The sequence below is a fragment of the Candidatus Woesearchaeota archaeon genome, assembly GCA_027858315.1.
Lineage (GTDB): Archaea > Nanobdellota > Nanobdellia > Woesearchaeales > UBA583 > UBA583.
Genome location: JAQICV010000103.1, coordinates 1 through 51,184 on the forward strand (window position 1 = coordinate 1; position 51,184 = coordinate 51,184).

The 51,184-nt window shown below is 27.3% G+C and carries 59 protein-coding genes and 1 tRNA gene; 41 read left to right on the top strand and 19 right to left on the bottom strand.

Annotated features, from left to right (window positions below):
* Positions 1-126: 126 nt before the first annotated feature.
* On the top strand, positions 127-1,281 hold the full coding sequence (gene trpS / locus PF569_09965) for a tryptophan--tRNA ligase (protein MDA3856558.1): 1,155 nt from the start codon (positions 127-129) through the stop codon (positions 1,279-1,281).
* A 109-nt stretch (positions 1,282-1,390) separates the two neighbouring features.
* On the opposite strand, the gene PF569_09970 is transcribed toward trpS, so the two are convergent.
* Positions 1,391-1,906 carry a class IV adenylate cyclase gene (locus tag PF569_09970; GenBank protein ID MDA3856559.1) on the bottom strand — a complete coding sequence of 172 codons (516 nt, stop codon included), beginning with the start codon at positions 1,904-1,906 and terminating at the stop codon, positions 1,391-1,393.
* A gap of 260 nt (positions 1,907-2,166) precedes the next feature.
* Between PF569_09970 and PF569_09975 the strand changes: the two genes are divergently transcribed.
* Positions 2,167-2,412 (top strand): hypothetical protein, encoded by a 246-nt coding sequence (locus PF569_09975; protein ID MDA3856560.1) that lies wholly within the window; start codon positions 2,167-2,169, stop codon positions 2,410-2,412.
* Here PF569_09975 and PF569_09980 read toward each other — a convergent pair.
* Positions 2,409-3,800: an A24 family peptidase gene (locus PF569_09980; protein MDA3856561.1), complete on the bottom strand. Its 1,392-nt coding sequence runs from the start codon at positions 3,798-3,800 to the stop codon at positions 2,409-2,411. The genes PF569_09975 and PF569_09980 overlap by 4 nt on opposite strands.
* A 59-nt stretch (positions 3,801-3,859) precedes the next feature.
* Positions 3,860-4,099 (bottom strand): hypothetical protein, encoded by a 240-nt coding sequence (locus tag PF569_09985; protein ID MDA3856562.1) that lies wholly within the window; start codon positions 4,097-4,099, stop codon positions 3,860-3,862.
* A 128-nt stretch (positions 4,100-4,227) separates the two neighbouring features.
* Between PF569_09985 and PF569_09990 the strand changes: the two genes are divergently transcribed.
* The 13 genes from PF569_09990 (at position 4,228) to PF569_10050 (ending at position 15,723) form a co-directional block, all read left to right on the top strand.
* On the top strand, positions 4,228-4,929 hold the full coding sequence (locus tag PF569_09990) for a ribosome assembly factor SBDS (protein MDA3856563.1): 702 nt from the start codon (positions 4,228-4,230) through the stop codon (positions 4,927-4,929).
* A 66-nt stretch (positions 4,930-4,995) separates the two neighbouring features.
* Positions 4,996-7,119 (top strand): ATP-binding protein, encoded by a 2,124-nt coding sequence (locus tag PF569_09995; protein MDA3856564.1) that lies wholly within the window; start codon positions 4,996-4,998, stop codon positions 7,117-7,119.
* 84 nt (positions 7,120-7,203) lie between these two features.
* Positions 7,204-7,797, top strand: coding sequence for a hypothetical protein (locus PF569_10000; protein MDA3856565.1), 594 nt, complete (start codon positions 7,204-7,206; stop codon positions 7,795-7,797).
* A 303-nt stretch (positions 7,798-8,100) separates the two neighbouring features.
* Positions 8,101-9,111 (top strand): ATP-binding cassette domain-containing protein, encoded by a 1,011-nt coding sequence (locus PF569_10005; protein ID MDA3856566.1) that lies wholly within the window; start codon positions 8,101-8,103, stop codon positions 9,109-9,111.
* Between the two features lie 2 nt (positions 9,112-9,113).
* Positions 9,114-9,773: an isochorismatase family protein gene (locus tag PF569_10010; protein MDA3856567.1), complete on the top strand. Its 660-nt coding sequence runs from the start codon at positions 9,114-9,116 to the stop codon at positions 9,771-9,773.
* A gap of 2 nt (positions 9,774-9,775) precedes the next feature.
* Positions 9,776-10,351, top strand: a complete 576-nt coding sequence (locus PF569_10015; protein MDA3856568.1) for an ABC-2 family transporter protein — start codon at positions 9,776-9,778, stop codon at positions 10,349-10,351.
* Between the two features lie 25 nt (positions 10,352-10,376).
* Positions 10,377-10,616: an ABC-2 family transporter protein gene (locus PF569_10020; protein MDA3856569.1), complete on the top strand. Its 240-nt coding sequence runs from the start codon at positions 10,377-10,379 to the stop codon at positions 10,614-10,616.
* Between the two features lie 12 nt (positions 10,617-10,628).
* Positions 10,629-11,315: an ABC-2 family transporter protein gene (locus PF569_10025; GenBank protein ID MDA3856570.1), complete on the top strand. Its 687-nt coding sequence runs from the start codon at positions 10,629-10,631 to the stop codon at positions 11,313-11,315.
* Positions 11,316-11,317: 2 nt separating this feature from the next.
* Complete coding sequence (locus PF569_10030) at positions 11,318-12,115, top strand: hypothetical protein (GenBank protein ID MDA3856571.1); 798 nt, start codon at positions 11,318-11,320, stop codon at positions 12,113-12,115.
* 42 nt (positions 12,116-12,157) lie between these two features.
* Positions 12,158-13,948 (top strand): ATPase, T2SS/T4P/T4SS family, encoded by a 1,791-nt coding sequence (locus tag PF569_10035; GenBank protein ID MDA3856572.1) that lies wholly within the window; start codon positions 12,158-12,160, stop codon positions 13,946-13,948.
* Between the two features lie 58 nt (positions 13,949-14,006).
* Positions 14,007-14,246, top strand: a complete 240-nt coding sequence (locus tag PF569_10040) for a hypothetical protein (protein MDA3856573.1) — start codon at positions 14,007-14,009, stop codon at positions 14,244-14,246.
* Positions 14,236-14,589 carry a type II toxin-antitoxin system PemK/MazF family toxin gene (locus PF569_10045; protein ID MDA3856574.1) on the top strand — a complete coding sequence of 118 codons (354 nt, stop codon included), beginning with the start codon at positions 14,236-14,238 and terminating at the stop codon, positions 14,587-14,589. The genes PF569_10040 and PF569_10045 overlap by 11 nt, the downstream gene beginning before the upstream one ends.
* Before the next feature lie 42 nt (positions 14,590-14,631).
* On the top strand, positions 14,632-15,723 hold the full coding sequence (locus PF569_10050) for a hypothetical protein (protein MDA3856575.1): 1,092 nt from the start codon (positions 14,632-14,634) through the stop codon (positions 15,721-15,723).
* On the opposite strand, the gene prf1 is transcribed toward PF569_10050, so the two are convergent.
* Entirely contained in the window at positions 15,724-16,827 is a 1,104-nt protein-coding gene (gene prf1, locus PF569_10055; protein MDA3856576.1) for a peptide chain release factor aRF-1, read from the bottom strand. It lies immediately after the preceding gene.
* A 110-nt stretch (positions 16,828-16,937) separates the two neighbouring features.
* Here prf1 and PF569_10060 point away from each other — a divergent pair, with 110 nt between their 5' ends.
* The 8 genes from PF569_10060 to PF569_10095 all read left to right on the top strand — a co-directional run bounded on the left by PF569_10060 (position 16,938) and on the right by PF569_10095 (position 24,991).
* Positions 16,938-18,797, top strand: coding sequence for a right-handed parallel beta-helix repeat-containing protein (locus PF569_10060; GenBank protein MDA3856577.1), 1,860 nt, complete (start codon positions 16,938-16,940; stop codon positions 18,795-18,797).
* Positions 18,798-18,891: 94 nt separating this feature from the next.
* Positions 18,892-19,287, top strand: a complete 396-nt coding sequence (locus PF569_10065) for a hypothetical protein (protein ID MDA3856578.1) — start codon at positions 18,892-18,894, stop codon at positions 19,285-19,287.
* Positions 19,288-19,289: 2 nt separating this feature from the next.
* Positions 19,290-19,808, top strand: coding sequence for a hypothetical protein (locus PF569_10070; GenBank protein ID MDA3856579.1), 519 nt, complete (start codon positions 19,290-19,292; stop codon positions 19,806-19,808).
* A gap of 4 nt (positions 19,809-19,812) precedes the next feature.
* A complete protein-coding gene (locus PF569_10075; protein MDA3856580.1) occupies positions 19,813-20,406 on the top strand; it encodes a BspA family leucine-rich repeat surface protein in 594 nt (197 codons plus the stop codon).
* Between the two features lie 268 nt (positions 20,407-20,674).
* Positions 20,675-21,175: a transcriptional regulator NrdR gene (gene nrdR / locus PF569_10080; GenBank protein ID MDA3856581.1), complete on the top strand. Its 501-nt coding sequence runs from the start codon at positions 20,675-20,677 to the stop codon at positions 21,173-21,175.
* Position 21,176: 1 nt separating this feature from the next.
* Entirely contained in the window at positions 21,177-23,729 is a 2,553-nt protein-coding gene (locus tag PF569_10085; protein MDA3856582.1) for an adenosylcobalamin-dependent ribonucleoside-diphosphate reductase, read from the top strand.
* Between the two features lie 116 nt (positions 23,730-23,845).
* Entirely contained in the window at positions 23,846-24,517 is a 672-nt protein-coding gene (locus PF569_10090; GenBank protein ID MDA3856583.1) for a hypothetical protein, read from the top strand.
* A gap of 183 nt (positions 24,518-24,700) precedes the next feature.
* A complete protein-coding gene (locus PF569_10095) occupies positions 24,701-24,991 on the top strand; it encodes a phage holin family protein (GenBank protein ID MDA3856584.1) in 291 nt (96 codons plus the stop codon).
* Between the two features lie 166 nt (positions 24,992-25,157).
* On the opposite strand, the gene PF569_10100 is transcribed toward PF569_10095, so the two are convergent.
* From PF569_10100 to PF569_10110, 3 genes are all read right to left on the bottom strand, one after another.
* Positions 25,158-25,520 (bottom strand): hypothetical protein, encoded by a 363-nt coding sequence (locus tag PF569_10100; GenBank protein ID MDA3856585.1) that lies wholly within the window; start codon positions 25,518-25,520, stop codon positions 25,158-25,160.
* A 66-nt stretch (positions 25,521-25,586) separates the two neighbouring features.
* Positions 25,587-26,441 carry a cation diffusion facilitator family transporter gene (locus tag PF569_10105; GenBank protein ID MDA3856586.1) on the bottom strand — a complete coding sequence of 285 codons (855 nt, stop codon included), beginning with the start codon at positions 26,439-26,441 and terminating at the stop codon, positions 25,587-25,589.
* 62 nt (positions 26,442-26,503) lie between these two features.
* The gene (locus PF569_10110) at positions 26,504-27,004 is read right to left on the bottom strand and encodes a hypothetical protein (protein MDA3856587.1); all 501 of its coding nucleotides are present in this window, start codon (positions 27,002-27,004) and stop codon (positions 26,504-26,506) included.
* 82 nt (positions 27,005-27,086) lie between these two features.
* Here PF569_10110 and PF569_10115 point away from each other — a divergent pair, with 82 nt between their 5' ends.
* Positions 27,087-27,896, top strand: a complete 810-nt coding sequence (locus tag PF569_10115; GenBank protein MDA3856588.1) for a hypothetical protein — start codon at positions 27,087-27,089, stop codon at positions 27,894-27,896.
* A gap of 12 nt (positions 27,897-27,908) precedes the next feature.
* Here the strand turns inward: PF569_10115 and PF569_10120 are convergent, their stop codons facing one another.
* A complete protein-coding gene (locus tag PF569_10120; protein ID MDA3856589.1) occupies positions 27,909-29,063 on the bottom strand; it encodes an NADP-dependent malic enzyme in 1,155 nt (384 codons plus the stop codon).
* A gap of 45 nt (positions 29,064-29,108) precedes the next feature.
* Complete coding sequence (locus PF569_10125; GenBank protein MDA3856590.1) at positions 29,109-30,074, bottom strand: calcium/sodium antiporter; 966 nt, start codon at positions 30,072-30,074, stop codon at positions 29,109-29,111.
* Between the two features lie 295 nt (positions 30,075-30,369).
* On the opposite strand from PF569_10125, the gene PF569_10130 reads away from it, so the two are divergent.
* Positions 30,370-30,444: transfer RNA gene (locus PF569_10130), tRNA-Lys, on the top strand.
* Between the two features lie 122 nt (positions 30,445-30,566).
* Positions 30,567-31,208 carry a hypothetical protein gene (locus PF569_10135; GenBank protein ID MDA3856591.1) on the top strand — a complete coding sequence of 214 codons (642 nt, stop codon included), beginning with the start codon at positions 30,567-30,569 and terminating at the stop codon, positions 31,206-31,208.
* A gap of 10 nt (positions 31,209-31,218) precedes the next feature.
* On the opposite strand, the gene PF569_10140 is transcribed toward PF569_10135, so the two are convergent.
* Entirely contained in the window at positions 31,219-32,046 is an 828-nt protein-coding gene (locus tag PF569_10140) for a hypothetical protein (GenBank protein ID MDA3856592.1), read from the bottom strand.
* Positions 32,043-33,098: a hypothetical protein gene (locus PF569_10145; protein ID MDA3856593.1), complete on the bottom strand. Its 1,056-nt coding sequence runs from the start codon at positions 33,096-33,098 to the stop codon at positions 32,043-32,045. Before PF569_10145 ends, PF569_10140 begins: the two co-directional genes overlap by 4 nt.
* Before the next feature lie 112 nt (positions 33,099-33,210).
* Between PF569_10145 and PF569_10150 the strand changes: the two genes are divergently transcribed.
* The 6 genes from PF569_10150 to PF569_10175 all read left to right on the top strand — a co-directional run bounded on the left by PF569_10150 (position 33,211) and on the right by PF569_10175 (position 38,387).
* Complete coding sequence (locus tag PF569_10150) at positions 33,211-33,948, top strand: hypothetical protein (protein MDA3856594.1); 738 nt, start codon at positions 33,211-33,213, stop codon at positions 33,946-33,948.
* Positions 33,945-35,060, top strand: a complete 1,116-nt coding sequence (locus PF569_10155) for a hypothetical protein (protein ID MDA3856595.1) — start codon at positions 33,945-33,947, stop codon at positions 35,058-35,060. Before PF569_10150 ends, PF569_10155 begins: the two co-directional genes overlap by 4 nt.
* A gap of 68 nt (positions 35,061-35,128) precedes the next feature.
* Positions 35,129-35,806 (top strand): hypothetical protein, encoded by a 678-nt coding sequence (locus PF569_10160; protein ID MDA3856596.1) that lies wholly within the window; start codon positions 35,129-35,131, stop codon positions 35,804-35,806.
* Positions 35,807-35,808: 2 nt separating this feature from the next.
* Positions 35,809-37,266: a hypothetical protein gene (locus PF569_10165; GenBank protein ID MDA3856597.1), complete on the top strand. Its 1,458-nt coding sequence runs from the start codon at positions 35,809-35,811 to the stop codon at positions 37,264-37,266.
* On the top strand, positions 37,263-37,772 hold the full coding sequence (locus PF569_10170; protein MDA3856598.1) for a hypothetical protein: 510 nt from the start codon (positions 37,263-37,265) through the stop codon (positions 37,770-37,772). The genes PF569_10165 and PF569_10170 overlap by 4 nt, the downstream gene beginning before the upstream one ends.
* Before the next feature lie 87 nt (positions 37,773-37,859).
* Entirely contained in the window at positions 37,860-38,387 is a 528-nt protein-coding gene (locus PF569_10175; protein ID MDA3856599.1) for a DJ-1/PfpI family protein, read from the top strand.
* Between the two features lie 135 nt (positions 38,388-38,522).
* On the opposite strand, the gene PF569_10180 is transcribed toward PF569_10175, so the two are convergent.
* The gene (locus PF569_10180; protein ID MDA3856600.1) at positions 38,523-39,356 is read right to left on the bottom strand and encodes a DNA integrity scanning protein DisA nucleotide-binding domain protein; all 834 of its coding nucleotides are present in this window, start codon (positions 39,354-39,356) and stop codon (positions 38,523-38,525) included.
* 105 nt (positions 39,357-39,461) lie between these two features.
* Between PF569_10180 and PF569_10185 the strand changes: the two genes are divergently transcribed.
* Positions 39,462-40,043, top strand: a complete 582-nt coding sequence (locus PF569_10185) for a DUF4234 domain-containing protein (protein ID MDA3856601.1) — start codon at positions 39,462-39,464, stop codon at positions 40,041-40,043.
* Positions 40,044-40,048: 5 nt separating this feature from the next.
* Here the strand turns inward: PF569_10185 and PF569_10190 are convergent, their stop codons facing one another.
* Positions 40,049-41,200, bottom strand: a complete 1,152-nt coding sequence (locus PF569_10190) for an RtcB family protein (GenBank protein MDA3856602.1) — start codon at positions 41,198-41,200, stop codon at positions 40,049-40,051.
* 151 nt (positions 41,201-41,351) lie between these two features.
* Between PF569_10190 and PF569_10195 the strand changes: the two genes are divergently transcribed.
* On the top strand, positions 41,352-42,539 hold the full coding sequence (locus tag PF569_10195) for a hypothetical protein (GenBank protein ID MDA3856603.1): 1,188 nt from the start codon (positions 41,352-41,354) through the stop codon (positions 42,537-42,539).
* Between the two features lie 3 nt (positions 42,540-42,542).
* Here PF569_10195 and PF569_10200 read toward each other — a convergent pair whose 3' ends face one another.
* The 4 genes from PF569_10200 to PF569_10215 all read right to left on the bottom strand — a co-directional run bounded on the left by PF569_10200 (position 42,543) and on the right by PF569_10215 (position 44,143).
* Positions 42,543-42,977, bottom strand: coding sequence for a YbhB/YbcL family Raf kinase inhibitor-like protein (locus PF569_10200; protein ID MDA3856604.1), 435 nt, complete (start codon positions 42,975-42,977; stop codon positions 42,543-42,545).
* A gap of 78 nt (positions 42,978-43,055) precedes the next feature.
* Positions 43,056-43,388 (bottom strand): hypothetical protein, encoded by a 333-nt coding sequence (locus tag PF569_10205; protein MDA3856605.1) that lies wholly within the window; start codon positions 43,386-43,388, stop codon positions 43,056-43,058.
* A gap of 73 nt (positions 43,389-43,461) precedes the next feature.
* Positions 43,462-43,845 carry a hypothetical protein gene (locus PF569_10210; GenBank protein MDA3856606.1) on the bottom strand — a complete coding sequence of 128 codons (384 nt, stop codon included), beginning with the start codon at positions 43,843-43,845 and terminating at the stop codon, positions 43,462-43,464.
* Between the two features lie 100 nt (positions 43,846-43,945).
* On the bottom strand, positions 43,946-44,143 hold the full coding sequence (locus PF569_10215) for a PspC domain-containing protein (GenBank protein MDA3856607.1): 198 nt from the start codon (positions 44,141-44,143) through the stop codon (positions 43,946-43,948).
* A 156-nt stretch (positions 44,144-44,299) separates the two neighbouring features.
* Here PF569_10215 and PF569_10220 point away from each other — a divergent pair, with 156 nt between their 5' ends.
* Positions 44,300-46,282: an alpha amylase C-terminal domain-containing protein gene (locus PF569_10220; protein ID MDA3856608.1), complete on the top strand. Its 1,983-nt coding sequence runs from the start codon at positions 44,300-44,302 to the stop codon at positions 46,280-46,282.
* Complete coding sequence (locus PF569_10225) at positions 46,282-47,181, top strand: hypothetical protein (protein ID MDA3856609.1); 900 nt, start codon at positions 46,282-46,284, stop codon at positions 47,179-47,181. Before PF569_10220 ends, PF569_10225 begins: the two co-directional genes overlap by 1 nt.
* On the opposite strand, the gene PF569_10230 is transcribed toward PF569_10225, so the two are convergent.
* Positions 47,160-47,492, bottom strand: a complete 333-nt coding sequence (locus tag PF569_10230) for a hypothetical protein (protein MDA3856610.1) — start codon at positions 47,490-47,492, stop codon at positions 47,160-47,162. The genes PF569_10225 and PF569_10230 overlap by 22 nt on opposite strands.
* Before the next feature lie 122 nt (positions 47,493-47,614).
* Here PF569_10230 and PF569_10235 point away from each other — a divergent pair, with 122 nt between their 5' ends.
* From PF569_10235 to PF569_10255, 5 genes are all read left to right on the top strand, one after another.
* Positions 47,615-48,247 (top strand): VTT domain-containing protein, encoded by a 633-nt coding sequence (locus PF569_10235; GenBank protein ID MDA3856611.1) that lies wholly within the window; start codon positions 47,615-47,617, stop codon positions 48,245-48,247.
* A 26-nt stretch (positions 48,248-48,273) separates the two neighbouring features.
* A complete protein-coding gene (locus PF569_10240) occupies positions 48,274-48,726 on the top strand; it encodes a hypothetical protein (protein MDA3856612.1) in 453 nt (150 codons plus the stop codon).
* 1 nt (position 48,727) lies between these two features.
* Positions 48,728-49,159 carry a PRC-barrel domain-containing protein gene (locus PF569_10245; GenBank protein MDA3856613.1) on the top strand — a complete coding sequence of 144 codons (432 nt, stop codon included), beginning with the start codon at positions 48,728-48,730 and terminating at the stop codon, positions 49,157-49,159.
* Between the two features lie 102 nt (positions 49,160-49,261).
* Positions 49,262-49,738 (top strand): hypothetical protein, encoded by a 477-nt coding sequence (locus tag PF569_10250; GenBank protein ID MDA3856614.1) that lies wholly within the window; start codon positions 49,262-49,264, stop codon positions 49,736-49,738.
* Positions 49,739-49,744: 6 nt separating this feature from the next.
* The gene (locus PF569_10255) at positions 49,745-50,296 is read left to right on the top strand and encodes a hypothetical protein (protein ID MDA3856615.1); all 552 of its coding nucleotides are present in this window, start codon (positions 49,745-49,747) and stop codon (positions 50,294-50,296) included.
* Between the two features lie 25 nt (positions 50,297-50,321).
* Here the strand turns inward: PF569_10255 and PF569_10260 are convergent, their stop codons facing one another.
* The gene (locus PF569_10260; GenBank protein MDA3856616.1) at positions 50,322-50,942 is read right to left on the bottom strand and encodes a YIP1 family protein; all 621 of its coding nucleotides are present in this window, start codon (positions 50,940-50,942) and stop codon (positions 50,322-50,324) included.
* Between the last annotated feature and the right edge of the window lie 242 nt (positions 50,943-51,184).

The following is a 51,184-nucleotide window of genomic DNA, read 5'->3' on the forward strand; positions in this document are numbered from 1 at the left end:
ATTTATTACTTATTTGCTGAAGTAACTATTAAATATAAATAAATTAGAAATAATTATTTGGTGTTTTTTTAGGATTTAAATATTTGGAAGGATAAGATTTAAAAAGTAAAAAGAATCAAATATAGTATGAGTGAGCAAAAAGTTACACCTTGGGATGTTGATGGGAAGGTTGATTATGATAAATTGATTAAGGAATTTGGAGTAAAATGTTTATCTGATAAAATTAAAAATGAGATAAAGGAACTTTCAGAGAAAAAAGGAATTCCATATCATATTTATTTGAAGAGGGAGTTGTTTTTTTCACATAGGGAATTTGATAAGGCTCTTGAAGCGCATAAAGAAGGAAAACCTTTCTTTTTGTATACTGGCCGTTCTCCTGGAGGGAGTATGCATATTGCACATTTGATTCCTTTTATGTTTACTAAATATTTGCAAGATATTTTTGATTGTAATTTATACATTCAAATACCTGATGATGAGAAGTTTTTGTTTAAGAAAGATTTGACACTTGAGAAAGTTGAAGAGATGACAAAGTCTGATTTATTAGATATTAGTGCAATTGGTTTTAATCCTGATAAGACATTTATTTTTAGAAATACTGAGTATATGAGTAGAATGTATCCTCTTTATTTGAGAACTGCAAAGAAGATTACTTTTTCTCAAGCAAGAAATACTTTTGGTTTTCAGAATGATTCTAATATCGGTATGATTAATTATCCTGCACTTCAGATTGTTCCAACTTTTTTTGAGAAAGGAATTTGTGTTATTCCTATGGGTATTGATCAAGATCCATTTTTTAGATTACAACGAGATATTGCTAAAGGATTAGGTTATGAGAAAAATGTTAATATTCATTCAAAATTTTTATCTTCTTTGACAGGACCAGAAGGGAAAATGTCAGCATCTAATGCTGATAAAGCAATTTTACTTACAGATGTTCCTTTGGTTGTTAAAAAGAAAGTAAATAAGTATGCATTCTCTGGAGGAAGAGCAACTTTAGAGGAGCATAGGGAGAAAGGTGGGGATACTTTAGTTGATGTTTCTTATCAATGGTTGTATTATTTACTTGAGGAAGATGATTCTGAGATTGCAAGAATTAAGGAAGAATATGAATCAGGAAGAATGCTTTCAGGTGAAATTAAAAGTATTTTGATTGAAAAAATTAATTCTTACATTGAAGTTCATAATAAGAATAAAGAGAAAGCTTTGAAGAATAAGTTGCTTGATAAGTATATGTATACAGGGAAATTAGCTAAATCTATGTGGAATAAAAATTTCTAATTTGATAATATAATATCATACACTCTTTGAGAAAGTTATTTTGGTTTACAATTAAAGTTAGGGAGAACTTGTGAAATGGAGCGATAGTATAACGCAGAAACCAGCCTGTTTATTTTTCTAATAATAAATCACTATAAGAAACTGAAATTAAATCATCTTTTGAAATTTGAAATAAATCAAGATAAAACTGACATTGTTTTAGTAATTTATTTTTTCCAATAGTCTCATTTTTATCAATTGCTTCAATTTCAACAAAAGTTCCTAAATCTTCAACTGTATCAACATGGAATTTAACATTATCAATAAAATAGATTTCTCTTTGTTTATCAACAATCACTAAAATTCCAAGTGCTTTTGTGAGTAATTCTTTTAATGTTGAATCTGGTGCTGATTTGAAAAGAATTATTTTAGATTGTTTTGGTCCTTCTTTGTCTTCACGATTATAATGTATTAAATTATTTTCAATATTTCCTTCTCGTAATTTCAATCGACCAAAATTAACTTTAAAATATGTATCGATTTGATGGTCAGTACCTTTAAACTCAGCATTCTTTGATTTCAAAATTTCTCTAATTTTGTTTTGATTGTTAGATTTTGCTTTAATTTCAAAGTTTTGAATTATCATATATTGATTTGATTTTATTGATTTAAATAATTTTCTAATCTGCATTATACGTCCCGAAAGAAGTGTGAGCCTGCAAGGCAGGGTCGAGAGAATCGTTTTTCTTCTAAATGATAACTTTTATCACTACTATTACTTCTTTCTTCACAAATTTTTTGGAGTTTATACAATCTATCTTAATTTACTTGCAAATCGAACTTTTTTATATTTTTTATTACGAAACCTTTAAAAGTCTAGTAATTTATATTTATTTACATAGAAAAATGGTAAAGATAAAAAATTTGATTTTAATACTTGTGATTTTTGCCTTTATTTTTAGTGGTTGTGCTCCTAAAGTTGATACTGGTCAAGTTGATAAACTTGTTATTGAGAGTGATGAGTTAGATACTAATATGGGAGAAGATGATGTTTTAGATACTACTTTGGATAATCAAAGTGAGATTGAGACAGTTATTGGTGAAGATTTAGATATTGTTGAAGATGATATTGAATTAGGTAATTTAATTTAAATTAATATTGTTATAATAAATCCAATAAATAAAGGTGGTAAGAATGCAAGACCATCTTTTACATATATTTTTTTGAGTTCTTTGTGTTTTTTTGAGAGTGTTTTTAGATTTTCTAATTGTTTTTCATTGATTCCAAGTTTGAAGTCATTAATGGTGTATATTACTTTATTTTTGATTTTTATATCTTGAGCAATCCAATCTCCATATGTTACATTGTTTAAGTCTATTTGTTTTATGAACATGTGTCCTTCAATTTTTCTTAGAATTTTTACAAAGAAATAAACTGGTATTAATAATAGTAATATTAGTGTTGTAGTATTTTTTGTTATTGCAAATAGGATTGGTGGGATTAATAAGTTAATTGCAAAGTAGATGTATTCAGATTTTTTGAATGTAATCTTGATTTTTTTGAAGTTTTTTGTGTAATAGTATATTAACATTAAAATTCCAATTACTGCACCTACAAAGAATGATATCAATAAAAATTTAAATAGAAATCCAAGTATTTCTATATTTGTTTCATTTATTGAGATTATTTTTAAAATGTAGAGTAAATAGTTTAATATTACTAATATTGAGTATGGTAGTATCTTTCTTAGGTATATAGATTTATCATTTTCTTTTATTTGCTCATTTAGTATGTGGATGTGTTCTTTTGTTAGTCCATCTTTTGAGTCTTCATAATTTATTATTGTTTTATTGTTTTCAATAATTGAACTGTCAGGAATTTCATTTTCTTTTAGATTTTTTATTTTTTTAGTTATTTTAAAGTATATTGAATGAAAACAATCTTCATCTCCAAAGAATATCAGGAGAAATGATGCAAAACCAATTAATATTAATATGAAATTTGAATAGTGAAAATATAGTCCTATTAGTAATAAAAATATTATTGTAAATAATGTGAATCTTGATTTGAACATTTTAAAATTTTTAGACTTTATTATTTGAAGTATTATTAATAAGAGAAAAATTCCGTCAAGTATTAGTATGTAGTTTCTAAGTGATTCTAAAAATAATTTAAATATCGTTGCAGAAAATGTTGTTAGGTTTGTGAATATTAAGTAAAGGGTTTCTTCTTTGTTTATAAAATTTCTAAGGTAGTATATGCTTGCAGAGAATCCTATTAAAAATTTAGCGTCTCCTCCTCCCCAAATTCCTATGTAATAAAGAAGTGAGCCTAGAGCAAAACCTATTAAAATTCCAAATCCTGTATATTTTATTGGGTCAAGAGTTGAGTTTATCATACTATCAAATATTGCAATTATTATTATTAGAAATGCTAAAGAGTAGTTTATGTAATCATATACTTCTCTTTTTTTTATGTCTTCAATTGATGCTATTAGAAATGTTGCAATAACTATAGATAATACTATATATTCTATCATTTAATATTAATATTCATTAGAATTGTTTAAAAAGATTTGTTTTCTATTTAAGAAAGAATTTAATCTTCACTATATATATTGTATAGTGAGTATCCCATTAAAAAAAGGGAACTTAATGTTGAAGTATAATATCCTATCATTGGGATTGCAATTTCTTCTATTTGAATTAGGTTTAATATTGTTGTTGTGTTTAAAACAAACATTATAAATCCTACACCTAGAAAAAAGTGTCCTATTGTTTTTTTATTCCATGGGAATTCGTCATCTAATTTTTTAGTAATTGTTTTATGATGTTTCATTTTTTTCTTATTTTAAGTATTAATTATGTTATCTCTTTAAAAATGTTTTTATTAATGTTAAGGTGTATTTGTTTTCATTTACTTTTAGTATACTAAGTTTTATATATGTGTTCGATTTAGGTTACTATATGGTTAAGGTTGATGAAGCATTTGAAGTAAGATATAAGAAGGGAGGAAATCAATTTGAAGTTTTGGTTGACTTCGAGAAATTAAATGAGTACAAGAAAAAACATTATGCTATTAGTGTTTATGATGTTTTAGCAGATGTTAAAATATTTAAGGATCAGAAAAAAGGAGATGTTGCATCTGAGATTTTGTTGAAGGAGTCATTTAGAGGACTTTCTGAAGATGAGATTTTAGAAGAGATTTTACTTAGAGGAGAGTGTCAAATTCCTACTTCTTATACTAATAAACTTCGTGAAGAAAAGAAGATGCAAGTAGTAAATTATATTGTTGAGAATGCAGTTAATCCTGCTACAAAAGGAAAGTATACTGCTTCAATGATTGAGAGTGAGATTAATAAACTTAAATTTAATTTTGATCCATATATAATTTTTGAAAATCAATCCGAAGAAGTTTTGAAGGGTTTAAAAAAAGTTATTGCTATTTCTATTGATAAAATAGTGTTAGAGGTCGAAATTCCTCCAAAATATTTAGGTTCTTTTTATGGTCCTTTTAGAAAGTTCGGTAAAATTCTGAAAGAATATTATGATAGGAATGGAAATTTAAAAATTAAACTTGAAATTACTGAATCATTACAAGATAAAGTGATTGATTATATTAAACATCATACTAGTGGTGAAGGAAGTTACTTTATTTCTAAGGATTAATTTTTATATACTTTTTTTTTATACAAACAAAATTTATAAAGGGTCTAGCTTTAATTTTTATATAAAATGCTTGCAAGATTATTTGGTAAATCTAATACCTATAAATTTAGGATTGAAATTTTTGGTGATATTAAGACTTTTGATTTTTTAAAAGTTGAACATCATGATGATGAAGAAGTTTTAACTCAAGTTTATAATATTACAAGGGATGGAGAGAAACTGATAGGAGATTGTAAAATTATTGGTTATAGAGATTCTGGAGTTTTGAAAAATATTAGAACTCCTTTTACTAATGATGCAAAAATTGATTTGGCAGATGATGATTTTATTGAAGATACTGTTGGTTTAACTAGGGATAGTGATGCTTTTATTGGAGTTCTTGAACATCACCCTAATTTGAGAATTAATCTTGATTTGAAAAAAACAATTACAAAACATATTGCTATTCTTGCAAAGTCAGGAGCTGGTAAGTCATATACAGTAGGAGTTTTACTTGAAGAGGTTATTAAGAAGAATATTCCTATTGTAATTCTTGATCCTCATAATGAGTACGCAACTATTAAGTATCCTAATACTGATAAGAGAGATATGAAGAGAATGGATAAATTTGGTATTAAATCTCAAGGTTTTTTAAATCAAATTAAGGAGTATTCTCCTGATACTAATGTTAATCCTCAATGTGAGCCAATTACACTTGATTTGAACTCTCTAAAGCCTCAAGATTTGATTGAGTCACTTCCTCAAAAGTTATCTCCTGCTCAACAAGGTCTTATGTTTAATGTTTTAAGTTCTTTGAATAACAGAGTTAATTTTGATGAACTTATTTTCACAATTTCTAATGAAGAGTCAAATTCTAAATGGTCACTTATTACTCTTCTTGAAGAATTGAAGAAGTTGAGAGTTTATTCAACTAATCCTACTCCACTAAATGAGATTGTAAAACATAAAAGAGCATCAATTATTTCACTTAAGGGAGTTGAACCTTATGTTCAGGAGACTTTTGTATCTGGACTTATTAAATCTTTATTTGAAGCAAGAAAGAAGGAAGAAATACCTCCCTTTTTACTTGTTTTAGAGGAAGCTCATAATTTTTGTCCTGAGAGAAGTTTTGGAGAACTTAAGACTTCAAAGATTATTAGAACTATTGCTGGAGAAGGTCGTAAGTTTGGAGTTGGACTTTGTGTGATTTCACAAAGGCCTGCAAAAGTTGATAAAAATGTAGTTTCGCAGTGTTCTACGCAGATTATTTTAAAAATTACAAATCCAAATGATATTAAATCAGTTATTTCATCTTCAGAAGGAGTTGATTCAGATTCAGAAAATGAGATTCAGAAGTTAAATATTGGAACTTGTCTTTTAACTGGAGTTATTGATATTCCTTTGAAAGTTAATATTAGACCTAGAATTTCTAAACATGGTGGAGAAACAATAGATATTACTTTACCTTATGAAGTTGAGGATGCTGATAAAAGAAGAAGTGATGAGGATGTTGTAAATAATATTTCTTTTGGAGGAGATGTTGAAGAGACTCGTGAAGAAAGTAGACAAAGGGAAAGAGTTGTTAAAAAAGAAGCTATTGCTATGGCTGAGTCTAAAAAAGCTGAGAATAATGAGTTTTTACAATATGTTGCTCCTGAGGTTGAAATTGAGGATGCAAAGGTTTTGCTTGATTCAAATGATATTGAGACTCAACTTGTTTCAGGTGTGATGATTAAGATGAGGACTAATGATAATAAAGATGTTAGTATTTTGTTTGATAAGGTTAATAAAAAAGTTATTAAGAAAATTTTTCCTTTTGAGGGTTATGATGCAGATGAGAGTATTACACAAATGGCTGGGAGTGAGAAGAAGTTATTTAAGACTATTTTGACTCTTAGTGATAAGTTCAATCCTGCTGAGCTTTTGATTAAGACTGATATGATGTTTAATGAGATTTTAAGAGTTTGTGATTCTCTTGCAAATAAAGGTTTACTTAAGAAGAAGGATAGAGATTTCGAATTAGTTAATGTTGGTTTTGCTAAACATTTGGGTGATTGTAATTTTTATGGTAATCAAAAGTTTGAAGAAGTTTCTTATGATAAGATGTATGAAGAGAAGATTTCTAATTCAAAAGTTGAGGAGTTATTTTCGATGTTTGGAACTGTTGAGAATATGAAAGATATTTTTATTTTAAGATATGTAGGGAAATAAAATTAATTTTATTTTTTGAGTTGTTAACTTTATAGTGATTAATTTTAGAAACATTTATATATCTAAACTTATTTGATTTGGGTTATGAGTACAAAAGAGAAAAAGGTATTATATGCAATTTCCATGAGACATGATGATAGCAGGGTTCTAGGAGTCAGAGATAAAACTAATTATTTAAAAATGGTTTCAGGAGGAGATGGAAATATAGGATTAGATTGTCCAATTGAGTATGATGGAGTTTCTAGATGCGATATAGGAACAGCTAAAGAGATTCTACTAGATGTTGCTGAAAGAAATAAATCTATAATTGATAATTCAAATGGGTTAGCGAAAGTTGAGCCATTAATTATTAGAAGAAACTTAAGAATGCTTGAATTAGCGCTTAACAAAGGAGAACTATCTTTTGGTGTGAAATATGATCAATTATTAAATGAACAAACGTATGGTCTTTCTGAATTTTTTGTCTATCGTGTCGGTCGAGATCAGCTATGGGGTTTAAAAGTCAGCCCTGAACCTGTAAGTGCAAGTTTGGTTAGAAGAATGCTGAATGAGTATGATGTAAATACACACTCGTTAGTTAGGGTGCCAGAAGATTGTGATGAAGCAAGTAGATTAGTAAGACATAATGGTCCAGTTTTTTTAACTTATTCAAAATCTTTACATAAAATTCAAGATTGAATTATCTATTTCAATTCCTTTTCGGGAAACTGAATAAATTTGATTAATTCATCAAAGAATAATAAATCATATTCAATTATACTATCTTCTAGTATGTTTAGGATTTTCTGCATATTCTGACCTATTTCATTTGGATCTTTTCCTAGAAGGTATACTATTGCATTGTATTTTCCTTCTAGTTTTGCACTTTATATATGTGATAGTATAAGTAACAAACTCAAGGAATTTTCAATTCCTAAGCTTTAGTGAACTTAAAAGTTACAAAATTTTAAAAAAGAAATAAACATAATTTATATTAGATAAATGAACAAAAATATAATAGAAGTAAAGAATTTAAGAAAAGTATTCAAGGTTCCTAAAAAATCAAAAGATTTGTCTTGGATGAAGAAGAGACTTTCTTGGGTTTATAGAGAATGGGAAGAAAAAGTTGCTGTAGTTGATATTGATTTGGAGATTAAAGAAGGTGAGATTTTAGGTTATTTAGGACCTAATGGTGCTGGTAAGTCTACAACTATTAAAATGCTTACAGGAATTCTACATCCTACTCTAGGAGATATTAAAGTCTTTGGAAATTTAAATCCAGTAAAAGATAGGAATGAATATACTCAACAAATTGGTGTGGTATTTGGTCAGAGAAGTATTTTAGCTTATGATATTCCTGTTAAGGATTCTTTTAGATTATTCAAAGCTATTTATGGACTTAGTGAGGAGTTTTATCAAGAGAGGGTTGAATACTTGGTTAAGATGCTTGGAATTGAAGAGTTTTTCGAGAGACCTTATAGGATGCTTTCTTTAGGTGAGAAGATGAGATGTGAGCTTGCAGCTTCATTTTTGCATAAACCTAAGATTGTGTTTTTAGATGAGCCTACAATTGGTCTTGATGCTTCGGCTAAAATTGCGATTAGAAAGTTTTTGAGAAAGATTAATCGTGAAGAAGGTGTAACTATTATGATTACAACTCATGATATGGATGATATTGAAGAACTTTGTTCGAGAATTGTTTTAATTGATGAAGGAATAGTTGCTTATGAAGGCTCACTTAATAAGTTTAAGGAGAAATATTCGGATTGGAAGAGAGTTAGTTTTTATTATAAAAAAGTTCATGACAAGGCTAAGTTGGAAAGATTAAGAAAGAATTTAGATGTGATTGAGGAGATTGATTATAATATTACAATTAAAATTCCTGCAAATGATTCTTTAGGTAAATACTTGTCTCAAATTGTAGAGAGTGTTGAGATTATTGATTTGACTATTCAAGAGCCAAAATTAGAAAATATAGTAGCAAAAATTTATGAGACTAGAAAGGGTATGTAAAAATGTTATTTAATAAATCTAAATTGGAGTGGGTAGATTTGAGGGTTGAACAAGATTTTCAAAAATTGTTTAATCTGACAAATCAAGGCAAAAATTTTGCAGTTGTAAGTATAGATATGCAGAATAAATTTTTGAAATGGATTTATCCTAGTTATAAACAAAAAATTTTATTTAAATATCATTCTAAAATTAAATCTTTGTGTAGAGTTAATGAAATTGATTTTTTAGAAATAGAATATTTTGGAGCTTACAGAAATGTATTAAAAGATAAGGAAAGTTTGGTTTTTAATAAGACATCTGATTCAGTAGCATTTAACAGTGATTTTATGAATTATTTGACAATGAATAAAATTAGAGATTTATATGTTATAGGAATTAATAGAAATAATTGTGTTTTGACTTCGATTTGTCATTTAAAGGAAAGTGGATATAATATTTATACTTCTATTTTAGGAACAGGTTCAAATGTTGGGGATTATGATTCATATAAAAAAAAACAAGATACAAGAACTTTTATTAATGGTTATGCTGATTTTTATAGGGAGAATAATACAAGTAATTATACTCTTAGAAATAATTTAGATTTATTGCTTAAAAAAGGAGTTAAAATATTAGATTATAATGTAGATAAGTTTATTGGAGAAGATGAGGTAGCAGCATAAAAATGGTTAAAAGTAAAGGTGTACAAATTTATCCCTCATATCATAAGTATGTTGAATATTTTAAGATAGGATTTAAAAAATCTATTGAGTATAAATCGTATTTGATAGGAACGATTACTACACCATTTTTTATGGGAGTTTTTTTTTATTTTATTTGGCAGTATATTTTCGAGATTAAAGGAGGAGGAGACCCTAATTTTTTAATAGGAGGTTTTACTTTTGCAGAGATGATTGTGTATTTAGTTATTGGTCTTTTGATTAATACTGCAAGGGCTAGTGATATTTCAGATAGGATTTCACAGATGATTAAGTCAGGAGATATTGCAATTATGCTTTGTAGGCCAGTTAATTTTGTTAAGAGTTTGCTTGCAGATAGTTTTGGTTCAAGAATTATTAATATTGGAATGTTTTTTTTCTTACTTTTAGGAATTACTAAAATTGCTGGGATTCCATATCCTCCTGCAGGAATATTTACATTATTTATAGTTTATGGATTTTTGCTTATATTTTTTGATATTGTAATTAATGTTATGATTGGTGGACTTGCTTTCTGGCTAACAGAGATTTGGGGGGGTTAGGGCTTCAATTCAACAAATTTTATGGATTTTATCAGGTAGAGCTTTACCACTGAGTTTATTTCCTACATGGATGCTTGGATTTTTGAGATGGACTCCATTTTTTTATTTGGAATTTACATTTGCGAGTATTTATTTAGGAAAATTAGGATTTCAAGAAGCTCTTAGAGCAATGGGAATATTTGCAATATGGATTATAATTATGGTTGTTTTGATGAGAATGTTATACAGTAGAGGATTTAGCAAATTAACCTCATTTGGAGGATAGATAGGAGATATTATGGAATTTAAAGTTAAACCTTTTGGAATTGGTAGATATTGGGATTATTTGAAAGTAATTTTTTTTATTATGTATAAGAGACTTCTAGAGTATAAAGCAAACTTTTGGAGCTCTTGGCCACTTGAATTAATTTATTTTATTTCTATGATTTTTTTTTATAGAGTAATCTTTGATAATTTTGAGAGTGGTTTGTTTTGGACATTTGAAGATTTTATTTTACATATGATTCTTGCAGCTTTGCTTTTTGGAATTGGAGGTATATTTATGTGGAAGGAGCTACTTTTCGAATTTATTAAATCAGGTGAATTGAATCAGTTTTTAGTAAGACCTATGAATAGGATTTATCTGTTTTATACTTCGTCATTAGCTTCTCCAGCAGTTGTTTTTATACTTACTGATATTATTGCATTAATTTTCTTCTTTTTATATTTTGATATACATACGGAGAGAATTTTTTTTAGTTTTTTAGTAAGCATTCTTATTTTATTATTTTATTTAGTAATTTATTTTTTCATGTTATTTCCAATATTTTTTATTGGTACTTTACTTATTCCAATTTTAAGAGGATATGATGTTTGGAGAATAGAATTACAATTTAGTATTTTGATTGGTTTAATAATTTTATTTTTTAGTTTGACAAGAGTTATGTGGCATTATGGTCTAAAGAAATATGAGGTGTTTGGATGAGAATGGAAGTATTTCGAAAAAGATCAATATTAATGAAATATTTGGAGATATATCATATTAAAATTGTTCTTGCATTAAAAAGATCTAAGGAATATAAAATTAATTTTTGGATGATGACTTTTTTTGATTTAACTTTATTATTAACAACATTATTATTTTTTTATACTTTAAAAGGTTTTATTGGAGAAGTTATAAATTGGAATATGTTTGATTTTTTTGTATATTTTACTTTAGATCTTATCTCTTGGAAAGTTTTATGGCAACATAATTTGAGAGATTTTCCAAATAGATTATTGCAGGGAGAATTAAATGATACTCTCATGAGGCCAGTTAATATTTATTTTATGAGTTCAATAAAACTTGTTAGTGGAAATAATTTAGTTTCATCAATATTTATGATTTCTTATTTAATTCCTATTATGATTATGTTTTATACTAATTTCTATTTAGCATGGTTAGTGATTATATTTTCATGGTTTTATTTTATGGCATTTGCAAATTTTTTAGATTCATTTTCTTTCTTTTTCAAACGAGTTGAGATGTTAATTGATGTACCTTACAGATTAAATTCAGTTACAAAGAGATTTACGCCAAAACTTTTTGAAAATTTTTCATTGTTTGGAGTTATTTATTTGATGCCTGCTGCAGTTCATGCATTTTTTATAATTGAGATCATGAAGGGAAATTCGCAAATTTTTTTTGATTTTTTTAATCTTATATTTGGAAGTTTTATATTTTTTATATTTGGAACTTTTGTTTTATGGCATTATGGTTTAAAGAAATATGAGGCTTTAGGATAATTTAATGAGTACCTTTAAAAATTTATAATTCTTTATCTTTTCATGGTTAACAAATATGCTATAACTATTAATGCTTTTTTAGAAGGTATTTTAGTAAAATTAATTGAAGAAGATTTGAATATTGACGAATTGTATCTGCCAAGATTCTTTGTTTCTTATTTTGAAGAGTTAAAAAGAAATTCCGTTTTGAGAGGTAATATTGGGTTAAATGAGTTAAGTTTAATTAAAGAACTCTCAATAAAGAAGAAATTTAAGGTTGTATTTTTTGGTGAGAGTAGTGTTAGGTCTGAAAATATCGAAGTTAAGTGTAGGGAGGGTTATATGAGTTTAGAATCTGATCTTGTTGTTCTTGTTGCAAGTGATGAGGAAAAAAAGGTATATGATTTATTTGATATAAAAACTCAAGTTTTAAGTGTGAATACTAAAATGAAGAATCCTTTGAAAGTTTTTTTTGATAAAGAGACGATGTCAGTTCATATTAAAGAGAGAGATTTTGTTTATTTGAAGAAAGGATCACCTATGAAGATAGATTTCGTAAAATCAAAGACTAAACTAGATAATGCAAAAATTGTAAAATTAATTGATGAGGTTTTAGAGTTTGCGAGATTAAATGAGAGTTCTTATATTGAAAAAGATAGTGGTAATGTAGTCTTAGCTCAAATTGAAGATATAAGAGTAGTTATTGTACGCCCTCCTCTTTCTGAAGGTTATGAAATCACAGCAGTAAGACCTATTGAGAAATTAATCTTGGATGATTATAAACTTGATGAGAAGATAATCTCAAAACTAGATATAGCAGAAGGTGTTTTAATTTCCGGAAGTCCTGGTTCAGGAAAGTCAACATTTTGCCAAGCTCTAGCTGAACATCTAGCAGATTTAGAAAAGATTGTAAAAACTATTGAGTCTCCTAGAGATCTTCAATTGAGTGAGAGAATTACTCAGTTCTCATTATCGCATTCACAAAAAGGAGATTTGGCAAATATTTTACTTCTCTCAAGGCCAGATTATTCAATTTATGATGAGGTTAGGAATCCAGAGGATATTGAACTATATTCAGATTTAAGACTTGCAGGTGTTGGTATGGTAGGAGTAATTCATGCAACAAAGCCAATTGATAGTATACATAGATTAATAGGTAAAATTGAGATGGGAATGATTCCTCAAATTGTTGATACTGTGATTTTTATGAAGAAGGGTGCAATTGAAAAAATTCTAGTCTTGGAATCTACTGTTAAGGTGCCATCAGGAATGCAAGAGGCAGATCTTGCAAGGCCTGTAATTGAGATTAAAGATTATATGACAAATGTTTTAGAGTATGAGATTTACACTTATGGTGAACAAACAGTTGTATTTGAGCTTTCAAAGATTACAAAAAAGACAAAGGATAGTAGCGCTCAAAAGATTGCAAAGGAACATATAGAAAAAGAATTAAAAAAACTTGATCTACCTGAATTTGAATTTGAGTTCGAGAGTGATAATAGAATAAAACTTAAAATTCCTGAAAAGTTTGCCCCAGAAATAATAGGTAGAGAAGGGAAGAATATTGATGCGCTCGAGAAGAAGATAGGTATCAAGATTTCAATAGAAAAACTATCTATAGCGAAAAAAGAGCTTAAAGATGTAAATTTTTCTATTCAGCAGACAAAGACAAATATAGTATTTAATCTAAAGTCACAGATAAACTATTATGAAATGTTTCATGGAGGAGATGTAATTGCTTCAGGAAATGTTGGAAGACAGGGAGCTCTAAGAGTTAAGAGGAAGTCTTATAGCGGAAAGCTTTTAGAGAATCTTTTAGATAATGGAGAAATTATAACTATTAAGGGTATTTGAGTAATATATTGATTTAATCAATCGATAAATTTATAACTATAGTTTAACTATAGTTGATATGACTACGACTATTCAAATAAGTGAAGATTTAAGGAATCAACTTAAAAAATATAAGAAGTCTTCAAAAGAGACTTATGAGGATATTATAAAAGAATTAATTTCAGAAAAAGAGAATTCAAAAAAAAATGAAATTGAAATTTTAAGGGAAGGATATTGTGGGATGTATGGATTGTCTAACAAGATAAATGATGATTTTGAGAATTTAGATTTGAAAGGAATAGATAAGAATGAGTATTGAAATCAGAAGAGGAGAAATCGTTCTTGTAAATTTAGATCCTGTTATTGGAAGTGAACAAGGAAAAACTAGGCCAGTTTTAGTTATACAAAATGATGTAGGGAATGAATTTAGTCCAACAATAATTATTGCATCAATTACATCAAGAGTATTTGAAAAAGAATATTTAACAAATGTATTTCTAAGTTTAAAGATTTCAGAATTGGATAAAGATTCTACTGTGTTATTGAATCAGATTAGAACTATTGATAAAAAAAGAATAATTAAGAAATTGGGAAGTTTAAATGTTAATTATATGAAAAAAGTTGATAGAGCATTAATTAAGAGTTTAGCTATTGATGTTTAACTTTTTAATAAAGTTTATATATCATTTTATTTGAAACATTGTATGGATGAAAAAAAATCTTTAATTGGAAAACTAGTTTCAGTTTTAAATTTAAGAAAAGATGATTTAAGTGATAGTTATTCTAAAATTGTGGAGAGAGTTATAGTGAATTATGATATAGGAAATTTTAAGAAAATTATTAAAATCTTTAAAGATGATGAAAATTTAGTTATACGTTTTAAGACAAATAAAGGAGAGTATGTTTTTAAAGAATACTATAGGGAGCTTACTCCTATTGAAAAAACTAAAGAGAATTTGTTTTTATTGAAAAAATTTATAATCAATAATCCTGATATTCCAATCCCTTTATGTTTGACTAAGGATGGTTTTCCTTATTATGAGGAGAATAAAAGGTTTTTTACTTTAGATTATTACATTAGGGGAAATCATTTATATGATGATTATTCACTTGAAAGAGTTATAAATGCAGCAAAGATCTTAGCAGATTTACATAAAAGAACAAGAGTTAATCTAAATGAAAATGAAATTATTGAGAAGGTTAATTCTATGAAGATTATTTCTAGATTATTTGAGTCAAGTAATGCATGTAAGTGTGCTCAAGGATTTGTTGGATTTTTTAAAGAGAAAGTGGATAAAACAGAATTTGATACATTTTTGATAGAGAAATTATTTCCGTTAATTGAAGTTGAATATAGAAAATTAATTATTAGTCTTGATAAAATAGACTTAAAATCTCATAAATCCTATTTAGTTGGAGATATTAATCCAGGAAATATTATCTTTAATAAAGCAGAGATTGTTGCACTTATTGATTATGAAACAATTAATTTTGATTTTGCAGGATATGAAAAAGTTAAGGCAATGACTCATTTTATAAGATTTAAAAAGGGTAAAGGTTTTGATTTAGAACATGCAAGAGAATTTGTTAAAGCATATAATCAAGTTTTTGGTGAATTAGATATTTCAGGGATTGAAGCAGTTACAATTATGAGACATTGTATAATTGAATTATTAGCTCTTATTATTAGTGGAAGAATAAAATATGGAGGAAGTTTGGAGCCTATAGAATTGTATTATAATAAATTAAAGTGGTTGAGTGATAATGAGAATAAAATTAAAAATTTATTTGATTAATTAACCTTCAATTGGGAATCTTAAAATCCCACCTATTCCAGTTAATCCTTTTAATTGAACTCCTTCGGGAGTTTTGTCAGTAACAAGAATTAATTCGGTTCTTGAAGCTTCAGCTAGAGTTGTTAGTTCTTCTAGTTTTTCATCTGAGACCATTTCATCAATTATTATTAATTTTCCGACTGCGCTCATTTCAAGTGCTTCTTTTGTTTTTTGAAATCCATATACTATGAAATTTGATTTTTTAGCTAGTGTTTCAAGGAATTCTTGGATGTTTTTTCTTTCAGTCATTACTTCATCATCTGCTAATAAGTCTTCTGATTTGTCTAATAGTTCTTTTAGTCCATAAGCATTAGTATAGGTTATATCTTTGATTCCTATAACCTTTTGTTTAATTTGTTCATTCATGTAACTTCCAGTTGCAAAATTGTTTTTTGTTGTTCCTGGGCCACCAATAATTATACCCTTAAGGTGTTTCATGAATGTAAATTCTTGAATCATTACATCAGCTACTCTTTTGTAAAAATCAATTGCAGCACCTTCTCTGATACGCTCAAATCTTTGTGCTGATTGTCCTCCTGCTCTTGTTTTTCCAGGAACTGTAGAGTTCATAGTTCTGATTACTTTAATTGTTGAACCTACAAGAAGTCCAACTGTTGCTTCACCTTTATCAATTGCAACTAGACCGTAGGTTGTTTCATTTGCATCCATTTCTTCAAGTGGAGCTGTTAAAAATTTTTGTTCACATCTATAAAGTTTCAAGTTTAGGGGTTCAGGTGGAGTTATCATAAATACTTGGACATTATCTACATTGTCTTTTTCGGAGATATTTCCGCTAAAAATTGCAAGTCCATTTTCTGGAAGTTTGTCTATTGCTTTAAGTGCTCTAATTATTTTTTCAAGAGCATTATTTACTGCTTTACCTGTATTTTTATCTTTGATGTTTGAAGCTGTTCCTTGTTCATCTTGAAGAGTTTGAATTTGTTTTGCAATATCTGTTCCAGGTGAAAGATAGATTGTAATTAATTCTGTGTGTCTTCCTCTGTATCCTTTAAGTTGTTTAATTAGTTTTCTTAATTTAAGTCTTTCGTTTAAGCTCATAGCCATTATACATATAATTAATTTGTTTGAATTTATAAAGGTTAGGAGCTGTTAGAGTTTGTTTTTATTCCTTTAAGTAACAAAGATATATAAATCGATATTATTTGTATTGTTTAATGAAATTTTCACAGATTGTTTTTCTAGCTTTATTTTTCTTATTTTCTATATCTTTAGGTTTTTCTGCGACAGCTGTTAATTGTGGTGACACTTTAAGTGTTGCAGGTGATTATATAGTATCGAGTGATTTGAGTTGTTCTAGTGTTAATGGTGTAACAATTACTTCTGATAATGTTAGTTTGGATTGTCAAAGCTATACTATTAATAGTTTGACTTCTGGTACTAATTATGGTATTTCTGCAACTGCCAGTTCTGGTAATGAATATATTGGTCTTAATATTTCAAACTGTGCATTTTCAGGTTTTTATAGGGGCATTCGTTTTGATTATGTTGATAATAGTTCAATTATTAATGTTACTTCGAGTAATAATATTTTAGTTGGAATTGATTTAGATTGTTCTGATTATAATACTTTAGAGAATATTAGAGTTTTTAATAATTCTCAACATGGTATTAATTCTTATAATTCTTATTATAATATTTTCACTAATTTAAATTCTTCTAATAATTCTCAATATGGTATTTATAGTAGGGCTTCTAATTATAATATTTTTACTAATATTTTCACTAATGATAATTTATTATATGGTTTTTATAATTATGATTCTGGTTTTAATGAATTTAATGGTGGTAGTATTTTAGATTATATTTTTGATATTTATAATTATGGTACTATTTATTCAAATGTTCTTGACAATAATAATCTAAGTAATTTAAATCGTTCAGCTACTTTGATTAACCCTGTTTCTTATTTTATGGACACTGATAATTTTGTTTCAAATACTCATGGTTATGTTATTAAATCTGATAATGTTAGTTTGGATTGTCAAGGTTATGAAGTTCATAGTTTGACTTCCGGCACTAATTATGGTATTTCTGTAACTAGTAGTTCTGGCAATGAGTACGTTGATATTAATATTTCTAATTGTGTTATTTCAGGTTTTTTTAGGGGTATTCGTTTTGATTATGTTGATAATAGTTCAATTATTAATGTTAGTTTGAATAATAATAATTTGAATGGTCTTGATTTAGATAATTCTGATTATAATACTTTTGACAATTTAACTATTTATAATAATGGCGAATATGGTATTAATCTCTATGTTGGTTCGGACCATAATACTTTTACAAATTTGATAATTTTTAACAATTTAAAATATGGAATTAATTCTCAAAGTTCGTACTATAATATTATCAGTAATTCTTATTTTTTTAATAACACTTTAGAAGATATGCATTTTGTTAGTAGTGATTATAATATTTTCTTTTCTAATTTTTTTTCTAACTCTTCAAAATTTCCTTCTGCTTCTGTTAATAATTATTTTTATCAAAATGTTGGTTCTAATTATCTTGGAAATTGGTGGGATGATGATAATGCTTGTTCTGATCCTACAAATAATGTTTCTTTTCCATATGATGGTTATTTGTATACTGTTTGTAATTCTAGTGATTATTCTGTTGGTTCTAGTTATGATAAAGGAGTAATTCTTAGTATGTTTGATTTACCTGATCCTTTTTATGTATCTCCTACTCCAAAAAATGATGTTAAAATTTCAAATTCTAATATAACTATTAATGTTAGTTATGATGGTTTAAGTATTATTAATTGTATTTTGAATTTTCCGACAGGAAGTATTCTTATGATTGATGGCGGAAGTTATTGTTATGAGGTTTTGGATATTTCTTCAAGTGAAATTACTACCTATAGTTATAATGTTTCTTATTTGGATGGAGGAATTAAGTATTTAACTAATAGAAGTGTTATGTATTATCCAGGTAGAGATGGAAAATCTGAATTCCCTACTCTTGGTTTTGGAAGTTTAATCTCTTTAGTTTTTATTTTGTTTTTATTCATTTAGACAACAAAATCAAAAAATTATAAATTTTTAAGCTTTTTGTGAACTTTAAGAGTTCACAAAAATATATAAATGTATTATTTTGTTGTTTATTTAGATGTTAAATAATAAGAAGGCACTTGGAGTTGTTGTGGCAGTTAGTTTACTTATAGTAGTTAGTGTTACAGCTGTTATGAGTTTTAATAATTGGTATGGTTCTTATAGTTCTGATATGTTTGCTAAGGCTGAAGATAGTGCTAGTTCTAATGCAATTACTATTAAAAATGTTTTAGTTGAGTCTAATCAATTACAAATTTATGCTTATACTTCTTCAACTTATGATTTTATTGATAAGATTGATGTTAATGGTGCTTCATGTAATTTACTTGGAAGTGATGTTGTTGATGTTGATTTAACTCAAATTGATTTGGATTGTTCAGGGATTTCAGGTCAGAAGAATTCAATGACTCTTTATACTGTATCTAATATTTACAAGTATGAATTCTTTATCTAAGGATGGAGTTTGTTAAATCAATAGCTATTAGGTATATTCTAATTATTGTTTTTATTAATCTTTTTTTATTTGATTTTTTTTCAGATTTTTTAGGATTTATTTTTACTTATATTTCTTATTTTTTTTTGAATTTGTTTTTTGAGATTAGTTTAGTGTCAGGAAATATTTTATGGCAGAATCATTTGTTTTTGATTGTTGATGAGTGTATTGGTGTTAGTGCTTATATTTTGCTTACATTTTTGTTTTTTTCTATGCATATTAAAAAGGAAGTTTTACTTAAAGGTTGGGGATTTTCAATTTTGGCGTATAGTATTGCTAATTTGATTAGGATAGTATTTTTGATGGCTGCTTTTATTTTATTTGGAGAGAATTTCTTTGAGAGTATTCATTTAATATTTTATGAAGCTTTAACTGGAATTATTGTTGGATTGATTTTTGTTTATTTTTATAGGGAGTATAAAATTAAAGAGAAGCCTTTAGTATCTGATGTGAAAATGATTTTGAAGAAATATTTTTCGTGAAACGGTGTATTTAGATGATGCTAGTGTTGATAGTATTGGAAGTGGTAGCTCATTTAATAATCCATTAGCAGATTCAAATTGTTATGATTCGGGGAATATTGGAACTGTCGGAATTTGGGATGTTTGTAATGGAATGTTTATAGTTGATAGAACTATGCTTTTTTATGCAATAGATAATAATCTTATTAATTCTGGAGAAGATTTTTATTATGAATTTGCTGGTCAAAATTATACTTTAGGAGATTCTAGTTATAATGTATTTACTGGTCAGGTTACTGATAGGGGAGATTTATTAGAATGGGAAACTAATTTTAATTCAAATATAAATTATTGGGATGTTAGTAGTGTTACAAATATGATTCAAATGTTTTATGGAACTTTAATATTTAATCAAGATATAAGTTCTTGGAACGTGAGTAGTGTTACTATGATGGGTATGACTTTTATGGGCCAAAGAGGTATGTTTTCTAATGCAGATAGTTTTAATCAAGATTTGAGTGGTTGGGATGTTGTCCAAGTTAGTCAATGTCACGATTTCGCATATTCTGCAGATTCATATGCCTTACCTAAACCAAATTTTGTTTTATGTACACCTTAAGTGCCTTAAAATTAAATCCCTTTTTTCTTTTCTTTTTTTAAGCTTTAGATTTCCTTTGTTTTTATGAGGTGTGTTTTGTCACACCTACCATATATAGTAGCGTTTCTTTATATACTAGCACAAGATGTTGTGTTTTTCTTAAAAATTGTTGGCGCAAGTGTTGTCTCTGGAGGTAATACACAATTTATATATACTGATAACGGAAAAGTTTAGTATTAGCACAATATCTAGTTGTGTTTTTTGAAATTTAACCATATATGTTGTGAAAATGAACTGCCCATATTGTAATGATTCGGAAATTAAAGTAATTGACTCTAGAGAGAGTAAGGACGGCTCTTCCATTAAGAGAAGAAGAGAGTGCTTTGGTTGTTCTAAGAGATTTTCTACTATTGAGAAAATTCTAAAGCTTGACTTAGAAGTTAAGAAGTCAAATGGTGATATAGAAGTTTTTAATCTTCAGAAAATTAAAAGAAGTTTGCTTAAGGCTTGTGAAAAAAGACCTGTTACCCTAGAACAGATCGAAGAGTTAACTGAAAATATTTTAAAAGATTTAAAGAAAGTAGAAGAGTCTTCAATTCCTACATCAACAGTTGGGAGTATTGTTCTTCGAAACTTGAAAGATGTTGATGAAATTGCCTTTTTGAGATTTATTATTGTACATAATGATTATCAGAATTTATCAGAATTCATGGATGAAGTTGGAAAGTTGAAAAATTTTGATGGACTAACATATAAGAGAAGTAAAGAAAAAGTAATATTAAGTGAGTAAAATGGCAGATATGACAAAATTAGAGGCGAATACAAACATGGTCCAAACCAAATCAGAAGTTAAAAGAGATGAGTTTTTCAAGAAAATTGAAGGTATGTTTTCTCATAAGAGTAAACTTTCTAAAATTATTGATCCACAAGTGATTGTTAATTATAAGGAGACTTATTTTTATTTATTTGAAAAGATTCAAAGTGGAGAGCTTCCTTGTATGAAAGATTATTTTTCAGGGAATGTTTTAGCAAAGAATATTTATAAGAATAAATATTATTTGAAAGATTTATCCAATAAACATATTGAGGAGAGAGCAGAAGATGTTTTTTTAAGAATTGCATCTTATGTTGCTGCAGTTGAGGAGACTCAAGAACTTCGTGAGGAGTATGCTGAGAAATTTTATAGAGATTTATATGATGGTTATTATTTGCCTGGTGGAAGAGTTTTAGCAGGAGCTGGTGATTTATTTAGGATTAAAACTCTTGCAAATTGTTTTGTTTCTGTTATTGGTGAGGATAGTTTGGAAGGTATCTATAAAGCTGCTTATGAAGCTGCAAGGACTTATTCATATGGTGGAGGAATTGGTATAGATATTTCTCAACTTAGACCTAAGGATTCTAGAGTTCATAATGCTGCAGACCAGTCAACTGGAGCTGTTAGTTTTATGGAACTTTATTCTTTAACTACTGGACTTATTGGACAATCTGGTAGAAGAGGCGCTTTAATGCTTACTATTGATGTTAAACATCCTGATGTTTTGGATTTTGTTAATGTTAAAAAAGATCCATCTTGGACTACTAATCAAATTATGAGTAGAATTAAGTCTATTGAGACTCTTGGTATTGATGAATTAGAGAAAATTCAAGATGAGATTATTGAGAATGTTCAAATTAGATTCGCAAATATTTCTATTAAAACTTCTGATGAGTTTATGCATTCTGTTGAAGAGCAAAATTTGTATGGTAAAAATAAAATTTTAGTTTACAAGAAGAAACAAAAAGGAGGACCTATTGAAGGAAGGGCTGCTGATGATCATAATTATTCTTATGGTATTTCTGATAAAAAATTAGATGATTATGAGTTACTTGATAAGTTTAGTAATGTTGAAGAACTTAATGAGTATTTACTTGATAAAAATTTGTCTTTAATTAAAAAAGAGCAATTGGATGATGTTTCTAATAGGGATTTTTATGGTGATTTTGTTATGGAGTCTACAAGTTTAGATTATGATTTAGCTATTAAGTATTCGGGAGATTTCTTGACTTATTTCAAGTCTGGTTCTGTTGGTGAGATTAAAGAGTTACACAAAGCAAGAGATGTTTGGAATAAATTTGTTGAAGGAAATTATAAAACTGCTGAACCTGGATTAATTTTCTGGTCACAGATGAGTAAGTATTCTCCTTCTAATTATGTTGGAAGACCTATTGCTTGTACTAACCCTTGTGGTGAGGTTCCTTTAGAAGATGGTGGAGCTTGTAATCTTGGTTCTATTAATTTATCTAGGATGGTTAAGAATGGTTATACTAGTGAGGCAAGTGTTGATTGGGATTTGCTTGCGAGTAGTACTTCTAATGTTGTAAGATTTTTAGATAATGTTGTTTGGTGGAATGAGACACTTAATGCGCTAGATAAACAAAAAGCATCTGCTCACGATACTAGAAGAATTGGAGTTGGAGTTATGGGTATTGCTGATATGTTTTTTCAGTTAGGCATTGCATATGATAGTGAGCAAGGTTTAAATTTACTTGAGAAAGTTATGAATCATATGACTCAAAATGCATATAAGACTTCTGCGAATTTGGCTAAAGAGAAAGGGGCTGCTCCTTGTTATGATGCAGCAGGATATTTGAAGAATCCATTTTATATTGAAGTTTTAGATGAAGATGTTAAAGAATTAATTAAGGAACATGGAGTTAGAAATATTGCTATTATGTCTATTGCTCCAACTGGGACTATTTCTAATGCTGTTTGTGGTATGAGGTTTGGAGATAAAAATTATATTGGTATTAGTGGTGGTATTGAGCCAGTTTTTGCTCTTTATTATTCAAGAAGATCTGAGCAGATGAATCAAGGCGCAGTCTATAAGATTTTCCATAATACAGTTCAAGCATATATTGATATGAAAGGTTTGAATGAGCAAGTTCAAGGAATTGAAACAGAGGAAGGCTTGAAAAAGATTTTGCCTGCACACTTTTTCAGGACTGCGCATCAAGTATCTCCTGATATGAGAGTTAAGTTTCAAGGAAAAGCGCAAAGATTAATTGATCATAGTATTTCATCAACTGTTAATTTACCTGAAGATGTTGATCCAGAAGTTATTTCAGATATTTATTTGAAGTCATGGAAAGAAGGATTAAAGGGAATTACAATTTATAGGGATGGGAGTCGTTATCCAATTTTAAGTGTTGTTGGAGATGAGACTGATTTTCAAAGATTTAAGGATAAGAAGTTTAGAATTAAAGATGGAGAACAAATAAAAGAAGTTCATGGAAATGAGGTTTTAGTTATGCCCTCAGGAAAATTAAGTACAATTTATCATGTTCAAAAAGGAGGTACAAATTAAAATGTCACAAGAACTAAAATTAGGAATAAATGTACATACTAAGTATGCAAATTTAGGTACAATTGAATCTATGATTCAAGGTATCATTTTTAATTTTTACGGAGGTAAAATTTAAAATGGAAAGTATAAATACAACTGATTTCATCATTGAAGAAGTTAAAATTGAACCAATTGAAGAGGAAGCTAAAGTAGTTGTTTTAGAAGATGATAAGTCTAAATTAAAACCTGCAGTTATTAGCATAAGAGAAGATATTATGGATAGACCTGATATTGTTGAAGCTAAAGTTTACAAACTTAAGAGTAGATTTGTTAAAGAGAATATGTATATTACTATGAGTTATATTAAGGATGAAGAGACTGGGATTAATAGACCTATTGAGATTTTTATTAATTCTAAAGATTTATCTAAGCTTCCAGAGTATACTGTCTTAACTAGACTTATTTCAGCAATTTTTAGACATTTTAATAATCCTAAGTTTATTTTAGAAGAGCTTCAAAGTGTTTATGATCCTAATGGAGGATATTTTATGAAGGGTAAATATATTTATTCTTTCTATAGTGAGATTGCTCTTATTATTGAAAAATTCTTTATTGACATTGGATTTATGAAAGAAAAAGAGGATGGATTAGATAATTGGATTGATACTGCAAAGAAAGCAAATCCTGACAAAAAAATTGAAGTTAATAACTTTAAGATTTGTCCAAATTGTAATCAAAAATCTCTGCAAATTGATGGTGGTTGTTTGAATTGTATTAACCCAGAATGTGGATATAGTAAGTGTTCGTAAAGAATACTTTTTTAATATTAAAAACTTTATATTGTTTCGCTATTGCATTAGAAATTAAGGCGTTTAGTGCCCTGGATAAAACCAGAGCGAGACACAAAACTAAAAAGATTTGTTTTGCATACTTTTTATGCATTTCATTTCTTTAAAAACATTTGCCGTCGATGACGGAGTAACAAACTAAAAATGAATAAACATAAAAATTTTAAAAAAAAATCTAGTCTAAGTACTAGAAGAAAAGAAAAAGATACTGATTTAGGTGATTTTGCAAAAAAGATTATGCAAGGAATAGTTATGACTCATAAAGCAGGAGGAGGTGGCCTTGTTGTTATGGCAATAGGAAGTGTAGGTTTTTTGTTTTTATTCTTATTAGGTTCAAGTATGGAAAATAGAACATTTTATTCTTTATTATTTGTTTCTATAATACTTTTATTAATAGGTGTATATATTAAAATTAGTGAAAAAAATAATTCATAAGAATTATATCCTTTTTAGCCTCGTTTTTTAGGCGAGTTAGGTGTAGAGTTCTCAAATACAAATGGAACTCGAAACCATCAATTTTTATGAGCCGTTAAAAAAGGTGAGTTCGAATTGTATTAACCCTGAATGTGGTTACTCTAAGTGTAGTTAAAATAATACTTTTTTATTTAGAATATCCAAATAAAAATTTGTATTGATTTTTTTTAATATGTTTATTTGATTTAGATAGTGCAAAATGTGATTTTCTATGTGATTGAAGATAAAAGATAACTTCGAGTAAATCTTTTGATTTAATTGTTGTAAGTTCTTCATAAATTAGAGCTGTATTTGGTTTTATTTCATGCAGATGAGACTGTATAGTAACTATTTTTCCAATATTTTCTTTTTGTGTTATTGTTTCAAGTTCTGTTGTATATTTAGGTTTTATCATAGTATGTTTGTTAAATATTTGATTTAATTTAATTATTGATTCTAAATCTTTTTTGGTTAAATCTTCAAAAAAAATAAGGATGTGGCTTATAGTCATGTATTTTTATATTTTTTAGAATATATAAATTTTCACATTAAATTTCATATTTTTAATATTAATTTTTTATTTTTTAGGATCTACATGTACAAAGCAGTCATTTATGTTTTTGTGTTTTTCAATTTCTTTTCTAACTTCTAAACTTATTTTTTGTCCTTTTTCTATTGAGATTTTTGGATCTACATCTATATGTATTTCTACTTGGATTTTGTTTCCTAAAAATTGTGTTTTTAGAGTATTTATTCCTTCAACACCATTTATTAGGAGAGTTTCTTTACTTATTTTATCTATTGTTTGTTTGCATGCTGATTTTCCCATTAAAAAATTGACATTTTCTTTTATTATTTCAAATCCTGATTTGATAATTAGTGCTGCAATTAAGATACCTACAATTGGGTCAAGTAATGGATATCCAAATTTAAGACCAAGTATTGCAATAAATACTCCTATTATTACAAATATGTCGTTTAGATGGTCTTGAGCATTTGCTTTTAGTGCTGGCGAATCAGAGTGTTTTATTACTGATTTGATGTAAATATATAATCCTAGTTTTACTGTTAGTGTTACAATTACTGCAATTAACATTACACTTGAGTATTCAATTATTTCTTTGTAGATTATTTTATCTATTGAGAGTTTTATTAATGTGAAACTAAATATTATCATTAAAATTCCAATTGTATAACCTGCAATACTTTCTGCTCTTGTGTGTCCAAATTGATGTGATTCATCAGGTTTTTGATTTCCTATCTTGATTGTATAGTGAATTATTATTGCAGTTAGAACATCAAATACTGAATCTATTGCTTTTGCAAGAATACTTATTGATGCATAAATTAGTCCAATGTTTAGATTTACTATAAGGAGAATTATATTTGCAACTATATTTACTTTAGCTGCAGTTTGGATTCTTTTGTTCATTATAAATAATTTGCTGATTTTATTTAAAAAGTTTTGTTGTTTTTTGTTCGATTTAATTAGTTTTATTCAAAACTTTTTAGAGGCTTAGTTATTGAATCTACAATACCTTGATTGTCTGAATCATCTGTGTAATTTAGATTGTCTTTTGATTGATTTGTTTTGATTAGATATTTAGACCAGAATTTAGTTGAGTCTTGAAGTGATTCTATAAAATTATTTGATTGATTTACAAGAGAATTTAAGTAGTTTAAATATTGAGCTGATTCTTGGTTGGATCTTTGTTCATTCTCAATAGTTTCTAAATTTTGACTTATGTTTTCTATATTTTCATTTAAGTTGTCTAACTCTTTTTGAAGTTTCTTTAGATTATCAATTGTTATTAGTATAGATGATGCTATTGTTATATTTTGATTTTCTAACTCTGTTCCTTTTGTTATAAATTGTTCTACTTCAGATTGGTTCTTGTCTGAGAGTTCAGAAATATTTATACTTTTCATTCCTTGCATAGTTGTACATCCTGAGATAATAATACTTATTAAAATTAACATTAGTATTTTTTTCATATTATTTTAAAATATCTTAGATTTAAAAATACTTCTAATTTTTTTCAGATAACTTTATATCTTATTAATTTGATATATTTCTATGACCTCTCTTCTGGAGAATAAATTAGGCGATTTTTCTGTTGAATTTGTTGAGAGTTTAAATTATTCTAGTGTTTTTAATCGAGCTGTTGAATTTGTTTCTAATAATTATATTCATAAATTTCTTATTGATTCTTATGAGAGTAGTTCTACTGATTTTTTGTTTCGTTCATATTTGCAAAATAAAAGTATTAAAACTTTAAAACTTTGGCAAAAACAATCTTTAGTTTTGGCTTTTATGGGATTTGGAATTGAAGATGAAAATTCGCAAGGTGGATTTCTTAGTTTAGCAACAGATCCATTAGCTATTTTGGCAAGTAGTTTGAATTGTCCTTTATTATATCGAAAAGCAATATTTATTGAAGATGAAGCACTTTCTAAATATGATTGTGAGAACTGGGAAGGTATTGCAAATTCTCATTTTAATATTGCTCAAATTATTGAAGATTATTTAGATCTTGATAAGAAAAATCTTTCAGTTAGATCACAAAGAAGTTGGCTTAGAAGAAATACTTCGGAGTATTGTCAAGCTGGAGATATTTTTATGTTAGATCATGATGAATTTTCTAATGATGTTTCTATGGAAATGGCTTTTAAGTCTTATTTATATGGAACTATGAATTTTCTTAAAATGTATTATTTATATGATGATAGAGCTTTTTTCGAATTAGCAAAATATCCTAAAGGGAAACTTGATGAAATAATTGAGACTAATTATTTAATTGAAGATGAATTAGTTATGGATAATTATTTTAAATGTGAAGATTATTTTCAAAGAATTAGGAGGAAATTAGGTTTTTCTATTTCATGATAATTATATTATTTATTTCTTAACGCAGCTTTTAACTGCATCTGCAACAACTCTTGCAATTCCTTTATCAAATGGAGCTGGAATTATTTTATCTTCTGTTGGTTCTTTTACTATATTTGCTAGAGCGTTTGCTGCTGCAAGCTTCATTTCATCAGTAATATCTGTTGCTCCTGCTTCAAATACACCTTTGAATAATCCAGGGAAGACTAATACATTATTTATCTGATTTGGGAAGTCAGAACGACCTGTAGCAATTATTCTAGCTCCTGAGGCTTTGGCCTCATCAGGCATAATTTCAGGGATAGGATTTGCCATAGCAAAGATTATTGGATTATTTATCATATGGGCCATATCTTCTTTAGTTAATAGATTTCCTTTTGATACTCCAATGAATACATCTGATCCTTTTATCGCGCTATGTACATCTCCACATAAATCATCTTTATTTGTAAATGTTAAAAGTTCTAATTTAGATTCATTCAAGTCTTGTCTGTGTCTACAAATTATTCCTTTACTATCACAGATTATTATGTTTTTAACTCCATATAAATATAGTAATTTTCCAATTGCAACTCCTGCAGCACCGCTACCATTGATTACAACTTTAATATCTTCTTTTACTTTGTTTGTAATTTTTAAAGAATTGATTAGTCCAGCTAAGACTACAATTGCTGTTCCGTGTTGGTCGTCATGAAATACAGGGATGTTTAATTCAGCTTTTAGTCTTTTTTCAATTTCGAAACATCTTGGAGCAGATATATCTTCTAAATTAATTCCACCAAATGTTGGCGCAATCATTTTAATTGTTTTAATTATTTCTTCGGTGTCTTGTGTGTCAAGAGCAATTGGATATGCTTCTACTCCTCCAAATTCTTTGAATAAAACTGCTTTTCCTTCCATTACTGGTAGAGCTGCAACAGGACCTATGTTTCCAAGTCCTAGGACTGCTGAGCCATCAGTTATTACTGCTACAGTATTTTTTGATGAGATATAATCTTTTGCTTTTGATTCATCTTTTGCTACTTCTAAGCATACTGCTGCAACTCCTGGAGTGTACGCAATACTTAGATCGTCTTTTGTTTTTACTGGCATTCTTGAAATTATTTCAATTTTTCCTTTGTTTTCTTTGTGTTTTAGAATGCTTAATTTATTGTAATCTGTTACCATAGAAATGCTTGAGGTTTAGTATTTATAAATATGATTAATTAGGGATTAGATAAATGTATAAATCACATATATACAATACATTGTAAATAGTATTGCGCCATGTATTTTGTTTACATTCTTTTTATTTATTAAAAATATAAATATTACTGTTGCAACAATTAGGAAAAGCATACTTAATAAGTATTTGGAACTTTCAAAAATCATTGGTTTTAAAACTCCTGCCGTTCCTACAATTAATAGGATGTTTGAGATATTTGAACCTACAATGTTTCCAATTCCGATTTCATAATCTTTTCTTTTTGCAGTATTTATTGTTACAATTACTTCTGGGAGTGATGTTGCAAATGCTACAGTTGTAAGTGTTAAGTATTCAATTGGTATTAGTAGTAGTATTCCTATGTTTTCAATTCCTAGAACAACTCCTCTTGCAGAGAGGTTTAATCCGATTATACTTAATATGAAAATTATACTTACAAATAATGTGTTTTTTTTTGCAATTTCATCGTCTTCTAATTCGTCAACTTCTTCTTTTACATCAGTTATTAATTCTTTAGATTTTCCGAATTTGATTGTTTGGTAGATATAGATTACAAATAAAATTATCATTATTATTCCATAGAGTCTTGTTAGTTCTGAATTTAATATGATTAGTGTTAGTAATAGGGTTGATAAAATTAAGAAGAAAATATCAAATTTTTTTAAGTTTGATTTGAATTTATTCGCAAAGATTAAAAGAATTCCAAATACTAATAATGTGTTTGCAATGTTTGATCCAATTATTGTTCCAAATACAAATGATGATGGACTATTACTTGTATAAATTCCAAAAACTGCTGTGAATAGTTCAGGAAGTGAAGTTCCTATTGCTATTAGTGTTAAACCAATTACTAGTTTATTTATTCCTGCTCTTTGTCCTAATGTTGATGCAGATGAGATTAAATAGTCCGCAGATTTTATCAGGATGTACATTGATGCTATAACAATTGAGATATAGAGTATTAATTCTAACATATTAGTTTAGCTTTCAAAAACTTTTTAAAGGTTTGTTAATCCTTTTTAATTGTTAGAGTTTTAGGTGTTCATTTGAATTATTTACAAGCTCGAAGGAATTTTTAGAAATTCTTGTACAAAATTTGCACTTTAATTTAAGATGTGTTCGCAGACACTTTGTATCTGCTCAGCGGAATTTAGTAAATTCCTGCACAAAAATAGTGTTGTTGACATATGTCTTCACTTACACTATGTATAAGCTCAAGCGTAATTTTGAAAAAATTACTTGACAAAATTTGCACTGTGTACAAATTTTGAGCCGCTAGCTCAGCCTGGTTAGAGCGACGGACTCTTAATCCGTAGGCCGCGGGTTCGAATCCCGTGCGGCTCGTTTTTTTATTTTGATAAATCTAAATTATTTTTTCAAATTTTTATTCATTATTTAGCTTTATTGATAAAACAATAAGTTTATAAAAAAAGATTTACTACTTATTGTAAGTTACAAATAAAAAGATGGGATTAGGTAAAGGATTAATAGGAGCTGCGGGTAGTTTGGTATCAAATTCATATAGATTGGGGAAGAAGTTACCTTTAGTTGGTACAGTATTAAAATTGCCCGAAACTATTTTTAATGCTGCGTGTCTAACTTATGCTGCTGGAACTTTGCTTACTCCAAATATTTCTGATTATTCTAAAATGAATAATATTACTGAAGGTATCTATAAAGCAACAATAGAGTCACCATTTTATTTAGCTGAGTTTTTTAATAATGTAGGTGATATTGGTAAGTATTCTCTTTCAAAAGGATTGGAAGGTTCTGATAAAATGAAACAAATTTTTGATATTAAAGAATATAATGGACCATTAGAGTCTTTATTTAATAATTTTGGAGATAATATTACGCAAGGTGAAAGAGTAGAATCTTTGTTATATTTTTTAGCAGCTTACACTTTTGTTCAAAGTTCTCCTAAGTTGTTAAAATTAGGATATAAAGCGGGGAGAAAAATTACGGGTAAAACTTTAACAAAATCTTCAAAGAAATCTAATAAAGGTAATTTGGAAAATAAAGTTCAGGCAGCATCTTCAAATGCTCCAACTTCAACTTCTGAAGTTGATGATGTATTGAAGAATTTGAAAAGGTATAAGAGTAATTAGTATTTAATTTTTATTTTTCTACTTCTGGTGTTATTATTTCTGGTATTAGTACTTCTGTTTTTTCTTCTTTAGATTCTTTAGTTTTATTTTCTTCATTTAATTTACTTAGTATAGTGTAAAGTTGTTTATTATCTGAGTCTAATGTTTTAATTTCATTTTCTTGATCTTCAAGATTTGTTTGCATTTGTTGGTTTTCGAGTTGGTAGTTTCTTTTTCTTTTATATATTTCTTTTAGTTGTTTTTTCTTATTTTTTAATTTTTTTTCCATATTAAGGTATTGTGTACTATCATCTAGATTTTGAAATACGGGATTATACTGTTTTCGATTTAGGTACATAATTCCACTTAGAGTTGTAATAAATGCTAATCCTCCATATACAAAATCTTCTGGAGAGGTTATCCCAAATGAAAATGAATCCCAAGCGTTACTTACTTGTTGCGAGTCCATATTATTTAAAAAATTTATAGGTTTAGTCAATAAAGATTCTTCTAAATTTCCTAGTTTTTGAGTAATTTCTTTTACTTCTTGTATTTCTATTTTAGTTCCTGCTCTTTGAACAAATGCAGCTTTTTGAAGTGTATCTGTTTTCATATATTCAATATAGTGATTTATGAAGTGAGGTATTTGGGAAGCAGTGATTCCTACAATTTTAGGGATTATTGCAGTTTCAAGACTTTTCCTATAACTTATTTTATTTTTATCAGTTTCTTTTATTCTTTCTTTTTTTTCTTTAGAATATTGTTTTAAAGTTTCAAATTTATCATTTAAATAATTTAAACTTTTTTGTTTAGTTGGAAGTTTTTTTATGATGTAATTATATTTTTCTTTAAAATTCATTTTTCTTCTTTGAATGCAAAGTGTTTATGGCTGCTTTTATAATCTAATTTTATTTCTTCTACACCATAGTTTTTCTCCCATTTTTTTATTTTTTCTGCTCCATTTTTAATAGCACTAGGATTAAGGTAGAATACTGAATTTTTTGCTGGGTTAGGGATGTCTCCTTCTAGACAACCTAAAATTATTTTGTAAGTATCATCTTCAATTCTAGTTATTAAATCTCCATTTTTTCCGTATAATGGTTTTTCTCCTGTGAATTCTTTTGCTCTAAATTGCATGATTGAGTATTGCCATGTAATTCCATCATATTCGTTTTTTGCATTTTGAAATATTAAATCTGTTAGATTTGCACCTTTTTTTGAAAAGAATCTTTCCTTTCCTTCTTTTTCTAGTTTTAAATCAATACTATGTCTAGTTAACATATTATATGTGACTGCAGCAATTTCCTTTTTTTGATTTTGAGATGTCATATTATCATCTTTGGATTCCCAAAAAATTACTCTTGAGATGTAAACTAGTTCTTCAGGTGTTCTAATTAATCCTTGGTCTATATATTTTTGTGCACCTTTTGAAACTTCTCCAGAATATGGGAAATTAGGTTTTATTTTTCTTATTCTTTGGAGTTCTGCTTTGATTATATCTGAGTCTTTTTTATCCTTTGGCTCATATTTTGGTAATGATTTATACATATTAAATACAGTTTTTTTAAGTTTATCTAAAGAATACTTAGCTAAGTCTATGTTAGAGAAATATTTTTGAATTGTTTCGCCTACTTCTTGAGATGCTTGTTTTACAACTTTAGCAGTATTTGAGGCAACATCAGTTGTAGCATTAGATACAGCTTGTGCGGTTTCAGTTATTGTATTTTCTGTACTTTCTATAAGTCCTTCAAGACCTTTGGGTAGATTTTCAGGAATTTCAATCACATTAAGTATTGAGTTTCCTTTTATAGGGATTCCTTGTGTTTGTTTCATAAAAAGAGTATAACTAGCATTTGCAGCAAATAAAACTGCTCCTAATGTCATCAAACCTGACCCAATACCTTTACTCATTTTTACTATTATATATTTAACTTAGATTTATTTATTTATAAATTTATTGAAATTTACTATTCTTAAGTAACACTAAAGGTTTAAAATTTCATTTTTTTGTTAAATGTTTATAATGGCGTCTATTTCAGAAGGTTTTGATATGATTTTTAATTTTTTTATGACTCTTAGTAGTGATGCTTGGTATGGACTGATACTTATGGTTGGTGCTATAGCTTTTTCTTCACTTATTGCTAGGAATTTAAAAAAGTATGCAGGTATGAATGAAGCAAAGGGACTTGCAAATCTTATTGCTTGGTTTATGACTTTAATAGGACTTTATTTTATAGTTATTGATGTTAGAAGTGGAACATTAGGTCTTATATCTAGTTGGCTAGTTATATTCTTTTTAATTGGTGCTACTTTAGGATTATTTACAATATTTAAGAGTTTTGGAGAGGAACATTTTGAAGATAGTGGTTTATTTAAAGCTTTTTATGTGATATTATTATTTGTTTTTTTTAGTAGTGGACTTGCTTCAATTTACAAGTATGTTCCTTATGATAGTGTTTTAAGAGATATTGTTGATAGTGTTATTCATATGAATTCTATTGCATTACTTGCTTTAATTGTTATTGTTATAGGTGGAGTTATGAAAGCTATAGGTAACCCATTTAAGAAAGATGGTGTTGATGATTTAGGAGATAATGATACTTCAAAACAAGCTAGAGAAGCTAAAAAAGCAGCAAATAATGATGCGAGTGGTAAGAGTTCAATGATGGGAAAGATAGCTGAAGGGTTTGAGTTTATTTCTAGAAAGATTCAAGATGCATCAGATGACTTGGGTAGAAAAATTGAGGGTAGTAAAAAATGAGTGATAAAAAACAACCAGAATTTTCATCAGAGAGAACTAGAATAATTAGTTTACTAGAGAAATTAATAGGTTATGCTAGAGATGCTAGAGGGAAATTAGAGACTTTGACAGTAGGATTAGAAGATGCTCCTCTTAAAAACAAATATAGGCAAAATATTTTGAATTTAGATAGTGTTAAAGTTAGTATTTTAAAGGAATGTACTGATATTGAAACTGCTTCTGTTGGTCTTATAGGTATTTTTGGAAATATTGAAATTGAATTAACTCAAGAGCATGTAAAAAAACTTCTTGAAGTTAAGTCTAAATCTGCTCAAGTTGCTTTTTTAATTAAGAGACAAATTAGTGAGTCATTTAAATTAAGAAAACTTGTTACAGTTCCAGCAAGAGGAATTGGTCATGCTGCAGCTTTTGCTGATAAAAGATGGAGTGAGTCTTTATCTGAAGAAGCAGCAAGAGGTCATATCCCTGAAGTTGGTAGCGAAGAAATTCCTGAGATTAATTCTGAATCAGTAGAAGATGTGGATAATAATTTAGATAATGAGAAAATATTAAAAGAAATAAATAGTTATATTGGTTTGTTGAAAAATTTTAATTTATCTATTAATAATGATGAACTTAATAAATTATTTAAACCAAATGTTTTACTTGAAATTAGGGAGACAATTATTAGTACTTGTAGAGCAATTATTGAGATTAAAAATAAATCTAATCATGATATTAAACCTGGTCAAGTACTTACTCAAGTAATGACTGCATATTTCATTTTAGAAGGATTTAATGATATTATCAATAATAAATTAGATAGTTTAATTAATAAAAATATAAGAGGAATTGGTGCTAATGAATTTATTGGTAATATTTTTTATTTTGCTATTTTAAAGAATAAATTTTCTAAGTTAGTAAATGATGTATTTGAAGTATCAATTGATAGATATTCTCAAGCTTTAGAAAAAGATTCTACAATAACTAGTATTACAAGAGATGATATTAGATATCAACTTACTTTAATGTTAAATGATAGATTCAATATACCTATATTTAAATCTGAGAAAATCTATGCAGATAAACTAGCTAATCCTGAAAAACATGAGAAAAAAGTAGTGGCGGGATAGTTTGTCACTCTTAAGTAAACATTTCAGTAAAGTTTATAAATAAACATCTCCTATTATTTTTATAAAAAATGGTAAAAATAGGTAAAGACAAAAATGTTCCTGAATCTAATGGATTAAGTTTTAGTGCAAGTGACTTAACCCAATCTTATAATACAGGTAAGAAAGAAGCTTTAAAGGGAGTTAGTGATTATGTTGGAAATGTTAAAGATGAACTTATAACTAAGGAAGAAATCGATTTTAAGGGTGGAGAGTATAATAGAATTGAAGTTCCTGAAAAAAATAATCTATTCTCTAAGTATCATAATGTAGTAACTACTGTTGCTGTTGGAGGAATTTTAGCAGGTATGCTTGCTTTTAATAGTGGTAGTCTAGGGAGTTTAGAGAAAATGCTTGGAAGTGTTAAAAATGTTGTAGCACCAACTGCAGTTCATGCTCAATGGTATGCTGATGTTGCTGGTGATAGTGAAAAAGAATTAGTTGATGTTTCTTTAGGAGATACACTTGTTTGGACTTATGCTGGTGAGAGTGGTACTTTTCCTAAGATGGGAGTTTTTAATGAATATAAAACTGCTTTAGATAAAGGAGATGTTGAATGGTTACAAAATTCATTTCACAAGTTTAAAGACTTTGAAACTTCATCTGATTATTTTAAGAATAATTCTGAGACTGGAAAAGTTGCAGGTATTGCTTACGATGAAATTGTTGGAGATGTAAGAGATAATGTTGAATTCAAGGGGGATAAATAAAGATGTACAAACCAATTAAAAATATAGCTTTAGGAACAGCTGCTTTAGTATTAGGAGCTAGTTTGATGAATCCTGTTTATGGTTTTGATTCAAAAATTACTAAATCTAAATTTGGTAAATCAACTACTCAAGTTGAAGAGATTATTGTTCCTGCTAAAGTTGAGAAATCTGTAGTACCTACAAAAAAAGTTACTCCTAAACCTCAAGAAATAATTAAACAACAAGATACTAGACCTAAAACTCCTGTTAAAACTAGGGGTTATAAACCTGTTGTTCAACAAGGACCTTCATTTGAAGAAATTTGTTTAGCAACTCCTATTGATACTTGGGCTGGTTTTAATGATAAGAGTAAAACTTTGGTGACTCCTGAATGTGATTTAGGTAGGAAAGGATCTCAAAGAGATGAGGTTGTTAGTTGGTTGAAAAGTAATTATGGAACTAAACCTATTAATGTATATGATTCTTTAGCTGACCAATATGTATTTGGAAGTGTTAATAATGGAGTTCTTGCTTTTGATGATAATGGTAAGTTAAATAGAACTTTAGAGAATTTATTAAGAGATAAAACTGGTTCAGGTGATGGTAGAATTAATAATGTAACTGATACTTATTTAGTTGATTTTTATGTTGATACTTCAGCTTCAGTGATTGCTCCTATGATTCAAGATAATATTACTAAAGATCCAGCAGTTGTATCTCAAAATATTGAAGATACACCAATTACTGGAATTACTCAATTACCTTCTGGAATTTATATGTTTGCAGATAATGAAAATAGTGCTTTAGATGCTTTTGCATTAGAGAAAGATACAAATGGAGAATATACTGGATTTACTAAAGCAGTATATGATGGAGATATCGAAAATACTAAGAGAATTAATACTAAAGAACATATGAAAAGAATTAGAGCAGGTTTTGATAATACTGGCTTTTTCAAAAATAGAGATGAGAGATATATGGGTTTAGTTCATGTTTTAAATGATAAAACTAGTGGAATGAATGGTGCTGAAGGATTGCTTAATTATATTGCTGAAGCTCAAAATGTTGTTCCAATGAGTGTTGCAGATTTATCAACATTTGTTGATGTTGTTGCATTTAATGATTATATGGATGATTTAATGTTAACTCATATGGATGATAAGGACAATTTGTCAATGAATAAAGATAAGAAATTAGAATTAATTGAAAGATATAGGAAATTAGGAGTTTCATCAAGTGTTTTAGATAAGATTACAGATTTGACAAGTATTATTGGAGTTATATCATATATGGGAAAAGGAGTGTCATTTGATAGATCTAATAATTTAACAGGTCATGGTAGTGTAAATTATATGCCTAATCAATTAGTTATTGGAAAAGCTTTGAAAAATGGAAGTTTCGGAGGAGAAACTCTTTTAGATAGATTTAAACAAAATAAGTTAACATATGAAGCAAATTTAGGTGAGGTAAGTAGAAAATGAAATTAAATAAAGGATTAGTAGGATTAATGGCAGGAATTACTTTATTAACAAGTGGTTGTAGTGTTATTGATGCTAATAGGTCATTATATGAAATGGATAGAAAAGGTAAAGTTCTATCTCCAGAAAAACAAATGGTTGCAGTAGATTCTTATCAAAAGAATCTATTTAGAAATTATATGGAAGCTGCGGATGATACAATGCCTAAATCTGAAGGATTATTTGATAGAAAACCTGAAGTGGTTTATGGTAGATCTGCTGTTGTTAAAGAAATGCAAAAGGAAAGAGATGGTGATGGATATATTGGTGTTGGTGTTTTAGCAGGTAATGTTGTTACTACTTATGGAATTTGTAGAGCTTTAGGTGTTTGTGGTGATAATGGAAGTACTAAAACGATTATTATTGATGAACCACCTGTGAATCCTCCTGTTGATGGAAGTACTTTAGGTGTTGGTGGTTCTAATTCAAACATTATTTATGATGCATTTAGTTCTGGTTGGAATCCATAAAATTTATTATTTATTTTTTTAGAGTAATAATAATTAAAATTAATTTTTATACAAAACTTTTTTAATTACTGAAAGTATTTTTATTATATGAGTGAAGATAAAGTCTTAATGATTATTGCGCCTAGTGAGTTTCGTGATGAAGAATATTTAGTACCAAAAGAAATTTTTGAAGTAAGAGATTTAGAAGTTATTACTGCTTCGAAGGGTGTAAAACTAGCAAAAGGTAAACTTGGAGCTGAAGTTAAAGTAGATTTAGATATTTCTGAAGTTAAAGTTACTGATTATGCAGCAGTTGTTCTTATTGGTGGTATGGGAGCTTTAATTTATGAAAATGATGAAGTTATTTCTAAGATTTTAAATGAAGCTAAAGAGAACTATATTTTAATTGGTGCAATTTGTATTGCGCCTAGGATTTTAGCTAATAATGGTTTGTTAGAAGGTTTCAAAGCTACAGCTTGGAATGGAGATTCTAAACAATCTAAATTTTTAGAGGAGAAAGGAGCTACTTTTGTTGATGAAGCTGTTGTTGAAGATAAATCTTTGATTACTGCAAATGGTCCTGAGGCTGCTAAAGAGTTTGGTTTAAAGATTGCTAATTATATTCTTTACCAGTAAATCTTTAGATTTACTGAATGCTTTTTAATCAATAAAAAAACATATCAATAAATTCTTCGAATTTATTGGACATTCTTTAAACTAGTGAAAGAATATATAGGTAAATTTAACATTTATTAAATATTAATAATTTTCTTAAAATTTTAAAATTAATTTTCCGTTCTTAAATAGTTTAATAACTCCACCACTCTCAGATACTACAACTGCAATTGATTTTGTTTTTTGAGTTATTGCTGCGGCAGTTGTATGTTTTGTTCCCCAACCGTAATATCTTTTTACATCATCGGTGTTTATATCTATATAAGATCCAGCACTATATACTATTCCTTTATTATTAATTACAAAAGCTCCATCCAATTGTGCATATTCTTTAATTGTTTCATTTAAATCGTTGTTAATTATATCTCTTAGATTTTCAGGATATCCATAAAATGGGTTTAATACAAGAGGTTTAATGTATTGTTTTAATTCTTTTTCATCTCCTATTACAAATAGAGTTCCAATATGTTTTCCTTCTCTTCCTTCTTTTTTTATTTCTTCTGCAATTTCGATTATTTTTTCTAGTACTAGTTCATTTTCCATGAATTCGGATAATTTGAATCTTGCAATTCTATATAGGATTTTAGATACTTCAATTACTATCATTCCGAAAGTATAGTCTGAAATGATTGAATCTTCAAAGGCTATTAAAACAATTGATTCTTTTTCTAATATTTTTTTTTTAATTGCTTCTACTAAAATATTTCTAATGAAAATTCTTGAGTCTTGATTTGGTTCATTTTTTATTTTAAATTTTTTTTGGATTTTATTTTCTCTATTGAAGATGAGAATTTCTAATTCATCCACTACTCCAAAATTATTTGTTGGTGCTTCTTCAATTTTTAAAACATGGGTGATTTTTAGTTTATCACACATTTCAGATATTTTTATATCTAAAAAATCACCATTTGAAGAAGAGTTTGTTGTCATAATAAGATTTATTGGTTTAATGTTTTTAAAGTTTTGTGTGAGTTTGTGTTGTTATTTAAATAAGTAACAAAACCTTTTATTAATTGTAGATGTTTTGAATTTAAATTGGTTGGAGTTGAAAAGAGTTTTTCTAATGTGAATTTAGAATATTTTTATAATGATTTTGAGTTGAGAAATCCTTTGATGTGTATGCTTTTGATGATTTTGACTTTAGGTTTTTATTTTATTTATTGGATTTATCAGATTAATGAGAAATTATCTGAACTGGATGATGATTCACCAGACCCTACAAGAGGAATGATAATCTTATTAATTTTACCTATTACTTGGGCATTTTTTGTGTTTATATTTAAATTTTTAATATTTAGTGATAATTTAGGACTTGCAAAAGGACTTGAGATTACAGGTTGGTCAATAATTATCTTTTTATCAATGCAGTATTTATATGAATTTTGTGTTTCTTTTGGGAGAATTACTCGTAGTTCAGGACTTGTTTGGTATTTGTTTATGTATGTAGGGTATTTTAGTGTAGTTTTACTTTTATTTAGTTTTTATTATACAATACCTTTGATAATTTTCCCATTTTTTACTCTTCCTGCAATGCAGGGTTTTATGAATGAGCATGCAAGAAAAGTGGCATTAAAGCAAATTGATTATAATTTTAATTCAAGACATAGGGCTTTATAGTATTTTTATCCCTTTAAATTGATTATTGGTTTTAAATGAGCTAAAACTTTCACACTTTTATCTTGCTCTTCAATTATTTTAAAAATATTTTTGTATGCTTGTGGAGCTTCGTCTAATGTTGATTCATTTATAGTTCCAATAATTCCTTCCATAGATTTTTTGAAATCTGTAAGTGATATTTTTTCTTTTGCTTGTTTTCTTGAGTAAAGTCTTCCTGCTCCATGTGAAGATGATTCTAAGTATTCTTTGTTTCCTAGTCCTTCAACTAGAAAACTTCCATCTTTCATATTTCCAGGGATTACGCCTTTTTCTCCTTTTTTAGCTGGGGTTGCACCTTTTCGATGAATGAAATAATTTCCTTCTTTTATTGCATGATTATGGTTTTTGTTTGTCCATAATTCTAGTTCAATCTTTTCATTTGAATGTTGTTCTAGAATTTCATGAATTTTGTAGGCCATTTCAAGTCTATTTAGTAGAGCAAAGTCTAAGCAGAATTCTAATACATTTTGATATTCTTTTCCTTCAATTGAGTCTTCTTTTAGAGGATATGTTTTTTCAAATTCAATTTGTTTTTTTGATGCTTTTTTCATGTACATCTGTGCAAGAGAATGTCCAATTTTTCTTGAGCCACTATGAATTACTAACCATAAATTATTATCTTTATCAGATTGTGATAGTTCGATAAAATGATTTCCTGAACCAAGACTTCCAAGATTTCCTTGAGCTTGACTTTTAATTATATTAAGTGCACTCTTATTATGAGGTTTTGATATGAATTTTTCGAGGATTTTATTGTATTCTTGAATCGTTTTATTTGTTAGTTGATTTGTATTTTTGATTCCAAGACCCATTGCAAGATTTTCATTTATTTTTTTGTAGATTTCTTGAGAGTTTTGTTTAACAAAATTTACTAAATTGGGATTAGAATTCGAATTAAATTTTACTGCAATCATTCCGCACCCTATGTCATATCCTACCCATGATGGGACAATGTATTCTTTTGTTTTAATAACTGCTCCAATTGGCGCTACATATCCTGAATGAGCATCAGGCATAAGTGATGCTGAGACTACAAATTCTTCATTATAGCAGTTTTCAAATTGCTTAATTGTGTTCTCGTCAGGATTTAGAGCAAAATTAGTAATTTGTTTTTCCATATTATGTCTAATACTTGAGTATTTAAAAATATAGTTAAAAATTATTTGTAATATGGTTATTTAGTTTGTGTATTATGTATTTGGTTAATTTATTAAGTTTTGAAAATTTGTTACAACAAATCTTTATAAAGAGTTATTACTGAAAATATGTATGAAATATGCAGATGGTTCTTCTACTTTTGAAGAATTGGTTCAAAAAAAATTAAGTGAAACTGAAAAAAATCTTTTTAGGTTTGATGATAAAAGAAAAGTTTTGAGTAATCTTTTGGAATTAAAATCTTTTAGGGAAAAATTAAATGGGGAGATTCCTAATGGTTTTGAGAAGAGGCAAGTTTTTGATGAGAGTTTTAGATATTGGTCATTGAATTCTAGTTCATCATTAAAAGATTTTTATACTAATGAGGTTAGAAGTATTTTAATTAAAATATCTAATATTGATTTCACATATGATAAAAATTTTATGAAAGTTTTTGATCTTGTTACTTTATTTTCAATTTTTAAAAAAACTTATTTTGTAAGACTTAATAATTTAAATTTTTTTATTCAAGATTCAGATGATAGAAATTTAGTTTTTTATTCAGAAATTTTCAATAATTTATCTTCTTCTATTTCTAGTGTGCAAGAATATATTAAGAATTTGAATAGTAATTTTAATGTTGAATTGGAGAATATTTTACATCGAAAAATTTTGAATTTTGGAAATTTGATTGAACATGATTTTGAAAATTTAAAAAAAAGGATTGGAAAGAGAGAAATTGGCAAATTAGATGATATTTTAGGTTATTTAGAATATTATATGATTTTTAGGAAATATTTGGGCATTTATTTAAGATTAGACTATCATGATTCTAAAAATAAGAATGAACTTGAAACTTCTTTAAATAATATTTTTGCAGAGTTTCATAATGTAGTTTTATATCATGGATATAATCATTTGAGTGGATTTAAACAAGATTTGCGAGGAGTTGAAGTTCCTTCAAATAGATTTAAATTAGTTCATAAAAATATGATGAAATTACTTCAAGAGTATCTGAATTTTTCTAAAAAAATTGTTAAAGATCATAATTATTCATTAGTTGAGGGAAGAGGAATCTATGAGACTATTAATAAAATTTTTCAAGTTGATTTTAGAAGAGAGATTGGGAAAATTATTTTGAATCATTTTAAAAGTAAATTAAGTGGAATTAGTTATAAAAATTTCGAGAGTAAAATCTCAATTGAGATTTTATATAAAGAATTTTTAGAATTGGAAAAGCTCTATGATTTATCTGAACTCAATAAAATAGGTTATAGAGATTTATCAAATAAATTTATAGGAATTTTGAGTGATGTTAGTTAAAAATTATTTGTAATGAGCAATAATTTGTGCTTCTTCAATTATTAGTTCTTTTATTGAATTTAATATTTCTTCTTTACTTGCATTATTTCCAAATTTTAGAAAGTCTCTTAGTGCATAAATTTTTAATTCATAGTTATGGTCTGTTTTGTCATTAGTTGGTCCAAAATAATTTGTAAGTCCAAAATCATTTCTACCAATTATTGCATTTTCGGGAATTTCATTTTCTTTAATTAATTTAGTTGATGCTGGTATGTTCCAGACTATCCAGTGATTTTCATTACTTTTTGTTATGTCATTAAATACTAATAATAAACTTTTTGTTCCTGTTGGTACTGATATAATTTGAACTTGTGGACTTATATTTTGTGTATCACAACTATATTTTTTAGGTATAAATCCATTGTTAAAACTTTGAGTACTAATTGATAGAGTTTCCATGTAAATCACCTTTGTGATATTTGTCATGGATTTCAGTATTTTTATAGTTTGCTATTAATAAATTTAAATTTTAAATTTTTATTTTTTTTTAGAAGTAGGTTTTGTTTTTGTAGCAGGTTTCTTCTTAACTACTGCTTTTTTCACAGGAGCAGCTTTTTTTTTAGCTTCATCATGTACTAGATGTCTTAGAACTTCTAATTCTAATTCTATTTTATCTATTTTTTTACCAATTTTTATTGATAAGTCATCTTCTTTCATTGAGTATTTAACCCAGTTTGCAAAATCGTTCTTTGCTTCATTTACATGATGTTTTAATGTTTCATGAGTCATATCTTTAAGGTTCTTTGCAAATCCTTTCAAATTGTTAAAAGTCTTTCCATTTTCTAGGTAAAATGTTTTATTTTCCGCCATTTTAATTATTTCTTGATTTTATTTATAATTAAGTTTTTATAACTAATTTTGAGTAGAGAAAAAAAATGAAAAGTTAAAAGTTGAATAAATCTTTTTCTATATAAGATTTACAATGAATTTTTGTTAAAGGTCCATATTGAGCTAAATTTGTTTTTTCAATACTAATTATTTGTGATTCAGTAGGATGTGTTTGAAGGTGATCTCTTGTTGTGAATAAATCTTTTTCACTAATTTTCTCATTTAGAATTTTCTCCATTAATCTTAGTGTATTTGGGTAGTTATGTTCAAGAGAACTATTTACAAAGACACATTTTGAACAGTAAGGTTCTTTTAATTCTTCTCTAAGTCTTTTTTTTGCATCAATTATCATGTTTGTATCATGGGTAGTATAGCCAGTTGATACTGGATTGAAATAAGAAATTTGATTTCTTTTAATTGAAGTTTGTTGATTTTGCATTATACTTAGTTTATTTAAATATGATTTATAAATACTGTCATAGTGTTAGTTATTTTTCACTTCAATTGTAAATTATTGGTTTTGATAGGTATTTTCTAGATTATTTTTCTGGAATTATTATTGCAGATATTATGTAAAAGATTATTCCAGGTAATATTCCAGTTACTATTAGGATTAAAATGAATATTAATCTGATTACTGTTGGGTCTGTTTCAATATATTCAGCAAAGCCACCACAAACTCCAGCTATTACTCTTTGATTTTTTGAACGATATAGTTTCTTAATTTTTCTAGACATTATTTTCACCAGAATTTAGATGTATTTTTTAATTTATAAAATATTTGATTTTAAAGTATAGTTGTGGACATAAACCTTTTAGTAAATAATTTTTTTAAAAAAAACCTTTACTTGGTTATAAGTAAAGTTTATATATGAATTAGTTTGTTTTTTGTTATGGATAAAAAATATGATTATCAATGGGAATATTTATATGATAATCAAAAACCAATGAAAGATTTGAGTTTATGGGATAGTAATTTTGGTGTTAAAATTATTGAAAGGGATGTTTTAGGTGTTGCTAGTAAGGTTAAACTTTCACTTCTTATTGATAATTCAAATTTAGATATTTTTGTTGTTGGTAATTTTAATGATTGGGGTAAGAATGATTTGAACAAATATAAGTTAAAGCATGATGAACATAGTATTTTTGCGTATATTGTTTTGAATAATCTTAAGCATAAGGATGAGTATAAATTTTTAGTAGTGGATAAACAAAAGAAATTTTATATTCAAGATCCTGCTGGAGCTTATTTCTCAGATTCCGGAAATACTATTTTTTGGGATTTTGAAGATCCATCTAGTTATAAACAAGAATATAGTTTTGTTGATACTTTTAATCGAGCAGTTAAAATTTTACAGACAGATTTACCTGGACTTGTTTCGCATTTTGCAGATAAGAAAGGTGTTTGCGCTAGAGATGTTTCACAGAAGAGTTTGTATGAGTTTATTGCTGAGAGCTCAGTTATTGATGAGATAAAGAAGCAAGGATATAATTCAGTACAATTTTTACCTTTTGCTCAAAGTATAGATGGTTCTAATTGGAAGTTTAGATATCTTGTTCCTTTTCAATATGCAATTCAGAAGAATTGGGGGAATCCTGATGAGTTCGCTTATATGATTGATATGTTTCATAAGGCAGGAATTGCAGTTATTGGAGATTTTGTTTTAGGTCATCTACCTCATAAAGATTATAATATTTTTGGACAGTCTTGTAGTGAACATGGGATTCATCATTGGAAGAAAAAAGATGGTACTTATTTGTATTTGAAGGATGAGACTTCTTGGGGTACTATGAGAATTGATTTTGACAATAATTATGTTAGGGATTTCTTTACTAGTTCTTGTTTGCATTTTATGAAGCATTACAAAATTGATGGGTTTAGAATTGATAATGTTGATGGTATTATTAGATATGGTCAAAATGGAGATGGTGATGAGAGACCTAATGGTAGGAATTTCTTGCGTGAGTTGAATTCAAGTATTTATGATTATAATCCTTCTGCACTTATTCATTTTGAAGCGCATTATTATTTTGATGATAATGCTAAGATGCTTGTTGCTCCAATTGAGAGTAATCCTAGAGCACTTGGTGCTAGTGCTTATAATAGTTCAAGATTGACTTATTTTTTTCATAAAGATTTCATGTTTAAAGGTGGGAATGATATTTCTATTTGGAGAGTTAAACATATTATGGAAGAAAAAGAATGGGGAAGGTCTAATTCAACTGTTGCTGATTTTCATAATCATGATGCTGCAGCAGGACTTATGGCTATGAGATGTACTGGGGCTTATGCTTATGATTGTATGACTGAGGGAAGTTTTTCTAATCATATTCATGCTGTTGGTAAAATTAAAGTAATGGAGGCAATTATTGCTTTTGGTTGCGAAGGTAGAATTCTTGATTTAGCGCAAACATTTTTATTACAACCAGGAACTTTTGAACATGATTCTTCTATTAGATGGTATCTAACTTTTAATCAAGCAAATAAGGCTCTTTTTGATTTTAAGAGAGATGTTAATTTGATTATGGATGAGAGCGCTTTCTGGCCAGTTAATGTTAGAGGTAGAGAATATCTAAATGTTGATGATAAGAGTAAGGTTTTAGTTATTAAGAGGGAGTCTGATGAGGGTGAGTTCATTGTAGTGATTAATACCGGAGGAAATATTATTCATAATTATAAGGTTGGAGTAAAGTCTGAGGAAAATTATAAGTGTGTATTTAATTCAGATGATTTGAAATATGCTGGTATGGGTCTTGCAAATTATTCTGTTGAATTAGTTAATCGTGAGTCTAAGAATTTTGAAGTTTTAGATAGGGAAGTTGAACTTGCAAGTTTAGCTCCTTATGGAGTTGTTGTTTTGAAGAGAGTTTTATGATGAAATCAAAGAATATATTTATTTTAATGTTTTTATTTGTGTTTTTGGTTAGTTTTACTTATTCTGTAGATTATGATTATAATAATTATATTGTTAAGTGTAATATTCCTGCAAAATTCTTTAAACAAAGTTTTACTTGTTTGAATGATAATTGTTCTTATAAGTTTGAGAATCAAGGGGAAGTTTTAGTTAGTACTTCTTTAAATGATTCTAATTATGTTTTTAAGAATTTTTTTAGACTTGAGGATATTGATTATAATTTAGATCTTATTGATAATATTTGTGAAGATTCTATTTCGGATTCAACTATTGAGATGATTTCAAATGAATTGAGTCTTCAAAAGAAGATTTATGTTGATGATGAGTTAGTGATTTTCCCAATTCAAGAGGATTATTTGAAGACTTTTAATGTGAAAGAGTCAAAGTATAATCTTAATTTTAAAAACTGCTATGATATAGACTCAGAGAATTTTGATGGTTGGATGTTTGAGACTAGAGAGTTTAGAGATTATTGTTATTTGGATGATTTAAATGAGACTCAAATTTCTCAACGAAAGTTTTTTGTTTATTTAGTTAAGAATCCATCTTCATATATTTTCTATTATTTTGTATTGTTTATGATTTTTAGTTTTAGTTTGTTGATTTTACATAGATTTAAGATTGATTTGTATAGGAAAGGGATTTTAAAAAGATTTTTTAGAATTGATAGAACTAAACTTCGAGTTTTTGGTATTTTATTTTTACCTTTTATGTATGTATGGGGGATTTTCATTAATTTTATATTTTATGAGTTTTATGTAGTTATTTTTGGTTTGAAAGAAATTTTAGGATTTATTGGTGTTTTAGTTTTGTATTATTTTAGTTTAGTTATTGTTTATCATTTTGGCAAGGGAGATTGATAGAAAATACCTTGAACACTATCTGGAGTGTATAGACCTTTAAAAAAACTATAACTTTTAGTAGTGTTTTCTTCATTAAGAACATTATCAAATGGGATTTTGTTTTGAGTTAGGTATGTTTCAAATTCTTTATTGCTTTGAAATAGTTCTCTAAGCTCAATATTTATTATTAAGGATGACTTTTTTGGAAATCTTATACTGACTATATTTGAGTCAGTATCTTGCAGGTCGTAAATAATTTTAGCTAAGCCACTTGCTTCTTTACTAATACCTTTTGATTCTAATAATAAGTCATAAATGTTTTGAGACATATATAGAATAGTTTTTTAGATTATATAACTTTTGTGATTAGATTTTAATAATATGTTGATTAATGTAATTTCAAGTATTTTTATGTAAAACTTTTTATACTAATAAATTTGTAATTTAGTAGATGTCAAAAAAGAAGAATATTTTTTATGATAAGGATTTAATGTTTAGTTACGATTTTAATAGAAAATTGTTTTTGAATTTTGCATATTTTTTTGGTTTTATCCTTTTTGTTAGTTTTATTTTGTATTATGTTTTTTCTATTAGAATTTCTAATAATTTATTTTCAATTATTGTTAATGGTTTCTTTTCGCATATTTACCTACAATTAAAAAGTACTACTTTTTTGGGGGCATTTTATACAACTTTATTTGGTGGTTTGTTTTTTGTTTTTGTTCCTTTAGAAATTATTTTTGTTGCTTTTTTGAGGGCTGAACATAATCCTATCTCGATTATTTTACTTTTTATTTTAGGTTTGGTTATTTCTTACTCAATAAATTATGAAATAGGTATGCGATTAGGAAATATTTCTAAGAAAATTATTTCTATTAAAAAGTTCTATAAAATTAAAAGTATGGTTAATCGTTATGGTGTTTACGCAATTTTTGTGTTTAATGTTTTGCCTTTGCCTTCGCAACCTTTGTCTACAATTTTAGGGGTTTTTAAGTATAGTCGAAATAAATTCTATATTTTTTTCATTTTGGGTCAATTAATTAAGTTTTCGATGATTACTTTGGGATATATTTATATATCATAAACACAAATTATTTTTAGGTGGCAAAAATGTTTAAGAAAGAAGTATCTATAGTTTCGCAAAATATTAAAAATATGGAGGAAACTAATAAGTTTGGTTCTTATTTGGGAAAGAGAGTTTATTCTAAGTCTGGGGAGTATGTTGGGAAACTTAAAGAGTTTGTTGCACATAATAATGATTTTGCAGGAATGCTTATTTATGGTAAGAGTAATTTGTATATAGATAAGGAATTTTTTTCTTTAAATTCGGAGGATTCAATTGTTTTATCTATTGATCCTATTACTATTCTTTTAGGAAAAGTTGTTTTTGATGCAGATGGTAGAAATCTTGGGAAAGTTATAGGGATTGATAGAAATTCTAATCTTAATAATTTTAAACATTTGCTTGTTAGAAAAGGTTCTTTTTCAAAACCTGCAAAAGTTTCAAAAACTGAGATTTCAGTTATGAAAAAAAATATAATTTTGAAAACTTCATATAAATAAAATGAGTAGACAAATTACAACTTCAGATGAGATACTTGGTAAGGATGTAGTTGATCCTAATGGAGCTATTTTAGGAATTGTGACAAAAATTCATATTGATATGGATGCAAAAGAACTTATAGGTATAACTATTGATCAAGGACTTTTTAGACCAGATTTATTTATGGGCATAGATTATGTTGATAGGTTTGCAGTTGGAGTTGTTTTTTTGAGTAAGGTTCCTACAGATACTTATAGAGGACTTAAAGTTTTAACTAATGAGGGTAAAACTATAGGTACTGTGAAGAGTGTTGTTGTTTCTGATTCTATTCTTAGTGAATTAGTTGTTGTTCCAAAGTCTGTTGATATTTCAAAACATAATATTTCTATTCCAGTTTCAGAAATTGAAGAAATAGGATTTAGTGTTATTTTGAAGAAAGGATTCATGCTTTAATTTTCGTTGAATTTTATTTTTTTATATTTTTTCTTATTTACAAATTTCAGTTATATACTACCTAATAGTAAGTATTATAAATGGTCTATTCCTATAAGATATATGGAAAATTCAAAAGTATATGGTATTAGTGGTAAAGAGGTTGAATCTCGAGTAGCAATAAATGGACACTATGAGAAACTTTTTGATAATAAAATTGTTGGGAGTTTGAATAGAGAAGGAAGAGTAGAGGCTTTAATTGGTCTTGAAATTGAGAATAGTGGGTTACTTATGTTTTTGAGTGTACCTAGTCCTAAATTTGAGATACCAATTTCAGTTTATATGTTTGAAGGGGTTGATAATGTTAATCCAAAAATTGAATATGCTGGTTTAGTTACAAATTTAGGGTATTCATTTTCAGGTTGCGAAAATAAAATTAGTTCTATCTTAGGCAATATTATTGAATCTTTTAAGTTTTGTGATACTCCTGTTGATGTTCCTTTGAAAAGAGTTTCTTTTGATGATTTGAGTATAATTTTAAATGATTTTATCACTAAAACTTCTCATAAATCTAGAGATGTATTGTTTAATTATAGGTAGTTTAAAATGAAAAATAATCTTCCTTTATATTTATTAAATTGTGAATATTTTTGTGATAGCTTTAGTTCTTTTTTTGAAGGGAGTATTTATAGGAAAGGTGAAATTATTTTTGGGAGTGCTTTTGAGAAAGGTATTCGAAAATCTATTTTTGGGAAAATATATTTAGAGGAGGATATTAGTAGACTTTCTTTTTTAACATTTGAACCTGGCATAGAATATTTAAGTCTTTATGTTTTCCCAATAGAATCAAAAAATAGACTTTCTTTGAACGGTTCATATGAAGGTCAAAATTGGCAATATATGGATCCTTATGCTTTAGAGAGTAATAGTTTTGAGGAAGAGTTATTTTTATCCGAATTAGTAAATAATCCTGAAAGTAATAAATTAGTTGATTTGCTTGATGTTGCTAGACGAAAAAATTCACTTGAAAATAAGTCTGAGCATTTTGAGAATGAATTTCTGGATTATCTTACTCGAACAACCATTGCATTTGTTGAGGGTTCATTAAATAATAAATCAATTTTAGAACTTAATTCTGTTTTTAGAAATAGATTGTAAATAAAAATTTATTTTATTTTACAACTTAAATGTTTGCTGCAGTTTGTAATAGGGTTCCTAATGCTACTAATAATAATCCTAATCCAATAAACAATAGTGTAGGTATTATTAGTGCAAAGAATGATTTTAATAATGTTAATTTATGTAATTTTGCAAAGTATTTTGTTGCAGTAACTAAGTACCAAATCCAAATTCCAAGTATTACTATTGCATACATTATAAGAATTATTCCTAAAACTAATTCATTTTTTATTAAAAAGAACAGTGGATAAAAAACTATCATTACTGGAAGGGATAATACTCCACTTCCTACATATGTTGCAGTAAATAAGTTAATCATGTCTTTAAATTTTCCCTTTCCACCAAATACCATATAAGATACTTGATAGATTCCAATTATTCCAATAGTTATTAGTACAATTATTCCTGAAAAAACTATTATTAATAAAATAAATATAATTGTTTCAAGCAAACTAATTTCTCCCATTATTAATAGTACTAATCCCATTAGTGTGTATAAAATTACTAATGGTAAAAACATCCATAATATTGAATTTTTTATGTTAGTTTTTGCTAAATCTGTGTACGCTTTTTCTTTTTGAAAGAAAATTAGTACTGAATTTTTTATAAATGAAAGTGTATCCATGTATTTTTTTGTAATTAATAGTTTATAAATTTTTATTTTATTTGGGTTTGAATAAAAAGTCCGTGAAAAGTTGATTTTTCAACTTTGAATAACTATTCTTTTTAAGAAAAAATATTTTTATAATATTAAACTTGAGTTTTCAAAGAAATTAAATATAAATTTTAATTTTTTTATAAAAAAATCCTAAATTAAATATAGTAAAATTTATGATTAACTCAATTTTCTATAATTTATCTAGTAAA

Coding starts and splice junctions, on each gene's coding strand:
- PF569_10035 (MDA3856572.1), top strand. CDS start 12,158: ATGGTTAACAAATATGCTATAACTATTAATGCTTTTTTAGAAGGTATT.
- prf1 (MDA3856576.1), bottom strand. CDS start 16,827: ATGGCTATGAGCTTAAACGAAAGACTTAAATTAAGAAAACTAATTAAA.
- PF569_10140 (MDA3856592.1), bottom strand. CDS start 32,046: ATGAATTTTAAAGAAAAATATAATTACATCATAAAAAAACTTCCAACT.
- PF569_10190 (MDA3856602.1), bottom strand. CDS start 41,200: ATGGAAAAACAAATTACTAATTTTGCTCTAAATCCTGACGAGAACACA.
- PF569_10200 (MDA3856604.1), bottom strand. CDS start 42,977: ATGGAAACTCTATCAATTAGTACTCAAAGTTTTAACAATGGATTTATA.
- PF569_10120 (MDA3856589.1), bottom strand. CDS start 29,063: ATGGTAACAGATTACAATAAATTAAGCATTCTAAAACACAAAGAAAAC.
- PF569_10165 (MDA3856597.1), top strand. CDS start 35,809: ATGTACAAACCAATTAAAAATATAGCTTTAGGAACAGCTGCTTTAGTA.
- PF569_10070 (MDA3856579.1), top strand. CDS start 19,290: ATGGAGTTTGTTAAATCAATAGCTATTAGGTATATTCTAATTATTGTT.
- PF569_10170 (MDA3856598.1), top strand. CDS start 37,263: ATGAAATTAAATAAAGGATTAGTAGGATTAATGGCAGGAATTACTTTA.
- PF569_10240 (MDA3856612.1), top strand. CDS start 48,274: ATGTTTAAGAAAGAAGTATCTATAGTTTCGCAAAATATTAAAAATATG.
- PF569_10025 (MDA3856570.1), top strand. CDS start 10,629: ATGGAATTTAAAGTTAAACCTTTTGGAATTGGTAGATATTGGGATTAT.
- PF569_10195 (MDA3856603.1), top strand. CDS start 41,352: ATGAAATATGCAGATGGTTCTTCTACTTTTGAAGAATTGGTTCAAAAA.
- PF569_10255 (MDA3856615.1), top strand. CDS start 49,745: ATGAAAAATAATCTTCCTTTATATTTATTAAATTGTGAATATTTTTGT.
- PF569_10205 (MDA3856605.1), bottom strand. CDS start 43,388: ATGGCGGAAAATAAAACATTTTACCTAGAAAATGGAAAGACTTTTAAC.
- nrdR (MDA3856581.1), top strand. CDS start 20,675: ATGAACTGCCCATATTGTAATGATTCGGAAATTAAAGTAATTGACTCT.
- PF569_10235 (MDA3856611.1), top strand. CDS start 47,615: ATGTCAAAAAAGAAGAATATTTTTTATGATAAGGATTTAATGTTTAGT.
- PF569_10090 (MDA3856583.1), top strand. CDS start 23,846: ATGGAAAGTATAAATACAACTGATTTCATCATTGAAGAAGTTAAAATT.
- PF569_10125 (MDA3856590.1), bottom strand. CDS start 30,074: ATGTTAGAATTAATACTCTATATCTCAATTGTTATAGCATCAATGTAC.
- PF569_10220 (MDA3856608.1), top strand. CDS start 44,300: ATGGATAAAAAATATGATTATCAATGGGAATATTTATATGATAATCAA.
- PF569_10160 (MDA3856596.1), top strand. CDS start 35,129: ATGGTAAAAATAGGTAAAGACAAAAATGTTCCTGAATCTAATGGATTA.
- PF569_10260 (MDA3856616.1), bottom strand. CDS start 50,942: ATGGATACACTTTCATTTATAAAAAATTCAGTACTAATTTTCTTTCAA.
- PF569_10230 (MDA3856610.1), bottom strand. CDS start 47,492: ATGTCTCAAAACATTTATGACTTATTATTAGAATCAAAAGGTATTAGT.
- PF569_10250 (MDA3856614.1), top strand. CDS start 49,262: ATGGAAAATTCAAAAGTATATGGTATTAGTGGTAAAGAGGTTGAATCT.
- PF569_10015 (MDA3856568.1), top strand. CDS start 9,776: ATGGTTAAAAGTAAAGGTGTACAAATTTATCCCTCATATCATAAGTAT.
- PF569_10135 (MDA3856591.1), top strand. CDS start 30,567: ATGGGATTAGGTAAAGGATTAATAGGAGCTGCGGGTAGTTTGGTATCA.
- PF569_10085 (MDA3856582.1), top strand. CDS start 21,177: ATGGCAGATATGACAAAATTAGAGGCGAATACAAACATGGTCCAAACC.
- PF569_10155 (MDA3856595.1), top strand. CDS start 33,945: ATGAGTGATAAAAAACAACCAGAATTTTCATCAGAGAGAACTAGAATA.
- PF569_10060 (MDA3856577.1), top strand. CDS start 16,938: ATGAAATTTTCACAGATTGTTTTTCTAGCTTTATTTTTCTTATTTTCT.
- PF569_09980 (MDA3856561.1), bottom strand. CDS start 3,800: ATGATAGAATATATAGTATTATCTATAGTTATTGCAACATTTCTAATA.
- PF569_10115 (MDA3856588.1), top strand. CDS start 27,087: ATGACCTCTCTTCTGGAGAATAAATTAGGCGATTTTTCTGTTGAATTT.
- PF569_10245 (MDA3856613.1), top strand. CDS start 48,728: ATGAGTAGACAAATTACAACTTCAGATGAGATACTTGGTAAGGATGTA.
- PF569_10215 (MDA3856607.1), bottom strand. CDS start 44,143: ATGTCTAGAAAAATTAAGAAACTATATCGTTCAAAAAATCAAAGAGTA.
- PF569_10030 (MDA3856571.1), top strand. CDS start 11,318: ATGGAAGTATTTCGAAAAAGATCAATATTAATGAAATATTTGGAGATA.
- PF569_10040 (MDA3856573.1), top strand. CDS start 14,007: ATGACTACGACTATTCAAATAAGTGAAGATTTAAGGAATCAACTTAAA.
- PF569_10045 (MDA3856574.1), top strand. CDS start 14,236: ATGAGTATTGAAATCAGAAGAGGAGAAATCGTTCTTGTAAATTTAGAT.
- PF569_10225 (MDA3856609.1), top strand. CDS start 46,282: ATGAAATCAAAGAATATATTTATTTTAATGTTTTTATTTGTGTTTTTG.
- trpS (MDA3856558.1), top strand. CDS start 127: ATGAGTGAGCAAAAAGTTACACCTTGGGATGTTGATGGGAAGGTTGAT.
- PF569_10175 (MDA3856599.1), top strand. CDS start 37,860: ATGAGTGAAGATAAAGTCTTAATGATTATTGCGCCTAGTGAGTTTCGT.
- PF569_10050 (MDA3856575.1), top strand. CDS start 14,632: ATGGATGAAAAAAAATCTTTAATTGGAAAACTAGTTTCAGTTTTAAAT.
- PF569_10105 (MDA3856586.1), bottom strand. CDS start 26,441: ATGAACAAAAGAATCCAAACTGCAGCTAAAGTAAATATAGTTGCAAAT.
- PF569_10000 (MDA3856565.1), top strand. CDS start 7,204: ATGAGTACAAAAGAGAAAAAGGTATTATATGCAATTTCCATGAGACAT.
- PF569_10110 (MDA3856587.1), bottom strand. CDS start 27,004: ATGAAAAAAATACTAATGTTAATTTTAATAAGTATTATTATCTCAGGA.
- PF569_10150 (MDA3856594.1), top strand. CDS start 33,211: ATGGCGTCTATTTCAGAAGGTTTTGATATGATTTTTAATTTTTTTATG.
- PF569_09990 (MDA3856563.1), top strand. CDS start 4,228: ATGGTTAAGGTTGATGAAGCATTTGAAGTAAGATATAAGAAGGGAGGA.
- PF569_10010 (MDA3856567.1), top strand. CDS start 9,114: ATGTTATTTAATAAATCTAAATTGGAGTGGGTAGATTTGAGGGTTGAA.
- PF569_10065 (MDA3856578.1), top strand. CDS start 18,892: ATGTTAAATAATAAGAAGGCACTTGGAGTTGTTGTGGCAGTTAGTTTA.
- PF569_10100 (MDA3856585.1), bottom strand. CDS start 25,520: ATGACTATAAGCCACATCCTTATTTTTTTTGAAGATTTAACCAAAAAA.
- PF569_10005 (MDA3856566.1), top strand. CDS start 8,101: ATGAACAAAAATATAATAGAAGTAAAGAATTTAAGAAAAGTATTCAAG.
- PF569_10095 (MDA3856584.1), top strand. CDS start 24,701: ATGAATAAACATAAAAATTTTAAAAAAAAATCTAGTCTAAGTACTAGA.
- PF569_10210 (MDA3856606.1), bottom strand. CDS start 43,845: ATGCAAAATCAACAAACTTCAATTAAAAGAAATCAAATTTCTTATTTC.
- PF569_09975 (MDA3856560.1), top strand. CDS start 2,167: ATGGTAAAGATAAAAAATTTGATTTTAATACTTGTGATTTTTGCCTTT.
- PF569_10180 (MDA3856600.1), bottom strand. CDS start 39,356: ATGACAACAAACTCTTCTTCAAATGGTGATTTTTTAGATATAAAAATA.
- PF569_09970 (MDA3856559.1), bottom strand. CDS start 1,906: ATGATAATTCAAAACTTTGAAATTAAAGCAAAATCTAACAATCAAAAC.
- PF569_09985 (MDA3856562.1), bottom strand. CDS start 4,099: ATGAAACATCATAAAACAATTACTAAAAAATTAGATGACGAATTCCCA.
- PF569_09995 (MDA3856564.1), top strand. CDS start 4,996: ATGCTTGCAAGATTATTTGGTAAATCTAATACCTATAAATTTAGGATT.
- PF569_10145 (MDA3856593.1), bottom strand. CDS start 33,098: ATGAGTAAAGGTATTGGGTCAGGTTTGATGACATTAGGAGCAGTTTTA.